The 55969-nt window shown below is 71.6% G+C and carries 42 protein-coding genes, 1 tRNA gene and 1 pseudogene; 15 read left to right on the top strand and 29 right to left on the bottom strand.

The window, feature by feature from the left end; genetic code table 11:
• Positions 1-119: 119 nt before the first annotated feature.
• Positions 120-313: pseudogene (locus ACZ6BB_RS33490) on the top strand (tyrosine-type recombinase/integrase); the annotation flags it as partial.
• A 47-nt stretch (positions 314-360) separates the two neighbouring features.
• On the opposite strand, the gene ACZ6BB_RS33485 reads toward ACZ6BB_RS33490, so the two are convergent.
• From ACZ6BB_RS33485 to bldG, 12 genes are all read right to left on the bottom strand, one after another.
• Positions 361-434 (bottom strand) — tRNA-Thr (locus ACZ6BB_RS33485).
• A gap of 121 nt (positions 435-555) precedes the next feature.
• A complete protein-coding gene (locus ACZ6BB_RS33480; RefSeq protein WP_471618877.1) occupies positions 556-2142 on the bottom strand; it encodes an alpha/beta hydrolase in 1587 nt (528 codons plus the stop codon).
• A 118-nt stretch (positions 2143-2260) separates the two neighbouring features.
• The gene (locus ACZ6BB_RS33475) at positions 2261-3466 is read right to left on the bottom strand and encodes a DNA polymerase III subunit delta' (RefSeq protein WP_471618876.1); all 1206 of its coding nucleotides are present in this window, start codon (positions 3464-3466) and stop codon (positions 2261-2263) included.
• Positions 3467-3739: 273 nt separating this feature from the next.
• Positions 3740-7114, bottom strand: a complete 3375-nt coding sequence (gene tmk, locus ACZ6BB_RS33470; RefSeq protein ID WP_471618875.1) for a dTMP kinase — start codon at positions 7112-7114, stop codon at positions 3740-3742.
• Positions 7115-7334: 220 nt separating this feature from the next.
• Complete coding sequence (gene topA, locus ACZ6BB_RS33465; protein WP_471618874.1) at positions 7335-10184, bottom strand: type I DNA topoisomerase; 2850 nt, start codon at positions 10182-10184, stop codon at positions 7335-7337.
• A 309-nt stretch (positions 10185-10493) separates the two neighbouring features.
• On the bottom strand, positions 10494-10691 hold the full coding sequence (locus tag ACZ6BB_RS33460; RefSeq protein WP_471618873.1) for a hypothetical protein: 198 nt from the start codon (positions 10689-10691) through the stop codon (positions 10494-10496).
• A 99-nt stretch (positions 10692-10790) separates the two neighbouring features.
• On the bottom strand, positions 10791-13085 hold the full coding sequence (locus tag ACZ6BB_RS33455) for a serine/threonine-protein kinase (protein ID WP_471618872.1): 2295 nt from the start codon (positions 13083-13085) through the stop codon (positions 10791-10793).
• Between the two features lie 328 nt (positions 13086-13413).
• Positions 13414-14946 (bottom strand): DUF7059 domain-containing protein, encoded by a 1533-nt coding sequence (locus ACZ6BB_RS33450; protein ID WP_471618871.1) that lies wholly within the window; start codon positions 14944-14946, stop codon positions 13414-13416.
• A gap of 247 nt (positions 14947-15193) precedes the next feature.
• Positions 15194-15787, bottom strand: coding sequence for a small secreted protein (locus tag ACZ6BB_RS33445; protein ID WP_471618870.1), 594 nt, complete (start codon positions 15785-15787; stop codon positions 15194-15196).
• A gap of 260 nt (positions 15788-16047) precedes the next feature.
• The gene (locus ACZ6BB_RS33440) at positions 16048-18453 is read right to left on the bottom strand and encodes a sodium-translocating pyrophosphatase (RefSeq protein ID WP_471618869.1); all 2406 of its coding nucleotides are present in this window, start codon (positions 18451-18453) and stop codon (positions 16048-16050) included.
• 333 nt (positions 18454-18786) lie between these two features.
• Positions 18787-19221 carry an ATP-binding protein gene (locus tag ACZ6BB_RS33435; RefSeq protein WP_471618868.1) on the bottom strand — a complete coding sequence of 145 codons (435 nt, stop codon included), beginning with the start codon at positions 19219-19221 and terminating at the stop codon, positions 18787-18789.
• A gap of 106 nt (positions 19222-19327) precedes the next feature.
• On the bottom strand, positions 19328-19669 hold the full coding sequence (bldG, locus tag ACZ6BB_RS33430) for an anti-sigma factor antagonist BldG (protein WP_005475923.1): 342 nt from the start codon (positions 19667-19669) through the stop codon (positions 19328-19330).
• 83 nt (positions 19670-19752) lie between these two features.
• On the opposite strand from bldG, the gene ACZ6BB_RS33425 reads away from it, so the two are divergent.
• Complete coding sequence (locus tag ACZ6BB_RS33425; RefSeq protein ID WP_471618867.1) at positions 19753-22227, top strand: DEAD/DEAH box helicase; 2475 nt, start codon at positions 19753-19755, stop codon at positions 22225-22227.
• A gap of 226 nt (positions 22228-22453) precedes the next feature.
• Here ACZ6BB_RS33425 and ACZ6BB_RS33420 read toward each other — a convergent pair whose 3' ends face one another.
• The 7 genes from ACZ6BB_RS33420 to ssd all read right to left on the bottom strand — a co-directional run bounded on the left by ACZ6BB_RS33420 (position 22454) and on the right by ssd (position 27986).
• Entirely contained in the window at positions 22454-22864 is a 411-nt protein-coding gene (locus ACZ6BB_RS33420; protein ID WP_471618866.1) for an Rv3654c family TadE-like protein, read from the bottom strand.
• Positions 22865-23049: 185 nt separating this feature from the next.
• Complete coding sequence (locus ACZ6BB_RS33415; RefSeq protein WP_471618865.1) at positions 23050-23481, bottom strand: TadE family type IV pilus minor pilin; 432 nt, start codon at positions 23479-23481, stop codon at positions 23050-23052.
• Complete coding sequence (locus ACZ6BB_RS33410) at positions 23468-23641, bottom strand: DUF4244 domain-containing protein (protein WP_199845522.1); 174 nt, start codon at positions 23639-23641, stop codon at positions 23468-23470. The genes ACZ6BB_RS33415 and ACZ6BB_RS33410 overlap by 14 nt, the downstream gene beginning before the upstream one ends.
• Positions 23642-23904: 263 nt before the next feature.
• The gene (locus ACZ6BB_RS33405) at positions 23905-24696 is read right to left on the bottom strand and encodes a type II secretion system F family protein (protein ID WP_471618864.1); all 792 of its coding nucleotides are present in this window, start codon (positions 24694-24696) and stop codon (positions 23905-23907) included.
• Entirely contained in the window at positions 24693-25553 is an 861-nt protein-coding gene (locus tag ACZ6BB_RS33400) for a type II secretion system F family protein (RefSeq protein WP_471618863.1), read from the bottom strand. The genes ACZ6BB_RS33405 and ACZ6BB_RS33400 overlap by 4 nt, the downstream gene beginning before the upstream one ends.
• A complete protein-coding gene (locus tag ACZ6BB_RS33395; protein WP_471618862.1) occupies positions 25547-26791 on the bottom strand; it encodes a TadA family conjugal transfer-associated ATPase in 1245 nt (414 codons plus the stop codon). The genes ACZ6BB_RS33400 and ACZ6BB_RS33395 overlap by 7 nt, the downstream gene beginning before the upstream one ends.
• Positions 26792-26891: 100 nt before the next feature.
• Positions 26892-27986 (bottom strand): septum site-determining protein Ssd, encoded by a 1095-nt coding sequence (gene ssd / locus ACZ6BB_RS33390; protein ID WP_471618861.1) that lies wholly within the window; start codon positions 27984-27986, stop codon positions 26892-26894.
• A 615-nt stretch (positions 27987-28601) separates the two neighbouring features.
• Here ssd and ACZ6BB_RS33385 point away from each other — a divergent pair.
• The gene (locus tag ACZ6BB_RS33385) at positions 28602-29438 is read left to right on the top strand and encodes an HAD family hydrolase (RefSeq protein ID WP_471618860.1); all 837 of its coding nucleotides are present in this window, start codon (positions 28602-28604) and stop codon (positions 29436-29438) included.
• Between the two features lie 393 nt (positions 29439-29831).
• Here ACZ6BB_RS33385 and ACZ6BB_RS33380 read toward each other — a convergent pair whose 3' ends face one another.
• On the bottom strand, positions 29832-30665 hold the full coding sequence (locus ACZ6BB_RS33380; protein WP_471618859.1) for a Fic family protein: 834 nt from the start codon (positions 30663-30665) through the stop codon (positions 29832-29834).
• Between the two features lie 100 nt (positions 30666-30765).
• Between ACZ6BB_RS33380 and ACZ6BB_RS33375 the strand changes: the two genes are divergently transcribed.
• Complete coding sequence (locus ACZ6BB_RS33375; protein ID WP_471618858.1) at positions 30766-31746, top strand: ATP-binding protein; 981 nt, start codon at positions 30766-30768, stop codon at positions 31744-31746.
• 121 nt (positions 31747-31867) lie between these two features.
• On the opposite strand, the gene ACZ6BB_RS33370 is transcribed toward ACZ6BB_RS33375, so the two are convergent.
• Positions 31868-33181 (bottom strand): polysaccharide deacetylase family protein, encoded by a 1314-nt coding sequence (locus tag ACZ6BB_RS33370; protein WP_471618857.1) that lies wholly within the window; start codon positions 33179-33181, stop codon positions 31868-31870.
• 264 nt (positions 33182-33445) lie between these two features.
• Between ACZ6BB_RS33370 and ACZ6BB_RS33365 the strand changes: the two genes are divergently transcribed.
• The 6 genes from ACZ6BB_RS33365 (at position 33446) to ACZ6BB_RS33340 (ending at position 41320) form a co-directional block, all read left to right on the top strand.
• Positions 33446-35839, top strand: coding sequence for a SulP family inorganic anion transporter (locus ACZ6BB_RS33365; protein WP_471618856.1), 2394 nt, complete (start codon positions 33446-33448; stop codon positions 35837-35839).
• Positions 35840-36009: 170 nt separating this feature from the next.
• On the top strand, positions 36010-37968 hold the full coding sequence (acs, locus tag ACZ6BB_RS33360) for an acetate--CoA ligase (protein WP_471618855.1): 1959 nt from the start codon (positions 36010-36012) through the stop codon (positions 37966-37968).
• A 134-nt stretch (positions 37969-38102) separates the two neighbouring features.
• Entirely contained in the window at positions 38103-39506 is a 1404-nt protein-coding gene (nhaA, locus tag ACZ6BB_RS33355) for a Na+/H+ antiporter NhaA (protein WP_471618854.1), read from the top strand.
• Between the two features lie 51 nt (positions 39507-39557).
• Positions 39558-40037 (top strand): phage holin family protein, encoded by a 480-nt coding sequence (locus ACZ6BB_RS33350; RefSeq protein WP_471618853.1) that lies wholly within the window; start codon positions 39558-39560, stop codon positions 40035-40037.
• Positions 40034-40996: an alpha/beta fold hydrolase gene (locus ACZ6BB_RS33345; RefSeq protein ID WP_471618852.1), complete on the top strand. Its 963-nt coding sequence runs from the start codon at positions 40034-40036 to the stop codon at positions 40994-40996. Before ACZ6BB_RS33350 ends, ACZ6BB_RS33345 begins: the two co-directional genes overlap by 4 nt.
• 144 nt (positions 40997-41140) lie before the next feature.
• On the top strand, positions 41141-41320 hold the full coding sequence (locus ACZ6BB_RS33340) for a hypothetical protein (RefSeq protein WP_471618851.1): 180 nt from the start codon (positions 41141-41143) through the stop codon (positions 41318-41320).
• 51 nt (positions 41321-41371) lie between these two features.
• Here the strand turns inward: ACZ6BB_RS33340 and ACZ6BB_RS33335 are convergent, their stop codons facing one another.
• From ACZ6BB_RS33335 to nth, 3 genes are all read right to left on the bottom strand, one after another.
• On the bottom strand, positions 41372-42571 hold the full coding sequence (locus ACZ6BB_RS33335; protein ID WP_471618850.1) for a MarP family serine protease: 1200 nt from the start codon (positions 42569-42571) through the stop codon (positions 41372-41374).
• A gap of 120 nt (positions 42572-42691) precedes the next feature.
• A complete protein-coding gene (locus tag ACZ6BB_RS33330; RefSeq protein WP_471618849.1) occupies positions 42692-43423 on the bottom strand; it encodes an NUDIX hydrolase in 732 nt (243 codons plus the stop codon).
• Between the two features lie 133 nt (positions 43424-43556).
• Positions 43557-44669 carry an endonuclease III gene (nth, locus tag ACZ6BB_RS33325; protein ID WP_471618848.1) on the bottom strand — a complete coding sequence of 371 codons (1113 nt, stop codon included), beginning with the start codon at positions 44667-44669 and terminating at the stop codon, positions 43557-43559.
• Between the two features lie 341 nt (positions 44670-45010).
• Between nth and ACZ6BB_RS33320 the strand changes: the two genes are divergently transcribed.
• Together ACZ6BB_RS33320 and ACZ6BB_RS33315 are read left to right on the top strand one after the other, a co-directional pair.
• Positions 45011-45685, top strand: coding sequence for a Crp/Fnr family transcriptional regulator (locus tag ACZ6BB_RS33320; protein ID WP_005476003.1), 675 nt, complete (start codon positions 45011-45013; stop codon positions 45683-45685).
• 285 nt (positions 45686-45970) lie between these two features.
• Positions 45971-46795 (top strand): nucleotidyltransferase domain-containing protein, encoded by an 825-nt coding sequence (locus ACZ6BB_RS33315; protein WP_471618847.1) that lies wholly within the window; start codon positions 45971-45973, stop codon positions 46793-46795.
• A gap of 171 nt (positions 46796-46966) precedes the next feature.
• Here ACZ6BB_RS33315 and ACZ6BB_RS33310 read toward each other — a convergent pair whose 3' ends face one another.
• From ACZ6BB_RS33310 to ACZ6BB_RS33295, 4 genes are all read right to left on the bottom strand, one after another.
• On the bottom strand, positions 46967-47797 hold the full coding sequence (locus tag ACZ6BB_RS33310) for an MBL fold metallo-hydrolase (protein ID WP_471618846.1): 831 nt from the start codon (positions 47795-47797) through the stop codon (positions 46967-46969).
• Between the two features lie 115 nt (positions 47798-47912).
• Positions 47913-48785, bottom strand: coding sequence for an NUDIX hydrolase (locus ACZ6BB_RS33305; RefSeq protein ID WP_471618845.1), 873 nt, complete (start codon positions 48783-48785; stop codon positions 47913-47915).
• Between the two features lie 61 nt (positions 48786-48846).
• Positions 48847-49314 (bottom strand): RidA family protein, encoded by a 468-nt coding sequence (locus ACZ6BB_RS33300; RefSeq protein WP_471618844.1) that lies wholly within the window; start codon positions 49312-49314, stop codon positions 48847-48849.
• Entirely contained in the window at positions 49311-49469 is a 159-nt protein-coding gene (locus tag ACZ6BB_RS33295; RefSeq protein ID WP_005476015.1) for a DUF4177 domain-containing protein, read from the bottom strand. Before ACZ6BB_RS33295 ends, ACZ6BB_RS33300 begins: the two co-directional genes overlap by 4 nt.
• Positions 49470-49696: 227 nt before the next feature.
• Here ACZ6BB_RS33295 and bagA point away from each other — a divergent pair, with 227 nt between their 5' ends.
• Both bagA and bagB read left to right on the top strand, forming a co-directional pair.
• Entirely contained in the window at positions 49697-50674 is a 978-nt protein-coding gene (bagA, locus tag ACZ6BB_RS33290; RefSeq protein WP_471618843.1) for an ATPase BagA, read from the top strand.
• Positions 50671-52086, top strand: a complete 1416-nt coding sequence (gene bagB / locus ACZ6BB_RS33285) for an ATPase BagB (RefSeq protein ID WP_471618842.1) — start codon at positions 50671-50673, stop codon at positions 52084-52086. Before bagA ends, bagB begins: the two co-directional genes overlap by 4 nt.
• A gap of 439 nt (positions 52087-52525) precedes the next feature.
• On the opposite strand, the gene wblA is transcribed toward bagB, so the two are convergent.
• A complete protein-coding gene (gene wblA, locus ACZ6BB_RS33280) occupies positions 52526-52864 on the bottom strand; it encodes a transcriptional regulator WblA (protein WP_013001830.1) in 339 nt (112 codons plus the stop codon).
• Between the two features lie 687 nt (positions 52865-53551).
• On the opposite strand from wblA, the gene ACZ6BB_RS33275 reads away from it, so the two are divergent.
• On the top strand, positions 53552-55861 hold the full coding sequence (locus ACZ6BB_RS33275; RefSeq protein ID WP_471618841.1) for a transglycosylase domain-containing protein: 2310 nt from the start codon (positions 53552-53554) through the stop codon (positions 55859-55861).
• Positions 55862-55969 lie beyond the last annotated feature (108 nt).

The raw sequence follows: 55969 nt of genomic DNA, 5'->3' as shown, positions 1-55969 counted from the left end.
GGGGGTTAATGTTTTGGGGGGGAAGAACACCCCCTTCCTTTGTCGACGGGGAAGGAAAGAACCCCGAAACAAACACAACCGCCGGGGGGGGGCCCCCCCCGGCCCCCCCCGACCGCCGCCTGGGTGTCGACAGCGTGAGCATCATGGAGACCTCCGGCGCACCCAGATCAGCCAGACCCGCCGATACCTAAAGGGCCGCTCGCATCTCTCCAAGGACGCCATGCGCCAACCCGCGTCTGAGACCACAACTGAGACCGGGGACAGCCGGGTGGCCCGCGCCCGCCGCATCCGCATCCGCATCCGCATCCGCTAAAAGCAAAAGCCCCAGGTCACGGCGAGTGAGTCCTGAGGCTTCCACAGAGCCGCCTTCGGGATTCGAACCCGAGACCTACGCATTACGAGTGCGTTGCTCTGGCCATCTGAGCTAAGGCGGCGCGCTGTCTGCACTATGGTGCGGTCAGCAACGTCGGTAAGTCTACACAGTTTCCCGAGTGCTCCGAACCAGGGATCGGAGCACCTGGGGGGCCCCGGGAGGGCCGTCTCGGTGGTCGGTGCTCAGGACGCTGAGCAGCGCATTCCGTCGGCGGGGGCGGTGCCGCGGAGCAGGTAGGCGTTGATCGCGGAGTCGATGCAGGCGCTGCCTCGGCCGTAGGCGGTGTGGCCGTCGCCGTCGTAGGTGAGGAGGCGGGCGGAGGAGAGCTGGGAGGCCAGGCCCCGGGCCCAGCGGTAGGGGGTGGCGGGGTCCCGCGTGGTGCCGACGACGACGATCGGGGCGGCGCCCTTCGCCTCGATCCGGTGCGGTCCGCCCGTCGCCCGCACCGGCCAGTACGCACAGTTCAGGGAGGACCACGCGAGCGCCCGGCCGAACACCGGGGACGCCTTCTCGAACCGGGGGAGGGCGCGTTCGACCTCCTCGGGGCTGTTGTAGGCGGCGGGAAGGTCGAGGCAGTTCACGGCCGCGTTGGCGTACATCAGGTTGGAGTAGGTACCGGCGGGGCCGCGTTCGAAGTAGCTGTCCGAGAGGGCGAGCAGACCGGCGCCGTCCCTCTTTCCGACCGCCTCGGTGAGGGCCTGGCGCAGCCGCGGCCAGGCTCCCTCGTCATACATCGCCGCGATCACGCCCGTCGTGGCCAGGGACTCGCCGAGCCGCCGGCCGTCGGCGTCACCGGTCCGCAGCGGTCGTGCGTCCAGCCGCGCGAAGAACGCGCGCAGGTTCTCGCCGACCTGCGCCGGCGTGCTCCCCAGCACACAGTCCCGCCGCCCCACGCAGTCCTTCGCGAAAGCCTGGAAGGCCGTATCGAACCCGGCCGTCTGCTCCTGGTTCAGCCGGCGGGCGGGCAGGGAGGGGTCCAGCGCGCCGTCCAGCACCAGCCGGCCGACCCGCTCGGGGAACAGCTCCGCGTACGTCGCCCCGAGGAACGTCCCGTACGAGGCGCCCACATAGGTCAGCTTCTCGTCGCCCAGCACGGCCCGCAGGATGTCCATGTCCCGGGCCGCCTCGACCGTGGAGACGTGCCGCAGCAGCCGCGGCGCCCGCTTCCCGCATCCCTCCGCGAACCGCTTGTACGCCGCGACCAGCTTGGCCGTCTCCCCCTTGCCGTCCGGGGTGAGGTCCGTCTGCGTGTACCTGTCCATCTGGCGTCCGGTGAGGCATTCCACCGGCTCGCTGCCGGCCACGCCCCGCGGATCCACCGCCACCATGTCGTAGCGCGCCCGCACCTCGGCCGGGTAGCCGATGCCCGCGTACCCCTGCACGTACCCGACCGCCGACCCGCCCGGCCCGCCGGGGTTGACCAGCAGCGAGCCGAGCCGCTCACCGGGGCCCGTCGCCTTCCGCCGCGAGACGGCCAGCCGGATGTCACCGTCGTCCGGTTTCGCGTAGTCGAGGGGCGCTTTCATCGTGGCGCACTGGAAACCGGGGATCTCGCAGTCGCGCCAGCGCAGCTTCTGCCGGTGGTACGAAGCCGGTACCGGCGGTGTCGCCCGGGGCTGCGCGCCGAGGCCCGGGCCCCCGTCCGCCACCCTGGCCGCCGTACTGGAACCGCCTGAGGAGCAGCCCGCGACGAGCAGCGCGGCGGCAGCGAGCAGCGCGCCGCCGGCCCGCAGGGACCGGTTCGGCCGGGAAGTACGCCTGGTGTGCATCTCGCGAGGGTAACCAGAACCACTCAATTGATCACGAATGGCAACGAATGCGCCTCGTACGAGTGACGCGGTCAACCGAACGCGCCGACCCGGCCCAGCCGGCCGCGCCGCCCGTCCGTCATCCGGCCCGCAGCGCCATCGTCATCGCCTCCACGGCTAGCAGCGGCGACACGTTCCTCTCCAGCGCCTCCCGGCAGGCCGCGATCGCGTCGATCCGCCGCAGGGTCGACTCCGGTGTGCCGCCCCGCGCCATCCGCTCCAGGCTGTCCCGCACCTCGACGTTGGCGAGCGCGACCCGCGCCCCCAACTGCAGGGCCAGCACGTCCCGGTAGAACCCCGTCAGCTCGGTCAGCGCGAGATCCAGGCTGTCCCGTTGGGCCCGCGTACGCCGCCGCTTCTGCTTGTCCTCCAGGTCCTTCATCACCCCGGCCGTACCGCGCGGCATACGTCCGCCCTGCACCCCGCCGAGCGCCGCCTTCAGCTCCTCGGTCTCCTTGGTGTCGACCTCTTCGGCCAGCTGCTTCGACTCCTCCGACGCGGCGTCCACCAGCTCCTGCGCGGCCCTGAGGCACCCTCCGATGTCCTCGACCCGCAACGGCAGCTTCAGCACGGCGGCCCGCCGCTCCCGAGCCCGCGGATCGGTGGCCAGCCGGCGGGCCCACTCGATGTGTCCCTGGGTGGCCCGGGCAGCCAGCGCGGCCGCCTCCGGCTCGATGCCCTCCCGCCGTACGAGCATGTCCGCCACCGCGTCCACCGACGGGGTGAGCAGCCCCACATGCCGGCAGCGCGAGCGAATGGTCGGCAGCACGTCCTCCAGCGAGGGCGCGCACAGCATCCACACCGTCCGGGGGGCGGGCTCCTCCACGGCCTTGAGCACCGCGTTCGCCGACTTCTCGTTCAACCGCTCGGCGTCCTCGACGAGGATCACCTGCCAGCGCCCGTTGGCCGGTGAGGTGTACGACTTCCGCACGGTGTCCCGCATGTCGTCGGCCAGGATCTGCGTACCCACCGCCGCCACGGTGCTGACATCGGCGTGGGTCCCCACCAGTGCCGTATGGCATCCGTCGCAGAACCCGCACCCGGGGCTCCCCCCGAGGGCCCGGTCCGGGCTCACGCACTGCAGCGCCGCCGCGAACGCCCGCGCCGCCGTCGTCCGGCCGGAGCCCGGCGGCCCGGTGAACAGCCACGCGTGCGTCATCTTCGACGCCTCCGGAGGCGTCGTGCCCGTCGTCGCCGCCGTGACGATCGCGTCGGCGTCCCGGGCGGCGGCGTCCAGCTGCGCGCTCAGGCGCTCCTGCCCCACCAGGTCGTCCCACACGGCCATGACCCACCGCCCTCCGTCTACGACACCGCTCCGCGCCCCATTGTGCGCGACCCCACCGACAACCCGACCCGGCACCGCTCACCGACGCGGCACCGCTCACCGGGGCCGGACCGCGCACGCCGGACCCCGCACGCCGGCCCGCGCACGCCGAAGCGACGCGGGAGACCCGCACGAGCGATGCCACGCCGCGCAGCGCTCCGCCCCGGCGCAGAACCCTCACGGCGAACAGGCAGTCAGTCGCCGCCTCCCGCGCCCGGGGACCGTCGGCTCAGCTCACCGCCGCCGACGCCGCCAGCCCCGCCCCTCGCCGGTGTCGTCCTCGTCGTGCGACCCGAGCAGTTCGTCGGCCAGCGTGGGCAGATCGTCCAGCGGCGTCTCCTCGGCCCAGTCCGACCGGGGGCGGCGCCGCGGCGTCCCCTCCTCGTCGACCTGCGGAAGCTCGCGCGTGCGCCCCTCAGCCCCGTCGGGCGCGGGCCGCTCGTCCCGGAAGTACCCCGGCGGCACCCGGTCGTCCCGCACCGGAGGCAGCACAGCCGTCTCGTCCGCCGCGCCCGGAGGCACCGGCGGCAGCACCGCGGTCTCGTCCTCCGCGGCCGCCCCCGACGGCGGTACCGGCGGCTTGGGCAGCTTCGCCGTCGTCTCGGAATCCGCCCCACCGGACGAACCCGCAGAGCCCGCGACGCCCGCGGCACCCGCCGCACGCGAAGACCCGGACGCCCTCGGCGAACCAGCCGCACCCGGCCCGTCCTCCCGCACCGGAGGCAGCACAGCCGTCTCGTCCACGGGCCCACCCGACGCGTTCGTCGGCGTCACGAACGGCGTGGCCACCGTGACCGCGTCATCGCTCCCGGAACCCCGGCCGGAACCACCGCCGGAGCCCCCACCGGCCGGCTCACGTCCAGCGCCCCGCTCGGCCTCCGCGGCCCGCCGGGCAGCCGCGGCCCTCTCCGCCTCGGCCCTGGCCTCCTGCTCGGCCTCGGCCGCGCGCTGCGCCTCGGCGCGCTCCGCCGCGACCCGTTCCGCCTCGGCCCGAGCCGCCCGCTCGGCCTCCGCCGCGGCGGCCACCCGTCGCGCCTCCTCGGCCCGGAGCAGCGCCTCCTCGGCCTTCCGCTGCTTCTCCATACGGAGCGCTTCCGCCTCCGCCCGCAGCCGCTGCTCCTCCGCGGCCTGCTTGCGGCGCCGTTCCTCCTCGACCCGCCGCCGTTCCTCCTCCGCGGCACGGGCCTTCTCCTCCGCGAGGAGCCGCGCCTGCTCCTCCTCGGCACGGCGACGCGCCTCCTCGGCCCGCTGCCGGGCCTCCTCCGCCTGCCGCTCCGCCTCGCGGCGCTGAGCCTCCTCCAGCTCGCGCCGCTTGCGCTCCTCCTCCTCGGCCCGCAGCCGCGCCAGCTCCTCCTGGCGCTCCCGCTCCAGGCGCTCCTCCTCGGCCTTGCGCGCGGCCTCCTCCTCGGCCTTGCGCCGCGCTTCCTCCTCGGCCTTGCGCCGGGCCTCCTCCTGCGCCCTCACCTCGGCCTCGGACAGCGGCAGCATCACGTCGAGCCGAGCCCGGACCACGGTCGTCACCGCTTCCGGGTCCTGCGCGGCGTCGACGACCAGGTACCGTCCGGCGTCCGCGGCGGCCAGCGTCAGGAAGCCCGCCCGCACCCGCTCGTGGAACTCCGCCGGCTCCGACTCCAGCCGGTCCGGCGCCTCGGTGAACCGCTCGCGCGCGGCCTCGGGCGACACGTCCAGCAGCACGGTCAGATGCGGCACGAGCCCGTCGGTCGCCCACCGCGAGATCCGGGCGATCTCGGTGGGTGAGAGGTCGCGCCCGGCCCCCTGGTACGCCACGGACGAGTCGATGTACCGGTCGGAGATGACGACGGCGCCCCGCTCCAGCGCGGGCCGCACCACCGTGTCCACGTGCTCGGCGCGGTCGGCCGCGTAGAGAAGCGCCTCGGCCCGGTGCGACAGCCCGGCGCTCGACACGTCCAGCAGGATCGACCGCAGCCGCTTGCCCACCGGGGTGGCCCCCGGCTCCCGCGTCACCACGACCTCGTGCCCCTTGGCCCGGACCCACTCGGCGAGCGCCTCGACCTGGGTGGACTTCCCGGCCCCGTCACCGCCCTCCAGGGCGATGAAGAACCCCGAGGCCGCGGGTGCCTGCACGGGATCGTCGCCCTTCAGCAACGCGTCCCGCAGATCCTGCCGCAGCGGCACCCCGGAACGGTCGTCGACCTTCGCCAGCACCAGCGCGGCCACCGGCAGCAGCAGCGCCCCCACCAGCATCAGCGTGAACGCCGCACCCCCGTGCGCGAACACGAACTTCCCGCTCTCCAGCCGGTGCGGCCCGATGGCCGCCGCGACCAGCGGCGCCACGAGCGCCGCCACCGCCACGAACACCCGTACGACGGCGTGCAGATGCTCGGTGGTCCGCGCCCGCCGGAAGTCCTCGGCCTCCTGGTCGAGCAGTGTGTGGCCGGTGTTGGCGGCGATGCCCGCGCCGACGCCGGCCAGCCCCAGGATCAGCACCACGCTGGTGACATCCGGGGTCAGGCCCGCGGCGAGCAGCGCGACACCGGTGAAGGCGATCGCGAGGGCGAGCAGCCGGCGCCGGGACAGCGAGGGCAGCACGGACGGCGCCCGCCGGATGCCGACGCCCACACCACCGGTCACCGCGGCGACGAACAGCCCGAACAGCACCGGTCCGCCGCCCAGGTCCTTGGCGTGCAGCACGGCGACGGCGACGACGGCGGCGATCGCACCGGCGACCGCACCGCACGCCGGCACCAGGAGCGGGATCGCACCCGTACGGCCCTTGTCCACACCGGTGCCGGTCCTGGGCCGGCGCAGCCCCTCCAGCGGCGACCGCGCGCGGGGGGTGCGCGTCCTGGGCAGTTCGAGGAACGTCACCAGGGACAGCGAGGCGGCGAACAGCCCGGCGGCGACATAGGAGGCGAGCGCGGCCTGGTGCTGCCCGAACCAGTCGAGCCCCGCACCCAGCAGGTTGTTGAGCAGCGACGCGACGACGAGGACGACGGCCGCGAGAGGCACGGCGACGAATGTCGTGCGCAGTGCCAGGCGCCGCAGCGCGTCCATGTGGTCCGGCAGCGGCCGTACGGTCGCGCCCTCCAGCGGCGGCGCGGGCAGCAGCGCGGGCGCCGCGCTCTCCCGGCAGACCGTCCAGAACCGCTCGGCGACACCGACCACGAACGCGGTGACCAGCAGCACGGCCGGCGCGTTGTCCGGCGTCCAGTCGATCCACAGGGGCGCGACGATCAGCAGCAGCACCCGCACCCCGTCCGCGCCGACCATGGTCCAGCGGCGGTCGAGGGGGCCCTCCTGCGCGGTCAGGGAGGTGAGCGGCCCGAGGAGTACGGCCCCGAACAGCAGGGTCGCGAGGGCGCGCGTACCGAAGACGGCGGCCACGGTGAGCGCGACGCCCCGGTATCCACCGCCGAAGGAACCCTCGGCGATCGCCGCCTGGAAGGCGAGGAGCACCAGCACGAACAGGGCGAGGACATCGCCCACCCCGCCCACGAGTTGTGCGCCCCACAACCGTTTCAGCTGCGGCCGGCGCAGCAGCGCCCGTACGGCGCGCTCCCTGGAGTCGGCTGCCAGGGCGTCATCGGGGGCCGGGTCGTGGGCCGTAGGCTGCTCGGCTCGCATCATGCTTTCAGCCTATCGGCACGCACCGACACCCAGAAGCAGCGCCCGAACGCACGCACGGCGCATGACCAAGTCACACGAAACGCACACATCCGACGAGGCGAAGGCGGCCACTTCCGGCCACCGCCGAGCACGGGCACCCCGTCAGGGGCGCGGGGAACCGCCCGACAAGCCACGAGCAGCCCACAGCCGCGAACTCATCCAGCCCCGCACCCCCGAGCTGCTAGGCGCCGTCCCCGGAAGCCGCAGCCTTCTTCGCGGCCACCTTCTTCGCCGGAGCCGCCTTCTTGGCCGCGGCCGTCTTCGAAGCCGCCGTCTTCTTCGCGGCGGCGGTCTTCTTCGCCGGCGCGGCCTTCTTCGCTGCGGTCTTGGTCGCCGTCTTCTTCGCCGGCGCCTTCTTCGCCGTCTTCTTGACGGGACCCTTCGCCCGCTTCTCCGCGAGCAGTTCGTACCCGCGCTCGGGCGTGATCGTCTCCACGCTGTCCCCGGACCGCAGCGTCGCGTTGGTCTCGCCGTCGGTGACGTACGGCCCGAAGCGGCCGTCCTTCACCACGACCGGCTTCGCGCTGACCGGGTCCTCGCCCAGCTCCTTCAGCGGCGGCTTGGCGGCGGCCCGCCCGCGCTGCTTGGGCTGGGCGTAGATCGCCAGCGCCTCTTCAAGGGTGATCGTGAAGAGCTGGTCCTCGGTCTGCAGCGAGCGCGAGTCCGTGCCCTTCTTCAAGTACGGCCCGTACCGGCCGTTCTGCGCGGTGATCTCCTGGCCCTCGGCGTCGGTGCCGACCACGCGCGGCAGCGACATCAGCTTCAGCGCGTCGGCCAGGGTCACCGTGTCCAGCGACATCGACTTGAACAGCGAGGCCGTGCGCGGCTTGACCGCGTTCTTGCCGGTCTTCGGGGTGCCCTCGGGGAGCACCTCGGTGACGTACGGGCCGTAGCGCCCGTCGCGGGCGATGATCTGGTGGCCCGTCGCGGGGTCGGCGCCCAGCTCGAAGTCGCCGCTCGGCTTGGCGAGCAGTTCCTCGGCGAGTTCGACGCTCAGCTCGTCGGGAGCCATGTCCTCGGGCACGTCGGCCCGCTGATGTCCTTCCGCGTCCTTCTCACCGCGCTCGATGTACGGGCCGTAGCGCCCGACGCGCAGCACGATGCCGTCGCCGACGGGGAACGACGACACCTCGCGGGCGTCGATCGCGCCCAGGTCGGTGACCAGTTCCTTCAGCCCGCCGAGGTGGTCCCCGTCGCCGTTGCCGGCCTCGGCCGCCGTGCCGCCGGGGGCCGTGCCCTCGCCGAAGTAGAACCGCCTCAGCCACGGCACGGCCTGGGCCTCACCGCGCGCGATGCGGTCGAGGTCGTCCTCCATCTTCGCGGTGAAGTCGTAGTCGACGAGCCGCCCGAAGTGCTTCTCCAGCAGGTTGACCACGGCGAAGCTCAGGAAGGACGGCACGAGGGCCGTGCCCTTCTTGAACACATAGCCCCGGTCGAGGATGGTGCCGATGATCGACGCGTACGTCGACGGGCGGCCGATCTCGCGCTCTTCGAGCTCCTTGACCAGCGACGCCTCGGTGTAGCGGGCCGGGGGCTTGGTGGCGTGCCCGTCGACCGTGATCTCCTCGGCGGAGAGCGCATCGCCCTCGCCGACCTGCGGCAGCCTGCGCTCGCGGTCGTCGAGTTCGGCGTTCGGGTCGTCGGCGCCCTCGACGTATGCCTTGAGGAAGCCGTGGAAGGTGATCGTCTTGCCGGAGGCGCTGAACTCGGCGTCCCGGCCGTCGGAGGCGGTGCCGCCGATCTTCACCGTGACGCTGTTGCCGACCGCGTCCTTCATCTGGGAGGCGACCGTCCGCTTCCAGATCAGTTCGTAGAGCTTGAACTGGTCGCCGGTCAGACCGGTCTCGGCGGGCGTGCGGAAACGATCGCCCGAGGGCCGGATCGCCTCGTGCGCCTCCTGCGCGTTCTTGACCTTCCCGGCGTACGTCCGCGGCTGGGCCGGCAGGTAGTCGGCGCCGTACAGCTGGGTGACCTGGGCGCGGGCGGCGGCCACGGCGGTGTCGCTGAGCGTCGTGGAGTCCGTACGCATATAGGTGATGAAGCCGTTCTCGTACAGCTTCTGCGCCACCTGCATCGTCGCCTTCGCACCGAAGCCCAGCTTGCGCGAGGCCTCCTGCTGGAGCGTCGTCGTGCGGAAGGGGGCGTACGGCGAGCGGCGGTACGGCTTGGACTCGACGGAGCGGACCGCGAACCGGGTGTTCTCCAGGGCGGCGGCCAGCGCGCGGGCGTCCGTCTCGTCCAGGTGCAGGATGTTCGCGCTCTTGAGCTGCCCGAGCGAGTCGAAGTCACGGCCCTGGGCGACCCGGCGGCCGTCCACGGACTGCAGCCGGGCGACCAGGGACGACGGGTCGGAGGCGTCGCCCGCGCGGCCGGTCGCGAAGGTGCCGGTCAGGTCCCAGTACTCGGCCGAGCGGAAGGCGATCCGCTCGCGCTCCCGCTCCACGACGAGCCGGGTCGCGACGGACTGGACGCGGCCCGCCGACAGCCGCGGCATGACCTTCTTCCACAGGACCGGCGAGACCTCGTAGCCGTAGAGACGGTCGAGGATGCGGCGGGTCTCCTGGGCGTCGACCAGCTTCTGGTTCAGCTCGCGGGGGTTGGCGACGGCAGCCTGGATCGCGGCCTTGGTGATCTCGTGGAAGACCATCCGCTTGACCGGGACCTTGGGCTTGAGGACCTCCTGGAGGTGCCAGGCGATGGCCTCGCCCTCGCGGTCCTCATCGGTGGCGAGGAAGAGTTCGTCGGACTCCTTCAGGAGATCCTTGAGCTTCCTGACCTGCGCCTTCTTGTCCGCGTTGACCACGTAGACGGGCGCGAAGTCATGCTCGACGTCCACGCCGAGGCGGCGCACCTCGCCGGTGTACTGCTCGGGCACCTCCGCGGCGCCGTTGGGAAGGTCGCGGATGTGCCCCACGCTCGCCTCGACGATGTAGCCGGGGCCGAGATAGCCCTTGATCGTCTTCGCCTTGGCAGGCGACTCGACGATGACGAGTCGGCGGCCGCCCTTCGCGGTCTCGCTGGTCGGGGACAACTTCGCTCTTCTCTCCGGTCGACGCTGGGTCTCCCCAGGCTGGCGTCCCGGGGCGGGCGCCCCCGGAGGCCGTAGCCGCGCACGGGGCTCGGCGGCCGGCCCGGGGGTCGGGTCGTGCTGACGCTGCGGAGTGTGACGGTACATCCCGCCCCCGTGTCAAACGGGAAAAGCCCGCAACGGCCACTCGAACGGTAACCCGACTACCGCCATTCCTGCCGCCCGGCGTGTGCGGCGACCCGTTCGGGGAGTATGCGGAGCGTCACATCTCGTTACCCCGCACGCTCGTCTGCCCCGGCTGCCCGGCCCCTCTCAGACTCGGGTGAGGCACCACGCGGCGAGCACGAGAGCGGTGACCGCCGTGCCGCTGGCGAGCGACGCCGACAACGCGGGGCGCACCCCTTGGGCGACCGGCTCACCCCGGCGCAGCCGCGACACGGTCCACAGCAGCAGCGCGCCCCCGAACAGGGCGAACACCACTCCCACGAAGATCGCCGGTCCGCTCTCCATGTCCCGTCCTCCCACCCCTCGACCACCCCGGGACGGGAGGCTGGCACGGACGGGCGGCGGGCGCGCGAACCCGAGGTGAACGCGAGGCGTACCGTGCCCTCAGACCGAGCCGGGCGTGCGTATCTTCCCGGTCGTTTTCGACACGTCGGCGTTGCGCACCGTGCACACCACCTTGCTGAAGCCCTTCTTCCATTCCTCCTTGTCGGACACCCATCCCGACACGATCAGGTCGGTGCCGGGCGCCCAACTCGACTCGAACCTGTTGGTGCACAGCTTTCCGCCTTCGGCGAGGGCGCCGTCGAAGGTCATGTTGGCGGGAGCCTGGACCGATCCGACGACCTGGTCGGTGTGCGCTTCGGCACAGTCGGTCAGCGGAGCGTCGTATCCCTCGTCGTCCTCCCTGGTGGTGTAGTCCCAGCAGTCGCCGACGGCCATCTGCGTGGGCCACAGGTTCATGCCCACGTCCCGGAGCCGGCCCACCTCGCCGCCGATCGGGACGTGCTTGCCGAGGACGAGGCACGCCGTACCGCCCTTGGCCGTGGTGAAGCCCTCCTCCGACGGGACGAGCGCGTAGACCCCCGCGTCGGGCAGGGCCTCGGCGATCGTGTCCGCCTGGGCGGCGCAGCGGCGCGCGCCGCCGGCCTTCGCGTCGGCGTGGTCCGACGCCCTCTCCACCGCCACGACCTGGCCGTCCGGCCAGTCCTCGGCGCAGTCGACCACTCCGAGGTCGGGCACCGAGTCGAACGCCGTGCCCGTCCAGACCGCCTTCACGCAGTCCCCCACCTCCAGCGGCTTCTTGAGGGCGGCCCGCTCGCCGTAGGGGTACTCCGAGCCCGGCTGCGGCTCGCGCTCCTTGGACGTGTCGGAGCGTTCGGTGTCCTGATCGTCCGAGAAGTTGACCGCGGCCCAGGTCCCGCCGCCCGCCACCAGCAGCACGGCGACCACGATCCCGACGATCGCCGCCGCGGGCGTCTTACGCCGGGGTCCACCGGGCGGCGGTCCCCCGGCCGTGACGGTCGGGAACCCCGCGTTGCCGGGAGGCGCGGCCGCGCCTCCCCCGTAGGGCGTGGGGCCGCCGCCCCCGTACGGGTTGTAGCCGCCGTAGGGTCCTCGCGGCTGCTGCCCCTGCTGCCACGGGTCGTACCCGGCCGGGCCGCCCGCCGGAGTGTGCGGGGTGTTCGGCGCGGCGGGTGACGCGCCGGGGGTGTGCGGGGCTCCGGGCGTCTGCGGCGCGTACGGCGTGTGGGGTGCGCCCGGTGTGTTCGGGGTGTACGGCGACTGGGGTGCGCCCGGCGTGTTCGGGGTGTACGGCGACTGGGGTGCGCCCGGCGTGTTCGGGGTGCCGCCGAGGCCGTGCTGACCGGCGGCCACGTACCCGGGCGGCGCGCTCGCCACGTACCCCGGAGGCGCACCGGCGGTTCCGTGTCCGCCGGGCGTACCCGGGGTGCCGGGCGTGGCGGGGGCCGGGCCGAAGGCGCCGGGCGCGGACGCGGGGGTGGCCCCCCAGCCCGGCGGGGCCGGTTCGCCGCCCGCTCCGGTCACCCGCTGCAGTCCGCGTGCCACCGCCTCCGGCGACAGCCGGCGCACCGGGTCCTTGATGAGCAGTCCGTGCAGGACGGGGGCGAGTTCACCGGCGCGGACGGGCGGTGTCGGTTCCTCCCCGAGCAGGGCCGTGAGCGTCGCGTACTCGCCGTGCCGGTCGAAGGGGCCGCGGCCCTCCACCGCCGCGTACAGCGTGGCGCCGAGCGAGAACAGGTCGGCGGCCGGGGTGGGCGGCTCGCCCCGCGCACGCTCCGGCGCCAGGTATCCGGGGGTGCCGAGGATGCCGGCGGTCGCGGTGAGCCGGGGCTCGTGGGACTCCGGCTGGAGGGCGATGCCGTAGTCGGTGAGCAGCACGCGGGCGTAGAGGTCGCCCGAGGCGTCGGCGGCCAGCAGGATGTTGGCCGGTTTGACATCGCGGTGCAGGATGCCGATCCGGTGGCCCGCGGTGAGGGCGTCGAGGACGGCGAGGCCGATGCGGGCGACCTGCTCGGGAGCGAGCGGCCCCCGCCGGCGTACGACCGCCTGGAGGTCGATCGCGTCCGGCACGTACTCCATGACGATCCACGGCAGGCCCTCGTGCAGCACCACGTCGTGGACCGTCGCCACATGCGGGTGTCCGCGCAGCCGCGCGGCGTGCCGGGCCTCGCTGCGGGCCCGTGCGATGCGTTGGGCGGGCTCGGTGGCGTCGAGCGGGACGTCGGGCAGGGAGATCTCCTTCATGGAGACCTCGCAGGCCAGCTCCTCGTCGTACGCGAGCCAGACCCGGCCCATGCCGCCCGCGCCCAGGGTGCGCAGCAGCCGGTACCGGTTGTTGATGATCCTGCCCTGGCCCTGCTCCGGCTCCCCAGCCATCGCGACCCCCCCGATCCCCCAGAGACAGCGCGTGCCTCCCCCGAGGACACGTCGAATCCGTCTCTTGAAAATAGCTTCGCACGCACCACTGACAGGAGCACTTTTACGGATCAATTCAGTCACAAGGAGAACATGCGCCCCAGGAATGCGTATACGCCCCACAGGTCACGGGAAAGGGCACCGCGCGAGGCACCGGTACGGTCACCGGACGGTCCGGAAATCGTCACCGGGCGCGCGAGCCCGGCGCGGCAGCGGCACGGCGAAGGCAGCAGCAGACAACAGCGGCAGCGGCAGCGGCAGCGGCAGCGGCAGCGGCAGCGGCAGCGGCTCACCGGAGCGGTTCGAGGAACCCCTGTTCGACGAGGAGCCGGATCTGGCCGGGCGTCCGGTCGCGCAGCGCCACCGCGTCTTCGCCGACGAGCTGGGCGATGGCGTCCAGAATCCGCCCCGCGCTGAGCGTGCCGTCGCACACACCCGCGAATCCCGCGCCGACCGTGTCCACCTTCGTGGCCCGGCGCATACCCCGGTTCTGACGCAGCACCACATGCTCGGGGTCCTCGGCGCCGGGCATCCCGACCTGCTCCTGGACGACCTCGGTGGTCAGCCGGAAGTGTGCGGCGAGGAGCGCCGCGTCGTCGTTCGACCGCAGGTAGTCGACGCGCGCGAAGTGCTGCCGCACGGCCTCACCGAGCGGCTGTTCGACCGGATGCGGCCACTCCTCGATGGTGATCGAGGGCGCGGCATCCGCGGCCGCCGCCTTCCGCAGCGTGATCCACCCGAACCCGACGCCCTTGACCTTCCGCGTCTCGAACTCGTCGAGCCACGCGTCGTACCGCGCCCGGTACTCGGCCACGTCACCGCGGTGGTCGCCCGCGTCCCGCAGCCACAACTCCGCGTACTGCGTGACGTCCTGGACCTCCCGCTGCACGATCCACGCGTCGCACCCGCGCGGCACCCACGACCGGAGCCGCTCCTGCCAGTCCTCCCCCTCCACGTGCTGCCAGTTGGCGAGGAACTGCGCGAACCCGCCCTCGTTCAGCCGCTCCCCCGACTGCGCGACGAGTGTGCGGCACAGATCGTCCCCGCCCATCCCTCCGTCGCGGTAGGTCAGCCGCGCACCCGGTGAGATCACGAACGGCGGGTTGGACACGATGAGGTCGTACGTCTCGTCGGCCCGGACCGGCTCGAACAGGGAGCCCTGGCGCAGATCGGCCGCCGGTGCACCGGAGAGCGCCAGCGTGAGCGCCGTGATGTGCAGCGCGCGCGGGTTGAGATCGGTGGCGGTCACGCGCGTGGCGTGCCGCGTGGCGTGCAGGGCCTGGATGCCGGAGCCGGTCCCGAGGTCGAGCGCGGAGCCGACAGCCGTCCGTACCGTGATCCCGGCCAGGGTCGTGGACGCGCCACCGACCCCCAGCACCACACCCTCGTCCCGGCTTCCGATCCCTCCGGCCCCGCCGACCGCGCACCCCAGGTCGGACACGATGAACCAGTCCTCGCCCTCGGGACCGCCGTACGGCCGTACGTCGACGGCGGCGGCGATCTCGTCGCCGTCCGCACCGGCGGGAACGAGCCAGCCGCTCTCGACGCACGCATCGAGCGGCAGCACGGCCTCCACCCGCGCGCGGGGAACCGCCTGTTGCAGCAGGAACACGCGTACGAGCGCCGCCAGCGCCGTGTCCCCGCGCGTCGCCCTGAGCGCCGGCACGACCTCACTGCGCGCCAAGGCCGCGTACGCGGAGGCGCCGAGCAGCTCGAGAAGCCCGTCGGCGGTGAATTCGGCACCGATCAGCGCCTTCCGAAGCCGCACAGCGACATCGGGCCGGTCGGCGGAGGGCAGGGAAGACAGCCTGGAGTCACTCACACCGCCCAGCGTAGTCGCGCATCGCGACGCCGCTCGGCTGCAGACGCCCGCGCCGCCGACGACCGGGCCGCGCCGACGACCGAGCCGCCGCGGGCGCGGGGACCGGCAGCCGCGTCAACGCACCGCGTCCTGCCGCCGGGCGTCCCTCCGCCGGGCGTCTTGCCTCCGGGCGTCCTGCCTCCGGGCGTCCTGCCGCACCGGGTCCGTACAGCCGCAGCCCTTCAGCCGCGGTCGGGGCGGACCCCGCTCAGCCCTGGCTCGACGTAGCCGGCGCGGACGCGGCCCCGGAGGTGGTGGCGGACTTGCAGCTCTGCTGCTCGGCCATCGCCTGGCCCACCTCGCCCTGCTCCAGCTCCTTCAGCGCGTTGCTCCCGGTCTTGCTGAGCTTCTCCAGCTCGGTGGCGACGTCTTCGAGGCCGTCCGCGAACTTCGCCTGGTCCTTGGTGTTCAGCGCGTCCGACTTCTTCTTCAGCTCGCCGTAGGCCGTGGACAGCTCGTTCAGCTCGGCGACAGCGGCCTTCTGCTTCTTCGCGCCGTCCTCGACATCGGGCGCCCCGGCCCGCTGAATGGCCGTCGCCATCGCCTTGTACGCATCGGAGATGTCCTGGAAGCCCTGCGAGTCGGCCTTCTGCACGTCCGCCGGAGCGCTGTCGTCCGACGTCTCTTTCTGGATCGAGGCGTTGGCCGCCGCGATCTTCCTGATCTGCGGCTGCACGGAGTCACAGACCTGCTTGGCCCAGGAGTTCAGCTTGTCGTTCGTCTTGTCGTCGCTGCTGCAGCCGGACAGCGCCAGTACCAGTACCGCACCGCCGGACAGTGCGGCAGCGAGCTTCTTGTTCACCGGATCGGTCCCTTCCGTGGCTCTCGGCCCCGGAACATACACGCCACATGGGTGGCACCTGTGTGCCGAGCACCCCCAGTGCACCCTTTTGTAACCATTTGCACCAAGAGAGAGAAGGCTCACGGAGAACAGGCGGCATGGACGAAAGCGGGCGGGCGACGCGTCAACACGCGTCGCCCGCCCGCCCTTTGAGCTGGGCCCTCACAGGTCCGGGCCGGTACACGGCCCGGCACTCGGTCAGGAGGCCGGTCCGAGGCCGGCTACGAAACCACCGCCGGGTCCGCCGAATTGGCCACCCGCTCGGCGTTGCCCTCATCGCCCACGGCGATCCCGCGCCGCTTGGACACGTACACCGCTCCGACGATCACGGCGATCGAGACCACCGAGATGGCGACACGCAGCCCCACGCTCTTGTTCTCGCCGTAGCTGAACTGGACGACAGCGGGCGCGATGAGCAGCGCGACGAGGTTCATCACCTTCAGCAGCGGGTTGATGGCCGGTCCCGCCGTGTCCTTGAACGGGTCGCCCACGGTGTCACCGATGACGGTCGCGGCATGCGCCTCGCTGCCCTTGCCGCCGTGATGGCCGTCCTCGACTAGCTTCTTGGCGTTGTCCCACGCACCACCGGAGTTGGCGAGGAACACCGCCATCAGCGTGCCCGTGCCGATCGCGCCCGCGAGATACGCGCCCAGCGCGCCGACCCCGAGCGTGAATCCGATCGCGATCGGAGCCATGACGGCGAGCAGACCGGGCGTGGCCAGTTCCCGCAGGGCATCCTTGGTGCAGATGTCGACGACCCGGCCGTACTGCGGCTGCTCGGTGTAGTCCATGATCCCGGGCCGTTCGCGGAACTGCCGCCGCACCTCGTAGACCACCGAACCGGCCGACCGCGCGACCGCGTTGATCGCCAGACCCGAGAAGAGGAAGACGACCGCGGCGCCCGCGACGAGCCCGACCAGGTTGTTGGGCTGCGAGATGTCCATCATCAGGTTCATGGGCGCGCCTTCGCCGGAGACCTTCTCGCCGACGTCGTTCGCGGCCGTGAGGATCGCGTCGCGGTACGAGCCGAAGAGCGCGGCGGCCGCGAGTACGGCCGTGGCGATGGCGATGCCCTTGGTGATGGCCTTGGTGGTGTTGCCGACGGCGTCCAGGTCGGTGAGCACCTGCGCGCCCGCGCCCTCGACGTCACCGGACATCTCGGCGATGCCCTGCGCGTTGTCGGAGACCGGCCCGAAGGTGTCCATGGCGACGATGACGCCGACCGTGGTCAGCAGGCCGGTGCCGGCCAGCGCCACCGCGAACAGCGCGAGCATGATCGACGTACCGCCGAGCAGGAACGCCCCGTAGACGCCGAGACCGATCAACAGCGCGGTGTAGACGGCCGATTCGAGTCCGATGGAGATACCGGCGAGGACGACGGTGGCCGCGCCGGTCAGCGAACTCTTGCCGATGTCCTGCACGGGACGCCGAGTGGTCTCGGTGAAGTAGCCGGTCAGCTGCTGGATCAGCGCTGCCAGCACGATGCCGATGGCCACCGCGAGGACCGCGAGGACCCGCGGGTCGCCGTCGTGGCCGGCGATCGCCGTGTCCGTGACGCCTTCGAGGTCGGCGTACGACGACGGCAGGTAGGCGTAGACGGCGACGGCGACGAGGACCAGCGAGATCACCGCGGAGATGAAGAAGCCGCGGTTGATGGCGGACATTCCGCTGCGGTCGCTGCGGCGGGGCGCCACCGCGAAGATGCCGACCATCGCGGTGAGCACGCCGATCGCGGGCACGATCAGCGGGAACGCGAGCCCGGCGTCGCCGAACGCGGCCTTGCCGAGGATCAGCGCGGCCACGAGCGTCACGGCGTACGACTCGAAGAGGTCGGCCGCCATGCCCGCGCAGTCGCCGACGTTGTCGCCCACGTTGTCGGCGATGGTCGCGGCATTGCGCGGGTCGTCCTCCGGAATGCCCTGCTCGACCTTGCCGACCAGGTCGGCGCCGACGTCGGCGGCCTTGGTGAAGATGCCGCCGCCGACACGCATGAACATGGCGATGAGCGCGGCTCCGAGACCGAAGCCCTCCAGCACCTTGGGCGCGTCGGCCGCGTAGACGAGGACCACGCAGGACGCGCCGAGAAGCCCGAGCCCCACCGTGAACATGCCGACGACGCCGCCGGTGCGAAATGCGATCTTCATCGCCTTGTGCGAGACGGCGGTGAGATCCTTTTCCGGCTCGCCTTCCGCCGGTGTCGCTTCCCGGGCCGCCGCGGCGACGCGCACATTGCTGCGCACGGCGAGCCACATACCGATATAGCCGGTGGCCGCCGAGAACGCCGCGCCGATCAAGAAGAAGACCGAGCGTCCGGCGCGCTGATTCCAGTCGTCCGCGGGCAGCAGCATGAGCAGGAAGAACACGACGACGGCGAATACACCGAGCGTGCGCATCTGCCGTGCCAGATAGGCGTTGGCGCCTTCCTGGATCGCCGTCGCGATCTTCTTCATGCTGTCGGTGCCCTCGCCCGCCGCGAGCACCTGGCGTACCAGGACCCCGGCGACGGCGAGCGCGGCCAGGGCGACGAAGCCGATCACCAGAACGATGATCCGGTTGTCGTCGGTCAGTACCGCGGCTGCGAAGTCCGTGGTCTGGTCAAACCTTTGAGGGGTAGAAAGCCCCGCCATTCGTCCTCCTTGACGCTTGGGCTGAGCTCAAGATGTGGACGGATTGTAGGGAGGAGATCCTGATCAAAACAGTGCACGGCAAGCGGAATTGTCCTTCACATGCCCACCAGCAAATGATCCGCGCACGACCACGCTACTCGAAAGAAGTAACGCCTCAAAGGCATTGACGCTTGATCAATTATCGCGTGAATGATCGTGAATTACTTCACGAATTCCGGTGTTCCGATGAACGGTGATCGGAATAAAAGCCGGAGAAACGCGAAGGGCCCTGCTCAGCAGGGCCCTCGGCGGTACTACTTGAAGTTGAGAAGATCGGAGCGTTCGGGGAAACGATCAGGGCAGTACGGCGACCGACGGTGTCGTCGGCCAGGTCATGCGGATCAGTCCGCCGTTCTCCCCCGCCGAGACCTCGACGTCGTCGACGAGACCGCTGATCACCGCGAGGCCCATGTCGTCCTCCTCGATGTCGGCGTCCACGTCACCACCGGCGCCCGACGACTTGTCACCGGGCACGGCGTGCGGCGCCTCGTCGCCGACCTCGATGGAGAACTGCTTCTCCTCCTCGATCAGCGACACCTGCACCGGCGCCGAGATGCCGCCGCTCTGATGCAGTCCGACGGCACGGGTGCACGCCTCGCCGACGGCCAGCCTGACCTCGTCGAGAACGGCCTCGTCCACTCCGGCCCTGCGCGCCACCGCTGCCGCCACCAGTCGGGCGGTCCGGACGTGCTCGGGCAGCGCGCTGAAGCGGAGTTCAACGGTGGCCATGCATCCCCCTCGGAACTACGGGCGTGCGGTCGGAGGGCCGGGCCCACGGGCCCGGTCCCCCTCACTTGTCTCTTGCCGTACCGGGCGCCGGGCCCGGCGGGCGCGATCAGTCGGTGGCCGCCACCGCTTCGTCGACCGAGGTGTGAATCGGGAACACCTTGGTCAGACCGGTGATGCGGAAGATCTTCAAAATCCGCTCCTGGTTGCACACCAGACGCAGCGAGCCCTCATGGGCCCGTACGCGCTTCAGGCCGCCCACCAGCACGCCGAGCCCGGTGGAGTCGAGGAAGTCGACGCCCTCCATGTCGACGACGAGGTGGAAACTCCCGTCGTTGACCAGCTCGACCAGCTGCTCACGCAGCTTGGGCGCGGTATAAACGTCGATTTCGCCACCGACCTCGACGACCGTACGATCGCCGACAGTACGGGTCGACAGGGACAGGTCCACGGATCCTCCAGCACCTTGCTATCGAGCGTTCGCCCCTCGGGACACCTCGGCTTGAAAGCCCCCGGGACGGTTCGCCAGCCGCGATGGCATTCAATCACTTACCGGCAGGCGTGCACGACGCCTTGGCTCCATTGTCCGTCACGCCGGTGACACACTCGATGCCGATGGCCAAGAATCACCGATCCGATCGATCCCCGACGGACACCGCTTCCAGCCCCTCGCCGGGCACGGTCCTGGACCGGCTCGCCTCGGGGCCGAGCCGGGCTTCGCGCATCACTCATACGGAGCATGTGCCCCCACGTGCGGGCCGCCATGCCGTCTGGCCCGACCGGATCCGGCCGGAAGTGCTCGCCGCCGTCCAGGCCGCCGGAATCGAACATCCCTGGGCCCACCAGGCACGCGTCGCCGAGCACGCGCTGGACGGCGAGTCGGTCGTCGTCGCCACCGGCACCGCCTCGGGCAAGTCGCTGGCCTACCTCGTCCCGGTCCTGTCCTGCCTCCTGGACGGCTCCGAGGCCCCCAACGGCCGCGGCGCGACGGCGCTCTACCTGGCCCCCACCAAGGCCCTAGCGGCTGATCAGCGGCGTTCTGTGAAGGAATTTTCACAACCTCTGGGAAACGCCGTCCGCCCGGCCGTGTACGACGGCGACACCCCCGTCGAGGAACGCGAATGGGTGCGCCAGTACGCCAACTACGTCCTCACCAACCCCGACATGCTCCACCGCGGCATCCTCCCGTCCCATCCCCGCTGGTCCTCCTTCCTGCGCGCCCTGAAGTACGTCGTCATCGACGAGTGCCACACCTACCGGGGCGTCTTCGGCTCCCACGTCGCCCACGTCCTGCGCCGCCTCCGCCGTCTGTGCGCCCGCTACGGCGCCGAACCCGTCTTCCTGCTGGCCTCCGCCACCGCCGCCGAGCCCTCGGTCGCCGCCCGCCGCCTCACCGGCCTCCCGGTCACCGAGGTCGCGGACGACGCCTCACCCCGCGGTGAACTGGTGTTCGCCCTCTGGGAGCCTCCGCTCACCGAACTCCACGGCGAGAAGGGCGCGCCGGTGCGGCGTACGGCGACCGCGGAGACGGCGGACCTGCTGACCGACCTGGTCGTGCAGGGCGTGCGCTCGGTCGCCTTCGTACGCTCCCGGCGCGGCGCCGAGCTGATCTCCGTGATCGCCCAGGAGCGCCTCGCGGAGGTCGACCGCTCCCTCGCCCGGCGCGTCGCCGCCTACCGCGGCGGCTACCTCCCCGAGGAACGCCGCGCCCTCGAACGCGCCCTTCACTCCGGCGAACTCCTCGGCCTCGCCGCCACCACCGCCCTCGAACTCGGCATCGACATCTCCGGCCTGGACGCCGTCCTCATCGCCGGCTATCCGGGCACCCGCGCATCCCTGTGGCAGCAGGCCGGCCGCGCCGGACGCTCCGGCCAGGGCGCCCTCGCCGTCCTCGTCGCCCGCGACGACCCACTGGACACCTTCCTGGTCCATCACCCCGAGGCCCTGTTCGACCAACCGGTGGAATCGACCGTCCTCGACCCCGACAATCCGTACGTCCTCGCCCCCCATCTCTGCGCCGCCGCCGCGGAACTGCCCCTCACGGACGAGGACCTCCCCCTGTTCGGACCGGCCTGCGAGGAACTGCTGCCGCAGCTGGAGGCCGCGAAGCTGCTCCGCCGCCGCGCCAAGACCTGGCACTGGACCCGCCGCGAGCGGGCCGCCGACCTGGCTGACATCCGGGGCCAGGGCGGACGCCCCGTCCAGGTCGTCGAGACCGGCACGGGCCGGCTCCTCGGCACGGTCGACGCGGGCGCCGCCCACACCACCGTGCACGAGGGCGCGGTCCACCTGCACCAGGGCCGTACGTACCTGGTGCGCGAACTGGACCTCGACGACTGCGTCGCCCTCGTCGAACAGGCCGACCCGCCCTATTCCACCGTCGCCCGCGACACCACCGCCATCTCCGTCCTGGAGACCGACACCGAAGTCCCCTGGGGCGCCGGCCGCTTGTGCTACGGCTCCGTCGAAGTCACCAACCAGGTCGTCTCCTTCCTCCGTCGACGCCTCATCACCGGTGAGGTGCTCGGCGAGTCCAAGCTCGACCTCCCTCCTCGTACGCTGCGCACCCGCGCGGTCTGGTGGACCGTCACCGAGGACCAGCTGGAGGCGGCCCGGGTCGGTCCCGAGATCCTCGGCGGCGCCCTCCACGCCGCCGAGCACGCCTCGATCGGCATGCTTCCCCTCTTCGCGACCTGCGACCGCTGGGACATCGGCGGCGTCTCCGTCCCGCTCCACCCGGACACCCTGCTGCCGACCGTCTTCGTCTACGACGGCCACCCGGGCGGCGCGGGCTTCGCCGAGCGCGCCTTCCACACCGCGCGCGCCTGGCTCACCGCCACCCGCCAGGCCATCGCCTCCTGCGAGTGCGACGCCGGCTGCCCGTCCTGCATCCAGTCCCCCAAGTGCGGCAACGGCAACGACCCGCTGCACAAACGGGGCGCCGTACGCCTGCTGACCGAACTGCTCCGGGCAGCCCCCGACACTCCCCCGGCGGACCGGACGCCTTGAGGCACCGGGGGACGTCGGAGTTCGGGCGGGATCAGTGAGAGGGCCCCCGGGGCGGGCTCCGAGGGCGGAGTCTCGGGGCGGACCCGGCGCCCGCCCTGGGTGTTGTGCGGCCCCTGACCGCTCGGGCCCCATGGCGGCCCGCAGGACCACCCGCCGTGTGGGTGACCCGCGGTTTCCCGGTCGCACCCTGCGGAGGGCCTGGACGGCCCTTCAGCGGCCTCCAGCCCTACCCTGAGGCTCTTGAGCCTGGTGGGGCCAGTGAGCCGGGTGCGGCCGGTGGGCCCGCCCTGGCCCTGGCCTCGGCGGTGAGGGGCCCCATGTCCGAGACCGCCGTGACGTCCGAGATCTCCCCCTCGACCTCGCAACGCACGAGTCTGCCGCCCTGCGCCCCCACCACCCGTTCCGCCGTCGCACAGGCCCCCGCGCTGCCCTTCATCCAGTGATCGGCGGCGGCGAGGGCCGCGAGGTCGGCCGCCGCGGCGGCCTGATGCCGGATCACCACGGCCTGCCCCAGCGCGAGTACGGCACCGAACACGGCACACAGGGCGGCGATCGCACCGACGGCCCAGACGGTCGCGGATCCCCTGTCCGCCCGGAGCGCCCCGACCGATCCGACCGACCGGACCGACTTGGCCAAACGGTCCGACTCGGCCAAACGGTCCGACTTGGCCGTACAGCCCGACGTGATCAACGCATACGACCGATCCGACCGATCCGGCCTATTCAACCGATCCGACTGATCCAACCGATTCGGGCGATTCAGGCGATTCGGCCGAATCGGCCGGGCGGCCCACGACCGCCCGTCGAACCACGAGGACGCGCTCACCCGGCCCCCACCCCCTCCGTACTGGCCGCCCCCACCGTCTCCTCCGCCAGCGCCACAGCCGCATGGCTCACGTCGATGCCCAGTCCGTCCGGCCCCGGCACCGGGGCCGAGACCACGACCCGGACGAGGTCGCCCTCCCGGCGTACGGTCACCTCCGCGCCGTCGGGCGCCGTGTTCCGGGCGGTCGCCACGACCGTGGCCGACGGGTCCTGCCGGGCTGCCGCCCGTGCGCCGGCCCGGGCAGCGTCCACCACCTGGATCTGCGCGCAGGCGGCGAACAGGCCCCACATCAGCGCCGTCGCGACCAGCAGCATCCCGGGCAGCACCATGGCCGCCTCGGCCGTCACGAACCCGCCGTCACCACCCAGCGCCCCGCCGTGCCGACGCGGAGCGCGCCGACGCGGAGCGCGCCGCTCAAGCCCCGCCATTGAGGGCCCGCCCGACGATCTGCTGCAGCTCCTCCTGGACCTGCCCGCTGGTCACCACCTTGTAGAGCACCGCGGCGAAGGCCACCGCCGCGATGATCCCGACCGCGTACTCGGAGGTCACCATCCCGGCGTCCCTCCGCGCCGCCCGCACCCTGCACATCACGGCACACACGAACCGAGCGCAGACCACCTCCCCCGCCGCCTTCACGGACCCCAACGTCCTCGACGACTCCGACTTCGACGACTTCGACGAACTGTTCATCCCAACCCCCGTGAGGTTTTGTTGTCTTGCTTGCCGGTGGCCACCGACGGCCACACATTTGCTGCTGATCACTGCCGACCACTACTGATCGCCGTCACCGCTGACGCGGCGGTCCGCATCGGGCACCGCCTCCTCAAGCCCGCCTCCTCAAGCCCGCCCAGTCATGGCCCACCACCTCCCAACAGCCCGTCCGCGAGCCCCATGACCACCGGCAGCACGCCCACGGTGATGAAGGCCGGCAGGAAGCACAGCCCGACCGGCGCGGTGATCATCACGGCGGCCCGGCGGGCCCGCTCCGTCGCCGAACGGCCCCGATCCGCACGGGCCTCGGCGGCGAGGCGGGCGACGGGTGACGCGGCCGGTACGCCGGACTCATCGGCGCGTTCCAGCAGCCTCGCCAGTGCCCCGGCGCCGGGCAGGGACGCCAACCCGCGCCAGGCCTCGGCCGGTTCACCCCCCAGCCGCGCCTCGGCGGCGCCCCTGGCCAGCCTCTCGCCCACCGGCCCGCCCAGGGCCTCCCCCACGGCCCGGGCAGCCACCACGGGGCTCGCCCCGGCCGTGATGCAGGCGGCCAGCAGGTCCGCGGCGAGCGGCAGTTGGCGGGAGACCACCGCCGCGTCGTACGCCTCCGCCGCATCGCCGCCCATGCGCCGCGCCCTCCGCAGCCACAGCCAGGCCCCGACTCCGGCGGCCGGGCCCGCCACCAGCCCCAGGACGCCTCCGCCGAGCACCCACCCCGCGCAGACCGCCCCGGCGACCGGCAGCCACCGCTGTACGGCATCCCGGGGAACGAGGCTCCGCCGGGGCGGCCCGGCGGCGAGGGCCAGCACCGCGGTCAGCCGAGCCCGCAGCCTCCGCTCACGCCGCGCGGTGTCGAGCGACCGGGCCAGCCACCACAGTCCCCCGACCACGCAGACAACCATCCCCAGCCTGTGGACGACCTCACCGCTCACGCCGACTCAGCTCCCCGGACGATCCGCAGCGCCCACCACAGACCCGCGCCCTCCAGCACCGCCCCGACGAACAGACAGCCCAGCCCGGCAGGGCTGTGCAGCAGCACGCGCAGGGGATCGGCGCCGAGCGCGGTACCCAGGAGAAGGCCCAGGACCGGGAGCCCGGCGAGCATCACCGCCGTCGAGCGGGCGCCGGCCAACTGGGCACGCAGGTCGGCCCGCTGGTCCCGCTCGGCGCGCAGGGCACCCTCCAGCCGGTCGAGCCCGGCGGCGAGGCCCGCACCCCGGTCGACGGCCACCTCCCAGCACGCGGCGAGCCCCAGCAGCCCCTCGGCGCCCGGCTGCCGTGCCGCGTGCGCCAGGGCACCCGGCACATCACCGCCGAACCGAGCCGCCGCCAGCACCGCGGCCCCGGCGTTCCCCAGCCCTCCGGAATCCCGCGCGGCCCGGGACAGCGCCGCACCCGGTTGCCGCCCGGCCCGCACCTCACCGGCGACCGCCGAGCACAGCGCGAGCACCGCGTCGCCACGCCGCTGCCGGGCTCTGCTCTCCTCCGCCGCCCGCCGTGCCCGCCTCAGCACCGGCACAGCCGCCGCCCCCGCGAGGACCGGCAGCACCGAGGCTCCCAGCACCGCGATCACCAGCCCGGCCACCGGCGCCCACCACTCGGCCCCCAACCGCCGTACCCGGGCGGTCACCCGGGCCCAGGGCGGCGGCGCCACCGATCCGCCGCCCGGCAGCAGCAACCGCGCCCTGCGAACCCCGGCGCCACGCGTCTCGGCCGACATCCAGCCCGCCGCCCCGGCACAGGCCACGGCCACCGCCCCGACCGGCATCTCCCCGACCCCCGTCACCACCGCCCGCTCCTTTCCAGCCCGTTCGACCTGTCCGGTCCCTCCAGCCCGTCCGGGCCCCCGCCTCCGCCGCCTCCGCCGCGCAGACCTTCCCGGATCAGCCCTCGCAGCCGCTCCCAGCCCCGCTCGTACACGAACGCCTTCTCGCCCCAGCGGAGCGCCGGCACGGTCACCACCAGTCCCGACCCGTCCCGCTCCAGCACATGCACCTCGGCGATCCGCCGCCGCCCGTCCCGGTCCCGCACGAGATGCAGGACCACCGACAGAGCGGCCGCCAACTGGCTGTGCAGCGCCGCCCGGTCGAGCCCGGCGGCCGTGCCCAGCGCCTCCAGCCGGGCCGGTACCTGGCCCGCGGCATTGGCATGGAGGGTCCCGCAGCCGCCCTCGTGGCCGGTGTTCAAGGCGGCGAGCAACGCCACGACTTCATCGCCCCGCACCTCGCCGACCACCAACCGGTCCGGCCGCATCCGCAGCGCCTGGCGCACCAGGTCCTGCAGTTCGACGAGGCCGACGCCCTCCTGGTTGGCCGGTCTGCCCTCCAGCCGCACCACATGCGGATGGTCGGGCCGCAGCTCCGCCGAGTCCTCGGCCAGCACGATCCGTTCGCCGGGGTCGACCAGGCCCAGCAACGCACTCAGAAGCGTGGTCTTCCCTGTCCCGGTCCCGCCGCTGATGACGTACGACAACCGGGAGCGGATCAGCGCCCGCAGGACGCGGTCACCGCCGGGCGGCACCGTGCCCGCCGTCACCAGTTCGGCGAGGGTGAAGGCACGGGGCCGTACGACTCTCAGGGAGAGACACGTGGACCCGACGGCCACCGGTGGGAGCACCGCGTGGAGCCGGGTGCCGTCCGGGAGCCGGGCGTCCACCCACGGCCGGGCGTCGTCCAGCCGGCGCCCGGCAACGGCTGCCAGGCGCTGCGCGAGCCGTCGTACGGCGGCCGCGTCCGGGAAGGAGATCCCGGTCAGTTCCAGGCCGCCGCCCCGGTCCACCCACACCCGGTCGGGCGCCGACACCAGTACATCGGTGACCGACGCGTCGGCGAGCAGCGGTTCCAGCGGTCCGCTCCCCACCAGCTCCGACCGCAGCCGCTCGGCCGCTCCCAGCACCTCGGCGTCCCCGAGGACCCGTCCCCGTTCCCGCAACGCCTGAGCGACCCGCGCCGGCGTCGGCTCGGCACCGCTCTCGACGAGCCACTGACGCACCCCGTCCAACAGGCCGTCGTCGGGCATCCCGCTCATACGCCCGCACCCCCGACCGGCAACCGTGGGCCCGTCGTGACCAGTGGCGCTTCTCCGCCGCGCTGCAGCAGCGTCCCCGAGGGTTCTCCGGGCATGCGTTTCACGCCGCCTCACCCCTGACCGCGACCCGCTCCCAGAAGCCCTCGCAGAAGCGCGCGAGTGGTCCGCGCGGGGCGCCGCCCGGTGGTCTGCCGCCGTCCGGCAGACCGGCCTCGGTGGGCACCTCGCCCACGAGCGGAAGCCCCAGCAGGCGGGCCACCTCGTGGTCGCCGAGGCCGGGGGCGGACGGCCCGCGGACCACGACGCGGAGATCGCGCAGGACCATGCCGAAGGCGGAGGCGACACGGGAGGCGGCGGCGACGGCGCGCAGTTCGGCGGGGACGACCAGGAGAGCGAGGTCGAGTTGGGCGAGGGCCTCGGCGACGCCCTCGTCGATGCGGCGCGGCAGGTCGACGACGACCGCCCCGCCGCGTCGCCTGCCCGCGGCGAGGACTGCCCGTACGGCCTGGGGCGGGACGGCGACGGCGTCGCCTCGGTCCCAGCTCAGCACGCGCAGGGAGTGCAGTTCCGGCAGCGACTCCTCCAGAGCGCCGCCACCGACCCGGCCGCGCGAGGCGGCGAAGGCGGGCCAGCGCAGTCCGTCGGCGCTCTCGCCGCCCAGGAGCACGTCGAGGCCGCCACCCAACGGATCGGCGTCCACGAGAAGGGTGCGTGTGCCCTGCCGCGCCGAGGTGACGGCGAGAGCGCAGGCCAGTGTGGATGCGCCGGCCCCGCCTCGGCCGCCGATCACGCCGACGGTGAGCGCGGGCCGGCCGACGCCCTCCGCCACATCGGCGATGCGGTCGACCAGCCACTGCTCGCCGTCGGGCAGCATCAGGACGTGGTCGGCGCCGATCTGCACGGCCCGCTGCCAGACACCGGAATCGTCCTGGTCCTTGCCGACGAGCACCACTCCTCGTCGGCGTGCGGCACCGCGCAGCCGCCGTGCCGCGTCGTCCCCGACGAGCACCAGCGGCGCCGCCTCCCACCGGCCCCGGCCCTCCGGCATCCCGTGGTGGACCTCCGGCCGGGCACCCGCCGCCGCGCAGAGGCGCAACAGGTCGTCCAACAGTTCCACGTCCTCGGTGACGATCAACGGCCTGCCCTGCCGCCCCTCGGCGGCGGGCGGCCGGTCGTCGGTGATGACTCCCGCCATGTTTCCCAGCCCCTTCGCTGCTTCGCCCGGGGCGCTCCGCGTGATCCATGTGATCCATGCGATCCGTGTGATCCGTGTGATCCGTGTGATCCGTATCGCGGGCGCCCTTGGTCAACTCCTGTGGGAGGACCGGTGATCGGCCGCCGTGCGGGCGGCCGGCGGATACCGGTCCCACGCATCCGGAAACGGAACCGGCCGTGAAGTGGCCGCCGTCGGGACGCGCTGGAATGACGGTGCGGCGATCTCGGAAATGATGTGGATCATGGTCTAAATCTGTGGACAACTCGATGGCTGTGAATATCGCCGTCACCCGAACAGGCGACTCCGGAACGACTTCCACAGCGCAGCCCAACGACTACGGACAGTGACGTATCCTGCGCCGAGACACAGAAAAGCCCACGAGGCACGGAGGGGCTTCGTGGGCCGGGTCAGGGAGGAAGAAACGCATGCGGACATGCGACGACCCCCACCGGGGGGGAGAGTGGGGGTCGTCTTCACGGCCGACTCGGGGGGGGAGGAGCCGGGCCGCGTTAGCACGGTCGCGAACGATCCGTGACTTCCATGGTGTACCCGAGAGGCTTCTCAGGCAAACCCACACGCCCCACACTAGCCCGAATGGCGGGCGCCTATGCTCGCCTCGTGGAAAACCACTCCTTGCCCCGCACAGCGGCCTTCTTTGACCTGGACAAGACGGTCATTGCGAAGTCGAGCACGCTCACGTTCAGCAAGTCGTTCTACCAAGGCGGCCTGATCAACCGCAGGGCCGCCCTGCGGACGGCGTACATCCAGTTCGTGTTCCTCGCGGGCGGCGCCGACCACGACCAGATGGAGCGGATGCGGAAGTACCTGTCCGCACTCTGCCGGGGCTGGAACGTGCAGCAGGTGAAGGACATCGTCGCCGAGACCCTGCACGACCTGATCGACCCGATCATCTACGACGAGGCCGCCTCCCTCATCGAGGAGCACCACACCGCCGGGCGCGACGTCGTCATCGTCTCCACCTCCGGCGCCGAGGTGGTCGAGCCGATCGGCGAGCTCCTCGGCGCGGACCGGGTGGTGGCGACGCGGATGGTCGTCGGCGACGACGGCTGCTTCACCGGCGAGGTGGAGTACTACGCCTACGGTCCGACCAAGGCCCAGGCGATCCGGGACCTGGCCGAGTCCGAGGAGTACGACCTCGCGCACTGCTACGCGTACAGCGACTCGGCGACCGACCTGCCGATGCTGGAGGCCGTGGGACACCCCCACGCGGTGAACCCGGACCGGACTCTGCGCAGGGAGGCCCTCGCCCGCGGATGGCCCATTCTCGACTTCCACCGTCCGGTGCGCCTCAAGCAGCGTCTGGCCGTGCCACCGCGCCCCGCCCTGCTCGCGGCCGCCGCCATAGGCGCCGCGGCGGCCACCGCGGGGCTCGTCTGGTACGCGAGCCGACGCCGGGTGGCGACCGCCTGATCCGCGGCCCTCGCCGCTACGGCCGATTAGCGCTGTTTGAACCTAAAAGTAAAGAAGCACATCGAGGGGTTCCGCTTGTCCCGATCCTGGAGTAGAAAGGATTCAAGGCCCGCGAGACCAAAGGACATCCGAGAGGATCACCTTTAAAAACTCATTTTGGCCCCACGGACCTAGCATGAACACCAGGCACCCACGCGACGTCGACCCGTCGATTACGGGCCAGCCGCACCAGGTCACGGGCCATAGATCCCGGCCTGATGGGCATATATCGAGGACGCTTGGTAACCAGGTGAACATGCCAGCGGCGGTACGAATTCTCGTACCGCCGCAACCCTTTTCCGGGGCTTCTCCGCCAGGTTCTCCAGCAGTCGAGTCCCCCCGCCTCCACCGCGCCTACGCGGCTCCGCGCTGCAGCGCCTCGCACACCGCCGTCGACTCGCGCGCTCCCAGTTCGACGGCTCTGCCACAGTGGGCGATCCAGGCGGCCATGCCCTCCGGGGTACCGGAGACATAGCCGTCGAGGGCGGCCACATAGGCGGCGCGGCCGAGTTCAGCGTGGCCGACCTCCGCCGGGCACACCGACTTGGGGTCCAGCCCGCTGCCGATCAGGACGATGCGCTGGGCCGCGCGCGCGACGAGACCGTTGTGGCTGCCGAAGGGCCGCAGGGCGAGCAGTTCGCCATGGACGACGGCGGCGGTCACCAGGGCAGGGGCCGAACCGCCCTGGACGATCAGCCCGGAGAGGCCGTCGAGACGTCCGGCGACCTCGGCGGCACCCGGCAGAGCGAGCTCGATCAGGGGTTCGTCGACCTGCTCCCCGTCCTGTCGGGGCCGTCCCACGCGCGCGTCGTCATGGCCGGCCGCCACCAGGTGCAGCCGCGCCAGCACCCGCAGGGGTGACTGCCGCCAGATCGACAGCAGTTGGCCCGCCTCGGCGGTCAGCCGCAGCGCGGCACCCATGGCACGGGCCTCGTCGTCCCCGTCCTGGCCGCTGAAGTCCGTGCGGCGCCGCACCTCTTCGAGGGCCCAGTCGGCGCCGGACAGTGCCGCCGAGCCGCGCGCACCGCGCAGGGCCGCCTCGGAGGTGACCGCGTTGCTCCGGCGCCGCATGACGCGGTGGCCGTAGACACGGTCGACGGCCTTGCGCACGGACTCCACGGACTCGGCCACGCCGGGAAGCTCTGCCAGGGCCGCGAGCGGATCGGCGGCCGCACCAGTCGTACTCATGAGTACGACAGTACGCGCCCAAGGCACCGACCCCTCGAAGGAGTGGTCTTCCGACGCCGCACGGACACCCCTGGCACCCACCCCACTACCGTTAGTGAACATGAAAATTGCTTTCGTCGGGAAGGGCGGGAGTGGCAAGACCACGCTCTCCTCCCTGTTCATCCGCCACCTCGCCGTCTCCGGAGCCCCGGTCGTCGCCGTCGATGCCGACATCAACCAGCACCTGGGCGCGGCCCTCGGTCTCGACGAGTCGGAGGCCGCCGAACTGCCCGCGATGGGCGACCGGCTGGCACTGATCAAGAACCACCTGCGCGGTTCCAACCCCCGGATCGCCTCCGCCGAGACGATGATCAAGACCAGCCCGCCCGGCGACGGCTCGCGCCTGGTGCGGATCTGCGAGCCCAACGCCATCTACGACGCCTGCGCCCGTCCGGTGGAGCTCGACGGCGGGGCCGTCCGCCTGATGGTCACCGGCCCCTTCACCGACGCCGACCTGGGGGTCGCCTGCTACCACTCCAAGACGGGTGCGGTGGAGCTGTTCCTGAACCACCTGGTGGACGGCCGCGACGAGTACGTGGTGGTCGACATGACGGCCGGTTCGGACTCCTTCGCGTCCGGCATGTTCACGCGCTTCGACATGACGTTCCTCGTCGCCGAGCCGACCCGGAGGGGCGTCTCCGTCTACCGCCAGTACAAGGAGTACGCCAGTGACTACGGCGTCGCCCTGAAGGTCGTCGGCAACAAGGTGCGGGGCGACGACGACCTCGACTTCCTCCGCGCCGAGGTCGGCGACGACCTGCTGGTGGCCTTCGGGCACTCGGACTGGGTGCGCGCCCTGGAGAAGGGGCGCCCGCCCCGCTTCGAGCGCCTGGAGGCGCCCAACCGGGAGTCACTGCGCACGCTGCACGAAGCCGCCGACGCCACGTACGAGCTGCGCGACTGGGAGCGCTACACCCAGCAGATGGCGCACTTCCACCTGAAGAACGCGACCAGCTGGGGCAACGAGCGGACCGGGTCCGATCTGGCCGCGCAGATCGACCCCGAGTTCGTGCTCACCGAGGAAGTCGCGGCCAGGGTCTGAGCCCCGAGCGCCTGTTCAGCCCAGGGCCCAGCCCCTGCCCCTGCCCTGGCCGCGGCTCCGGCTCCGGCTCCGGCTCCGGCTCCGGCTCCGGCTCAAGCCTTGGCCCGACCCCCGGCGCCGCTCACCCCTTCGGCTTGGCCGCCGGAGCGCCCGGAACCCCCTTCGGGGCCGGTGCCGGTCCGGCGGAGAGGAAGCTCTGCCAGCCCCTCTTCGGCGCCTGGCCGACCCCCAGGGTGCTCAGCCTGTCCAGGACCTCCGGGTCCTGGGCGTCGAGCCAGTCGGCCAGCTGCCGGAAGGAGACACAGCGCACGTCGGCCTTGCCGCAGACCGCCTCGATCGTCTCCTCGACGGCACGCATGTACACGCCGCCGTTCCAGGACTCGAAGTGGTTGCCGATGATCAGGGGCGCACGGTTGCCCTCGTAGGCGCGCTCGAAGCCCGCGAGCAGACCGTCGCGGAACTGATCACCCCAGTGCTCCCGCCGGCCCGCCGCCCCGGCCCGGGCCCCGGACTGGTTGACGTAGAAGTTGTAGTCCATGGTCAGCGTCTCGAAGTCGCGGCCCGGGACGGGGACGAGCTGCATCGACAGGTCCCACAGCCCGTCCTTCTTCTCGGGCCAGACCTGGTCCTTGACACCGCTGGTGTCGTAGCGGAAGCCGAGTTCGCGGGCCGCGCGCATGAAGTTCGTCCGGCCTTCCAGACAGGGCGTGCGGGCGCCGATCAGCTCCTTGTCGTAGTCGAAGGGCAGCGGCTCGGCCTCTTCCGTGCCGGTGTTGGTCTTCCACGCCTTCACGAACGCCTTGGCCTGGGCGATCTCGCTCTTCCACTCCTCGGCCGACCACTCGCCGACCCCGCCGCCGGCCCCGCAGAAGTGGCCGTTGAAGTGCGTGCCGATCTCGTTGCCCTCCAGCCACGCGCCACGCAGCTGGTCCACGGTGTCCTTGATTCCGCGGACGTCGTTGAAGCCGATGTCCGAGCGGCCCGGAGAGTGCTGGGGCGGGCGGTACAGATCCCGCTTCTCCTCCGGCAGCATGTACACGCCGCTGAGGAAGTACGTCATGGTCGCGTTGTTGGCGCGCGCCACCTTGCGGAAGTGGGAGAAGAGCCGCTGGCTGTCCTCCCCCGCGCCGTCCCAGGAGAACACCACGAACTGCGGAGGCTTCTGACCAGGCCTGAGCCGTGCGGGCGTCGGGAGATGGGGCTGCACACCGGTGTACGCGGTGGAGCCGTCGCCGATCAGACGGACCGCCGCCTTCGGCGGTGCCGGGACACCCTCCTTCGTGGCGGACATACCCTGCCGGTCCTCCTTCCCCGTTCTTCCGGTGCCGGGTGAGCCGGTGGTGCCCGCCGGCTCACCGATTCCGCATCCGGCGAGCGCCGCGGCGCAGGTCGCGGCGAGCGTGACACCGGCGGCGATCCTCTGGGTGACGGCCATGTTCCGCCCACCTTCTTCCTTCGCTCGGGAGCAGAGCGGCCAAGGTCACACAGAGTTCTGATCATGATTAATACGACAAGCCGATGAAATGCTTCATTCATCCTCACGGGTGATCTAATGACCCATTTGCGGCTAATGTTCTTGCACATCCTTTACTCTGCATTACGATTCGTTTACTGAGCGTTGAGAATTCCCGCCACTGAAACGCCGTGCCCCACGGTCGCGACCCACGCGACCGCGCAGCCCCGGAGGAGACGGGAGACCATGTCCGCCTGCGTCCCCACCCACGCCACCGACCCGGACCCGAACCGGACGGAGCGTGATCACCAACCGCACAGCCCCCCGCAGGGACCGCGTCGCCGGTTCCGTGTCCCGGCCGCCGATCTGTCGGCCTCCATCGCGGTCTTCCTGATCGCACTCCCCCTGTCCCTGGGCATCGCCCTGGCCACCGACGCCCCGCTCCAGGCCGGCCTGGTCGCCGCCGCCGTCGGCGGTCTCGTCGCCGGGCGCCTGGGTGGCTCCCCTCTGCAGGTCAGCGGCCCGGCGGCGGGCCTCACCGTCGTCACCGCCGACCTGATCCACCAGTACGGCTGGCGCACCACCTGCGCCATCACCGTCCTCGCCGGCATCGCCCAACTGGGCCTGGCCCAGATGCGCGTGGCCCGCTCGGCGCTCGCCGTCAGCCCCGCGATCGTGCACGGCATGCTCGCCGGCATCGGCGTCACCATCGCCGTCGCACAGCTCCACATCGTGCTCGGCGGCACCCCGCAGAGCTCGGTCAGCGCCAACATCGGCGCTCTGCCCGCCCAGTTGGCGCATCTGCACCCGGCCGCGGTCTCCGTGAGCGTCCTCACCCTCGTCCTGCTGCTGGCCTGGCCCCACCTGCCCGGCCGCGTCGGACGGCGGCTGCGGATCGTCCCGGCCGCCCTCGTGGCCGTCGCGGGCGCCACGGTCACGGCCTCGCTCGCCGCCCTGAGTCTGCCCAAGGTCGACCTTCCGTCGTGGCGGAGCCACGCCCTGGCGGGCGTGCCCGACGGGCCGGTGCTCGGCCTCCTCGCCGCCGTCCTCACCACCACCCTGGTGTGCAGCGTGCAGTCGCTCCTCGGTGCCGTCGCCATGGACAAGCTGGCGGCGGGACGGACCGACGTGGGGCGCTCCGACCTCGACCGCGAACTGCGCGGCCAGGGCGCGGCCAATGTCGTCTCCGGCATCCTCGGCGGCCTGCCCATCGCCGGCGTCGCCGTCCGCAGCACCGCCAACGTCCGCGCCGGCGCCACCAGCCGGCACTCCACGATGCTGCACGGCGTCTGGGTGGTGGCGGCCGCACTGTTCCTGGTGCCCTGCCTCGAGCTGATCCCCCTCGCCTCGCTCGCCGCCCTCGTGATGGCCGTCGGGGTCCAGATGGTCTCCCTGCACCACATCCGCACGGTCACCCGTCACCGCGAGGTGCTGGTCTACTCCGTCACCACCTTCGGTGTCATCGCCCTCGGTGTCCTGGAGGGGGTCGTGCTCGGCATCGCCGTGGCCGTCGGCGTCGCCCTGCACCGCCTCACCCGTACGCGCATCACGCGCGAGGAGAGGGACGGGGTCCATCACGTCCATGTGCGCGGCCAGTTGACATTCCTCGCCGTGCCGCGCCTCAGCCGTGCCCTGCACCAGGTCCCGCGGTCGGCGCCCGCCGTCGTGGAGCTGGACGGATCGTTCATGGACCACGCGGCGTACGAGTCGCTGCAGGACTGGCAGCACGCGCACCAGGCGCACGGGGGCTCCGTCGAGATCACCGGACGCGCCGGCACCCGTATCGCCGAACCCGCCGGCACCTCGGCGGCCGGCTGCCGCTGCCGGCCCTGGACACCGTGGCGCAACCACCAGTGCGAGGCCCCGTCGACCCCGGCCGCGGGCACACCCCAGGAGGAGGCGGCCGAAGGGCCGCGCGGTCATCAGCTGGCGCGTGGCATCAGCGCGTTCCAGCGGAACACCGCTCCCCTCGTCCGGGGTGAGCTGGCCCGGCTGGCGCGCGAGGGGCAGCAACCCTCGCAGCTGTTCCTGACCTGCGCCGACTCCCGGCTCGTCACGTCGATGATCACCTCCAGCGGTCCCGGCGACCTCTTCGTCGTACGCAACGTCGGCAACCTCGTGCCGCTGCCCGGCGAGGAGAGCGGCGACGACTCGGTGGCGGCGGCGATCGAGTACGCGGTGGACGTGCTGCACGTCCGGTCGATCACGGTCTGCGGGCACTCCGGCTGCGGCGCGATGCAGGCCCTGCTCAAGACCGACCCGCACGGCGCGCAGTCCCCCCTCAAGCGCTGGCTGCGGCACGGCAGGCCCAGCCTGGACCGCGCGACCGACAAGAACCGGTCCTGGGCCCGCCTGGCCGGCCGCGAACCGGCCGACGCCGTCGAACAACTGTGCCTGACCAACGTCATCCAGCAACTGGAACACCTGAGAGCCCACGACTCCGTGGCCCGTGCCCTGCGCGAGGGCGCGCTCGAACTGCACGGGATGTACTTCCACGTGGGCGAGGCACAGGCGTATCTGCTCACCGAGGAGGCTCCGGACGGCGGAGTCTTCGACCGGGTCGCCGCGACGGCCGGGACGGCCGACCCGGCCGGACCGCCCGACGCGACCAGAACGGCCCTGTACGACACGCGCGCGTGAACCGATCTCCGTCCGGGTCCGTGGGAACGGGTGGCGTCCTGGCCGCGGAGCCACCCGCCCACAGGTCTAAACCAATCAGCGGAAGGCCCTTGTCATCGGGGGTCCGGGTCTGATGAGCTGTGGCCTGGGACACAACGGTCGCCCCGGCAAAGCACCGTAAGGGAGATGTCGTGAGCAACGAAAGCCTGGCCAACCTCTTGAAGGAGGAGCGCCGCTTCTCGCCGCCTGCCGACCTGGCCGAGAACGCCAACGTCACGGCTGAGGCGTACGAGCAGGCCAGGGCGGACAGGCTCGGCTTCTGGGCGGCGCAGGCCCGCCGGCTGACCTGGGCCAAGGAACCGACCGAGACGCTGAACTGGTCGAATCCGCCGTTCGCCAAGTGGTTCGAGGACGGCGAACTCAACGTCGCGTACAACTGCGTCGACCGGCATGTCGAGGCCGGGAACGGCGACCGGGTCGCCATCCACTTCGAGGGCGAGCCCGGGGACAGCCGGGCCCTCACCTACGCCCAGCTGAAGGACGAGGTCAGCAAGGCGGCGAACGCCCTGCTGGAGCTGGGTGTCCGGGCAGGCGACCGGGTCGCGGTGTACATGCCGATGATCCCGGAGGCGGCCGTGGCGATGCTCGCGTGCGCCCGGATCGGCGCCGCGCACTCCGTCGTGTTCGGCGGCTTCTCCGCCGACGCGCTCGCGACCCGTATCCAGGACGCGGACGCGCGCGTGGTCATCACCTCCGACGGCGGCTACCGGCGCGGCAAGCCGTCCGCGCTCAAGCCCGCCGTCGACGACGCGGCCGACCGCGCCGGCAATGTCGAGCACGTCCTCGTCGTCCGCCGCACCGGACAGGACGTCGCCTGGAACGACACGCGTGACGTGTGGTGGCACGAGATCGTCGACCGGCAGAGCAGCGAGCACACCCCGCAGGCGTTCGGGGCCGAGCACCCCCTGTTCATCCTGTACACGTCCGGCACGACGGGTAAGCCCAAGGGCATCCTGCACACCTCCGGCGGCTACCTCACCCAGACGTCGTACACCCACCACGCCGTCTTCGACCTCAAGCCGGAGACGGACGTGTACTGGTGCACGGCCGACGTCGGCTGGGTCACCGGCCACTCGTACATCGTCTACGGGCCGCTGGCCAACGGCGCGACGCAGGTCATGTACGAAGGCACGCCGGACACCCCGCACCAGGGCCGGTTCTGGGAGATCGTGCAGAAGTACGGGGTGACGATCCTCTACACGGCACCCACGGCCATCCGCACGTTCATGAAGTGGGGCGACGACATCCCCGCGAAGTTCGACCTCAGCAGCCTGCGGGTGCTGGGCTCGGTCGGTGAGCCCATCAACCCCGAGGCGTGGATCTGGTACCGCAAGCACATCGGCGCCGACACGACGCCGATCGTGGACACCTGGTGGCAGACCGAGACCGGCGCGATGATGATCTCCCCGCTGCCGGGCGTGACGGCGACCAAGCCGGGCTCGGCGCAGACGCCGCTGCCGGGCATCTCCGCCACGGTGGTGGACGACGAGGCCCGGGAGGTCCCGGACGGCGGTGGCGGTTACCTGGTCCTGACCGAGCCGTGGCCGTCGATGCTGCGCACCATCTGGGGTGACGACCAGCGGTTCCTCGACACGTACTGGTCCCGGTTCGAGGGCAAGTACTTCGCCGGTGACGGGGCGAAGAAGGACGACGACGGGGACATCTGGCTCCTCGGGCGCGTCGACGACGTGATGCTCGTGTCGGGTCACAACATCTCGACGACCGAGGTGGAGTCCGCGCTCGTGTCGCACCCGTCCGTGGCCGAGGCGGCCGTGGTCGGGGCGGCCGACGAAACCACCGGTCAGGCGATCGTGGCGTTCGTGATCCTGCGCGGCACGGCGAACGCCGAGGACGAGGGCCTCGTCGCCGACCTGCGCAACCACGTCGGCGCCACCCTCGGACCGATCGCCAAGCCCAAGCGCATCCTGCCGGTGCAGGAGCTGCCGAAGACCCGCTCCGGGAAGATCATGCGACGTCTGCTGCGTGACGTGGCGGAGAACAGGCAGCTCGGCGATGTCACCACGCTGACCGACTCCACGGTGATGGACCTGATCCAGGCCAAGCTGCCGGCGGCGCCGAGCGAGGACTGACCCACTCCGTACGACCCCTGAAGGGCACCCCGCGACGAGCGCGCGGGGTGCCCTTTAGCTAAGCTAAAGACAGGTGTGCCGGGAAGTCTGGTCGGCGAGTGATTCCGTGCTGTCCCCGACCGGAGGTCCCTGCCGTGGCCGCGTCCCGCACCACCCCCACCCGTAAGGTTCTCGGCCGGCTCTCCCTGCCCGAGCGGACCTTCGTGGCGGACGCGCTGCGCACCGAGACCGTCGGCGGCTGTCTGCTGCTCCTGGCCGCGGTGACCGCGCTGGTCTGGGTCAACGTGCCCGCGCTGCACGACAGCTACGCGAGCGTCAGCGACTTCCACTTCGGTCCCGCGGCGCTCGGTCTCGACCTGTCCGTGGCGCACTGGGCGGCCGACGGCCTGCTCGCGGTCTTCTTCTTCGTCGCCGGCATCGAACTCAAGCGCGAACTGGTCGCCGGTGACCTCAAGGACCCGAGGACGGCCGCGCTGCCCGTGGTCGCCGCGCTGTGCGGCATGGCCGTGCCCGCGCTCGTCTACACGCTCACCAGCCTCGCCGGCGGCGGTTCACTGTCCGGGTGGGCGGTGCCCACGGCGACCGACATCGCCTTCGCGCTGGCCGTGCTCGCCGTCATCGGCACCTCCCTGCCGAACGCGCTGCGGGCCTTCCTGCTCACCCTCGCCGTCGTGGACGACCTGTGCGCGATCCTGATCATCGCGGTGTTCTTCACCGACGGCCTCGACTTCGCCGCCCTCGGCGGCGCGTTCGCCGGCCTCGCCGTCTTCTGGCTGCTGCTCAGGAAGGGCGTGCGCGGCTGGTACATCTATGTGCCGCTCGCGCTCGTCATCTGGGCGCTGATGTACAACAGCGGCGTGCACGCCACCATCGCCGGGGTCGCGATGGGGCTGATGCTGCGATGCACCCGGCGCGAGGACGAGGAGCGCTCCCCCGGCGAACACATCGAGCACCTCGTGCGCCCCCTGTCCGCCGGTGTGGCGGTGCCGCTGTTCGCCCTGTTCAGCGCCGGGGTCGCGGTCTCCGGCGATGCGCTGGGGAAGGTCTTCACCCAGCCGGAGACGCTCGGGGTGGTGCTCGGGCTGGTCGTCGGCAAGGCGGTCGGGATCTTCGGCGGGACCTGGCTGGCCGCCCGGTTCACCCGGGCCTCCCTCTCCGACGACCTGGTCTGGCCGGACGTCTTCGCGGTCGCCTCCCTCGCCGGGATCGGCTTCACCGTGTCGCTGCTCATCGGCGAACTGGCCTTCGAGGGCGACCGGGTGCTCACCGACGGCGTCAAGGCGGCCGTCCTCATCGGCTCGCTCGTCGCGGCGGTCCTGGCGACCGTGCTGCTGAAGATGAGGAACGCGAAGTACCAGGCACTGTGGGCCGCGGAGGAGCGCGACGACGACCAGGACGGCATCCCGGACGTCTACGAGCAGGACGACCCGGAGTACCACCTGCGCATGGCAGCGATCTACGAACGCAAGGCCGCCGAGCACCGCAGGCTTGCCGAAGTGGCGGGCGGGGCAGGCGACGGCGACGACGGTCCGGCATGATCTGACAGGACCGCAGACAGGACCGTACAAACGCATATGAGGGAGACCCCGATGAGCGCACCCGACGGCAGCCCGGTCGGAGCCGAACGCAGTGTCGGCCAGCTGTTCGCCTCGGCGACGGCCGAGATGTCCGCGCTGGTGCACGACGAGATCGCGCTGGCCAAGGCCCAGCTCAGGCAGGACGTCAAGCGCGGAGTGATCGGCGGCGGGGCGTTCACCGCGGCCGGCGCGGTACTGCTCTTCTCCCTGCCGATGCTGAGCTTCGCCCTGGCGTACGGCATCCGCACCTGGAGCGAGTGGAACCTGGCGATCTGCTTCCTGCTGTCGTTCGCGGCGAACGTCGTGATCGCCGTCGTCCTGACGCTCATCGGCGTGGTCTTCTCGAAGAAGGCCAAGAAGGGCCAGGGCCCGCAGAAGGTCGCCGCGTCCATGAAGGAGACGGCGGGCGTGCTGCAGAACGCCAAGCCCCACCCCCGTCGGCCCGCCCCGGCCGACGACGCCGTCGAGGCTGTGGCACGCTCGACGTCATGACCGACCCCGCGACCGCCCCGGCCGCCCCCTCGAATCAGCCCGCGTCCCCCGTACGGCTCGACGTGCCCGGCGCCAAGGAGCTGATCCACCGGGACGTGGCCGCCAACGGCGCGCGTTTCCACATCGCGGAGGTGGGCGACGGGCCGCTGGTGCTGCTGCTGCACGGCTTCCCGCAGTTCTGGTGGACCTGGCGGCACCAGCTGGTCGCTCTCGCCGACGCGGGCTTCCGGGCCGTGGCGATGGACCTGCGCGGGGTCGGCGGCAGCGACCGCACGCCGCGGGGCTACGACCCCGCGAACCTCGCCCTGGACATCACCGGGGTCATCCGGTCCCTCGGCGAGCCCGATGCCGCGCTGGTCGGCCACGACCTGGGCGGTTATCTGGCGTGGACGGCGGCCGTGATGCGTCCCAAGCTCGTCCGGCGGCTCGCGGTCTCCTCGATGCCGCACCCGCGGCGGTGGCGCTCGGCGATGCTCTCGGACGTGAAGCAGACGTCCGCGGGTTCCTACATCTGGGGGTTCCAGCGGCCCTGGATTCCCGAGCGCCGGCTCACCGCAGACGACGGCGCCCTGGTCGGCCGGCTGATCCGGGACTGGTCGGGGCCGCGCCTGCCCGACGACGAGGCGGTGGAGACGTATCAGCGGGCCATGTGCATCCCGTCGACGGCACACTGCTCGATCGAGCCCTACCGGTGGATGGTGCGGTCCCTGGCCCGCCCGGACGGCATCCAGTTCAACCGCCGGATGAAGCGCCCGGTCCGGGTGCCCACGCTCCATCTGCACGGTTCCCTCGATCCGGTGATGCGTACGCGCAGTGCGGCCGGGTCCGGGGAGTACGTCGAAGCGCCGTACCGCTGGCGGCTGTTCGACGGTCTGGGGCACTTCCCGCACGAGGAGGACCCGGTGGCGTTCTCTGCCGAGCTGATCAACTGGCTGAAGGACCCCGAGCCCGACCGGTGAGCCGTGCCCCGTGTCCCCCGCCCGGGGCCTCTCGCCACCCCGATGTGAACGGCTGTTCTACGAACAGTTACATGCCCGGCGCATAGGCCAATTGGGGGGCGTGGGGGCGGTTATGGACCTTGGGGCGGGGGCACACGTCGGGGTATGGGCTGGACGCACGACTACAGTGACGCAGCACGCAACCGCCGCTCGGCCACGAGCCTGAGCTCCCACCAGAGGGGCGCCCCGCAGTTGCAGGGCACGGATCCCCGGCTGGGAATTCCGCGCATCCTGCGTCGCAGGGCCCGCTGGGTCTCGGCCCGGCTGCGCCATTCCCGTCCCTGACCCACACGGGGCGACCCGCTCAGCACCTCACCGCACAGGCCCCGCCCGGCCTCAGAGGGCACAGCTGTCGCTGTCCACCTGCTGGTTGGCCGTACGGCCCTCGGCGATGTCCTCCTGGACCTCGTCCGCGGTGAGGGCGTAGCCGGTGTCCGGGTCGTCGAGGGACTTCGCGAAGACGACGCCGTAGACCTTGCCCTCGGGCGTGAGCAGCGGGCCGCCCGAGTTGCCCTGACGGACGGTCGCGTAAAGCGAGTAGACGTCACGGTGGACGGTGCCGCGCTTGTAGATGTCGGCGCCGTTGGCCGTGATGCGACCACGCACGCGCGCGGGGCGGATGTCGTACGCGCCGTTCTCCGGGAAGCCCGCGACGATCGCGTCGTCACTGCCGACGGCGTCCTTGGTGGTGAACTGCAGCACGGGCGCCTTCAGACCCGGCACGTCCAGTACGGCGATGTCGCGCTCCCAGTCGTACAGGACGACCTTGGCGTCGTACTTGCGGCCCTCGCCGCCGATCTGGACCGTGGGTTCGTCCACTCCGCCGACCACGTGCGCGTTGGTCATCACCCGGCGTTCGTCGAAGACGAAGCCGGTGCCTTCGAGGACCTTGCCGCAACTCTGGGCGGTACCCATGACCTTGACGATGGATCGCTTGGCGCGCTGGGCGACCGGGCTGCTCGCGAGCGCCGGGTCGGGGGGCTGGACCTCGGTGATCGGCTCGTTGGAGAACGGGCTGAAGACCTGCGGGAAGCCGTTCTGCGTGAGGACCGAGGAGAAGTCCGCGAACCAGGTGTCCGCCTGGTTGGGCAGGGCCCCCGCCACGCCCTGCAGCACCTTGGAGTTGCGGACCTCCTTGCCGAGCGTCGGCAGCGTCGTCCCCGCGAGTGCGGAACCGATCAGCCAGGCGACCAGGAGCATGGCCACCACGTTGACGAGGGCGCCGCCGGTGGCGTCCAGAGCGCGGGCCGGGGACCAGGTGATGTAGCGGCGGAGTTTGTTGCCGAGGTGGGTGGTCAGGGCCTGGCCCACCGAGGCGCAGACGATCACGATGACCACCGCGACCACGGCGGCGGCCGTGCTGACCTCGGAGTTGTCGGTCATCCAGTCCCAGATGACGGGCATGGCGTAGACCGCGACGAGGCCGCCGCCCAGAAAGCCGATCACCGAGAGGATGCCGACGACGAAGCCCTGTCGATAGCCCACGATCGCGAACCAGACCGCGGCGACCAGCAACAGGATGTCCAGCACGTTCACCGCTTCAAGCCTCGCCTCGTCACTTCGCCAGCACTACAGGCCGACCGGGGGGACCGGTCCGCCGCGCGGCGACAGGGAGGCGCAACGGGCCCCGGAAGACGCAGCACGGCAGCCACCCTGTCATGAGCGCCAGTCGAGCGGGACCTGCTTCTCACGGTCCCAGGGGCGCTCCCAGCCCGCGTAGTGCAACAGACGGTCGATCACTCCGGCCGTGAACCCCCACACGAGGGCCGATTCGACCAGAAATGCCGGGCCTGCGTAGCCCCGGGGGTGAACGGCGGTGGCTCTGTTGGCCGGATCCGTGAGATCCGCCACGGGGACGGTGAAGACGCGGGCCGTCTCGTTCGGATCGACGACCCGGACCGGGGTCGGCTCTCGCCACCAGCCGAGGACGGGCGACACGACGAAGCCGCTGACCGGGATGTACAGCTTGGGCAGCACGCCGAAGAGCTGGACTCCCGCGGGGTCGAGGCCGGTCTCCTCCTCCGCCTCGCGCAGGGCGGCCCGCAGCGGGCCGTCGGTCCGCGGGTCGCCGTCCTCGGGGTCGAGGGCGCCACCCGGGAACGACGGCTGACCGGCGTGCGATCTGAGCGAGCCGGCGCGCTCCATGAGCAGCAGCTCGGGGCCGCCCGGCCCCTCGCCGAACAGGATCAGGACCGCCGACTGCCGGCCCGAGCCGTTCTCCGGCGGCAGGAAGCGGCTCAGCTGCAGGGGCTCGACCGTGTCGACGGCGTGCACGACCGGGTCCAGCCACGCGGGCAGGCCCGCCCGGTCCAGGCCCACGTGTCCGCCCTGTGTGCGGTGCCCGCTGTCGGTGTCCGTGCCGCCGTCCGTCCGGCTCGCGCGTGTCATAGCCACCCCCGTCGTTCTTCCGATCCCAACGCCCGGGAGACCGCTGATCGTTCCACTCGTGCCTCATGTCCCTCGTGTGGGTGGCGGGTACCTGGACGGGGAGGGGGCGTGCCGTGCCGTTTCGTGGCGCTCGTCATCCGGCGGCTCCGAGGGGCGGGGCCGGGATGCCGCCCGCGTCGAGGTAGGACTGCGGGGGCTTGAGGCGCTGGCCGGGGAAGCCGCCCTTCTCGTACTTGAGCAGCTTCCTGGCCTTCTCCGGGTCGGTCTCGCCCTCGCCGAACGCCGGGCAGAGCGGCGCGATGGGGCAGGCGCCGCAGGCCGGTTTGCGGGCGTGGCAGATACGGCGCCCGTGGAAGATCACATGGTGCGACAGCATCGTCCACTCGCTCTTCGGGAAAAGCCCGCCGATGGCCGCCTCGATCTTGTCCGGGTCGGTCGCCTCGGTCCAGCGCCAGCGCCGTACGAGCCGCTGGAAGTGGGTGTCCACGGTGATGCCGGGCCGGCCGAAGGCGTTGCCCAGCACGACGAAGGCGGTCTTGCGGCCGACGCCGGGCAGCTTGACCAGGTCTTCGAGACGGCCGGGGACCTCGCCGCCGTGGTTCTCCACCAATGCCTTCGACAGGCCCATGACCGACCTCGTCTTGGCCCGGAAGAAACCGCAGGGCCGCAGGATCTCCTCGACCTCCTCCGGGTCGGCCGCGGCCAGGTCCTCTGGGGTGGGGTACTTGGCGAAGAGCGCCGGTGTCGTCTGGTTGACCCGCAGGTCGGTCGTCTGCGCGGACAGGACCGTCGCCACGATCAGCTGGAAGGAGTTCTCGAAGTCCAGCTCGGGGTGCGCGTACGGGTACACCTCGGCGAGTTCGCGGTTGATACGGCGGGCACGGCGGACGAGGGCGGTCCGCGACTCGTTCTCGGGGGGTACGGGTGGCTTGGCGGAGGTCTTGGCCGGGGCGGGAGAAACGGCGGGGGCTGGTGCGGCGGCGGTGGCGGCGCGGGTGGCGGTCGCTTTCGCCGGGGCCGCCTTTCGCGGGGAGACCGACTTTCGTGCCGAGACCCCACTTTGCGTGACGGCCGTCTTCTTCGCTGCGGCGTTCTTCACGCCAGTCTTCTTCGCTGCCGTCTTCTTCGCTGCGACCTTCTTCACGGCCGCCTTCTTCGTATCCGTCTGCTTTTGAGCGGTGGCCCTTTTCTCCGGGGTGGCCTTTTTCGCCGGGGCCGTGGTCTTCTGGGCGGAGTTCTCCACCATTGATGGATCGGACACCTTCGTCGCCTTTGCCGTTTTGTTCGCTCCCGTGGAGCCCTGTTCGCCCACAGCGGAATCGCGACGTACAACCACCCGCCCAGCCCCCTTGGCCTGTGCTCTCACCGGCGTTTTGGACACCCGGCCAGCCTAAAGCCCGGCACCGACATCCGCCCCGGGCCCAGAAGATCGGCCCCCAATTGGACCCCTGACGCTTACCCCGGGACATGTGTGCGGCATCCTTGTGACAGATCACACTGTTTGGTCCGTCCGGCAAGATGGGGAACACGGTCCCCTGGTAGTACGGGGAGCAAGATCCCCTGAGCAGGTCGACAAGGAGAGAACTCGTGGACGACGTTCTGCGGCGCGCCCCGCTCTTCGCGGCGCTCGATGACGAGCAGGCCGCGGAGCTCCGCGCCTCCATGAGTGAGGTGACCCTCGCGCGCGGTGACGCTCTCTTCCACGAGGGCGACCCCGGTGACCGCCTTTATGTGGTCACCGAAGGCAAGGTCAAGCTGCACCGCGCGTCGCCCGACGGCCGCGAGAACATGCTGGCCGTGCTCGGCCCCGGTGAGCTGATCGGCGAACTGTCGCTGTTCGACCCCGGTCCGCGCACGGCGACCGCCACGGCACTGACCGAGGTCAAGCTGCTCGGCCTCGGCCACGGCGACCTCCAGCCCTGGCTGAACGCCCGGCCCGAGGTGGCCGCGGCGCTGCTGCGGGCGGTCGCACGCCGACTGCGCAAGACCAACGACCAGATGTCCGACCTCGTGTTCTCGGACGTTCCCGGGCGGGTCGCTCGCGCGCTGCTGGACCTCTCCCGGCGGTTCGGTGTGCAGTCGGAGGAGGGCATCCACGTGGTGCACGACCTCACGCAGGAGGAGCTGGCGCAGCTCGTGGGCGCGTCCCGGGAGACCGTGAACAAGGCTCTGGCGGACTTCGCGCAGCGTGGGTGGCTGCGGCTGGAGGCTCGTGCGGTGATCCTGCTGGACGTGGAGCGACTGGCCAAGCGGTCACGCTGACGCGGGCCGTGTCGTCGGCAGGCGCGATGCGCCGGCCGATGCGGGCCTTTTGACCGGCCGGAGCTGCTGGGGCATCGGTCAGGTCGCACGGCCGTTCGCACGCCATGAGCACGGCCGTCGGAACGTCGATGGGGCTCGTCTCGTGCGCGAGGCGGGCCCTTCTCGTTATCGCCCTCACCACGCGCGCCGCCTCCACCGCCTCCACCGGTTCCGGTCGCCAGGAACCGCAGCCCCCACCCGGAAAACGACCTGCACCCCGGCCCCTTCCGGCCGCACAGTGGCCGTATGGCCGGAACGGGGCGTGCGAGAGGGCTGGACAGCCACGGGTACATCGAGCGGGAGGGGGCCCTGGGGCGGGTCGGTGAGATCTTCGGGCCGGTGGTCACGGCGGCCCGGGAGCGGATCGCGCAGACGTTCGAGGGGCGGCTGCACGGTGCGTACCTCTACGGGTCGATTCCCCGGGGCACGGCTCGTCCGGGGCGCAGTGACCTCGATCTGTTGCTGGTGTTGCTCGGGGAGCCCACGGAGACCGACCGGACGGCGGCTCGGTCGCTGGACGAGGCGCTGGACGCGTGGTTTCCGCAGATCGACGGAGCGGGGACCCTGCTCGTCAGCCGGGCGCGGGTGCTGAGCGACCTGGAGAGGTACGACCTGGGCTGGTTCCTGGCCTGTCTGTGCACGCCCCTCCTGGGTGAGGACCTCGCGGAGGACCTGCCCCGCTACCGGCCGGACTCCCTCCTCGCCCGCGAGACGAACGGCGACCTGGCGCTGCTCCTGCCGCGCTGGCGTAGGCGGGTCGCGGAAGCCGACGGCGACGACGCCCGGCGGGCGCTCGTCCGTGGCTGCTCCCGACGGCTCGTCCGTACCGGTTTCACTCTCGTCATGCCCCGCTGGAACGGCTGGACCAGCGATCTGCACGAGATGGCCCGGGCGTTCGGCGCGTACTACCCCGGGCGCGCCGCCCAGATGCGCGCGGCGGCGTCGGCCGGATACGAGCCGGGTACCGACGCCGGCGTGCTACGGGCGTATCTGGACGACCTCGGGCCCTGGCTGGCCGAGGAGTACGCGCGCGTGCACGGCCTCAAGGCGCCGCGGCCCGGGAACCCGTGACGACGCGGACGGGGTCTCCTGGTGCGGCAGACCTGGGCAGGCCGGCGGGAAGGCCGCTGGACGGCCCTGAGAGGGGCCCCTGGGGCCTTGGACGCCTCAGGAGGCCCCAGGGCCCCGAGAGGCGCTGTTCGTCGGGTGTGGGGCCGGAGAGGGCGCTCAGGCGTACGGCGGTCAGATCAGGCCGTGCTCGGTCAGGTACTCCAGTTGCGCCCGGACCGAGAGTTCCGCCGCCGGCCACAGGGAGGGGTCGACGTCCGCGTAGACATGGGTGACGACCTCGTCGGGGGTGCGGTGTCCGTTCTCGACGGCCGTCTCGACCTGGGCGAGCCGGTGGGCGCGGTGGGCGAGGTAGAACTCGACGGCACCCTGGGCGTCTTCCAGGACGGGGCCGTGGCCGGGCAGGACGGTGTGGACGCCGTCGTCGACCGTGAGGGACCTGAGGCGGCGCAGGGAGTCGAGATAGTCGCCGAGGCGGCCGTCGGGGTGGGCCACGACCGTCGTACCGCGTCCCAGGACCGTGTCGCCCGTCAGCACGGCACGGTCGGCCGGGAGGTGGAAGCAGAGCGAGTCGGCGGTGTGCCCGGGGGTGGGGACGACTCGCAGCTCCAGGCCGCCGACCGAGACGACGTCACCCGCGCCCAGCCCCTCGTCGCCGAGCCGCAGCGCGGGGTCGAGGGCCTGGACGTTCGTCCCGGTCAGCTCGGCGAAGCGGCCGGCGCCCTCCGCGTGATCCGGGTGGCCGTGCGTGAGCAGGGTCAGGGCGACCCGTTTGCCGGCCTTCTCCGCCGTGTCGACGACCCTGCGCAGGTGGACGTCGTCCAGCGGGCCCGGGTCGATCACGACCGCCAGGTCGGAGTCCGGCTCGGAGACGATCCAGGTGTTGGTCCCGTCCAGCGTCATCGGGGACGCGTTCGGCGCGAGCACGTTCACCGCGCGCGCGGTGGCGGGCCCGGACAGGACGCCGCCCCTGGGCCGGCCGGGGAGAGCAGCTGCGTCGGTCATACGGGAGCGCCTTCCAGCGGAACGGACCAGATGCGGGGCGTGCACGGCAGAGGGCGGGGCGCGCGCGGGGGCGGGGCCTCGCCGTCCGGTCGGCCCGGGAGGGTGGTCGCGTCCGTCATGCGGTGTCCCCGGTGCCCGGTACACGCTTGGTGAACTCGGCGTGGCCGGGCCAGGACAGGACCACGTCGTCGTTGTCCGCGAGGCGGGCCTCGGCGAGGACGGGAGTCAGGTCGCAGGCGGGCGCGGCGGCGAGCGCGGCGGCGGCCGTGTCGTACTCCGCGAGCCGGCGCAGGGTCGCGATGGTGGGCGGCATCATCAGCAGTTCGCCCTTGTCGTAGCCGTCCGCCGCGTCCCTGGGCCGGATCCACACCGTGCGGTCGGCCTCCGTGGAGGCGTTGCGGGTGCGCTGACCCTGCGGGAGCGCGGCCACGAAGAACCAGGTGTCGTAGCGGCGGGACTCGAACTCGGGGGTGATCCAGCGGGCCCAGGCGCCCAGCAGGTCGGACCGCAGGACCAGCCCCCTGCGCTCCAGGAACTCCGCGAAGGACAGCTCCCGTGCGGCCACCGCCGCGCGGTCCGCCTCCCAGTCGTCGCCCGTGGTGTCCCCGACGACGGTCTCGGGACCGGGCCCGGCGAGCAGCACGCCCGCCTCCTCGTACGTCTCCCGCACGGCCGCGCAGACGATCGCCTGAGCCTCGTTCTCGCCGACCCCGAGTCTGGCCGCCCACCACGCGCGCGTGGGGCCCGCCCAGCTGATCTGGTGGTCGTCGTCGCGGGGGTCCACGCCGCCGCCGGGATAGGCGTACGCGCCCCCGGCGAAGGCCATGGAGGCGCGTCTGCGCAGCATGTGCACGACCGGCGTGTCGGCCGTGTCCTTGAGCAGCATGACGGTGGCGGCCCGCCTGGGGGTCACCGGTGTCAGCGTGCCGGCCGCGAGCGCGCGGATGCGGTCCGGCCACTCGGGTGGGTACCACTGCCCGTTTGCCATGGGCGGAGGCTAACTCGTCACGGGCGGATGTTCGAGTGAGCCTCCGCGGTCCCGGCGGTCGCTACGCGACGGTGAGCTCCACCTGGAGTTCCACCTCGACCGGCGCGTCCAGCGGGAGGACGGCCACACCGACCGCGCTGCGCGCGTGGACACCCTTGTCGCCGAAGACGGCGCCCAGGAGTTCGCTCGCGCCGTTGATCACGGCGGGCTGACCCGTGAAGTCGGAGGCCGACGCCACGAAGCCGACGACCTTCACCACGCGCGCGACACGGTCCAGGTCGCCCGCCACGGACTTCACGGCGGCGAGGGCGTTCAGCGCGCAGGTACGCGCGAGTTCCTTGGCCTCCTCGGGGGTGACCTCGGCGCCGACCTTTCCGGTGACGGGCAGCTTGCCGTCCACCATGGGGAGCTGCCCGGCGGTGTACACGTACACACCGGACCGGACCGCCGGCTGGTACGCGGCGAGCGGCGGGACGACCTCGGGCAGCCGAAGCCCCAGCTCCGCGAGCCTGGCCTCGACGGCGCTCACGGCTTGGGCCGCTTCAGGTAGGCCACCAGCTGCTCGGGGTTGTTCGGCCCGGGCACGACCTGGACGAGCTCCCAGCCGTCCTCGCCCCAGGTGTCCAGAATCTGCTTCGTGGCGTGGACGAGCAGCGGCACGGTTGAGTATTCCCACTTGGTCATGCGGCCGACCTTATCCGCTGCCCGGCCGCCGCCCGGCACGGGTTCCGCCTCGGTTCGTGGTGGGCCGTCCCGGCCAGGCGGGGGGACACACCCCGGACCGCGTGGGGTTCCCCACCCTCCGCGAGGGGCATGACGGCATGGGCGGGCCGGGCTCGGCAGCCGGGCGGAACACAAGTTGTCCACAGCCTCCCGCGTATGCCGCGCGCCGACTGGTTAGGCTCGAATACGTGAGCAGGCTCCAGGTCGTCAGCGGCAAGGGCGGGACCGGAAAGACCACGGTCGCCGCCGCACTCGCGCTCGCCCTCGCGACCGAGGGGAAACGCACCCTCCTGGTCGAGGTCGAGGGCAGACAGGGCATCGCACAGCTCTTCGAGACGGAGGCACTGCCGTACGAAGAGCGGAAGATCGCGGTGGCACCCGGGGGCGGGGAGGTGTACGCGCTGGCCATCGACCCCGAACTGGCCCTGCTGGACTACCTCCAGATGTTCTACAAGCTCGGCGGGGCGGGCCGGGCCCTGAAGAAGCTCGGCGCCATCGACTTCGCCACCACCATCGCGCCCGGCCTCCGGGACGTGCTGCTGACCGGCAAGGCCTGCGAGGCCGTGCGCCGCAAGGAGAAGAGCGGGCGGTTCACGTACGACCACGTGGTGATGGACGCGCCGCCCACCGGTCGCATCACCCGCTTCCTGAACGTCAACGACGAGGTGGCGGGCCTGGCCAAGATCGGCCCGATACACAATCAGGCCCAGGCCGTCATGAGGGTCCTGAAATCGCCCGGAACGGCCGTGCATCTGGTGACGCTGCTGGAGGAGATGCCCGTCCAGGAGACGGCCGACGGCATCGCCGAGCTGCGGGCCGCGCAGCTGCCGGTGGGACGGGTCATCGTCAACATGGTGCGGCCGGAGCTGCTGGACGCCGACGAGCTGGAGTTCGCGCGCACGGTGCCGCGTACCGCCGTCGCCAAGTCCCTGTCCACGGCGGGGCTGGGAGGCGCGCGGCGCGGCGGAAACGCCGAGCGTCTGGTGGAGCCACTGCTCGCGCAGGCCGAGGAGTACGCCGAGCGGTACGCGCTGGAGCACGAACAGCGGGGCGTCCTGGGTGAGCTGGGCCTGCCGCTGCACGAACTGCCGTTGCTCGCCGAGGGAATGGACCTGGCGGGCCTGTACGAACTGGCCACGGAACTGCGTCAGCAAGGAATCTCATGACTCCGGACCCTGCCAACGCGCACGCGGCCACCGCGCACGACGCGTCTCACTCCCACGACGGACACCGCGTGATCGGCGCGACCCGCCCCCTCGCGGTCGACCCCCTGCTGGACGACCCGCGGACCCGCATCATGGTGTGCTGCGGCGCCGGCGGGGTGGGCAAGACGACCACGGCGGCGGCTCTGGGGGTGCGGGCCGCCGAGCGAGGCCGCAAGGTGGTCGTGCTCACCATCGATCCGGCCCGGCGGCTCGCCCAGTCCATGGGCATCGACTCGTTGGACAACACCCCGCGGCGGGTGAAGGGCATCGAGGGGGACGGCGAGCTGCACGCCATGATGCTCGACATGAAGCGCACCTTCGACGAGATCGTCGAGGCGCACGCGGACCCGGACCGGGCCTCCGCCATCCTGAGCAACCCCTTCTACCAGTCGCTCTCGGCGGGCTTCGCGGGCACGCAGGAGTACATGGCGATGGAGAAGCTGGGCCAGTTGCGGGCCCGGGACGAGTGGGACCTGATCGTCGTCGACACGCCGCCGTCCCGCTCGGCGCTCGATTTCCTGGACGCCCCCAAGCGGCTCGGCTCGTTCCTCGACGGCAAGCTGATCCGTGTCCTGCTGGCACCGGCGAAGGTCGGCGGGCGGGCCGGGATGAAGTTCCTGAACGTCGGCATGTCGATGATGACGGGCGCCCTGGGCAAGCTGCTGGGTGGTCAGCTGCTCAAGGACGTACAGACGTTCGTGGCCGCCATGGACTCCATGTTCGGCGGCTTCCGTACGCGTGCGGACGCCACGTACAAGCTGCTCCAGGCGCCCGGCACGGCCTTCCTCGTGGTGGCCGCGCCGGAGCGGGACGCGCTGCGCGAGGCGGCGTACTTCGTGGAGCGGCTGGCGGCCGAGGACATGCCGTTGGCCGGGCTGGTGCTCAATCGGGTGCACGGCAGCGGCGCCGCCCAGCTGTCCGCGGAGCGTGCGCTCGCCGCCGCGGAAAATCTTGAAGAGCCCGGCATTGTGGATCAGATGGACGGGAAAGCAGTTCGTAACTCTACCGAAACGCAAGGCAGTTCAGACAGTTCAGACCGTTCCGGCAGTTCAGACCGTTCCGGCAGTTCAGACCGTGCAGGCAGTCCAGCCAGTTCCGACTCTCCCGCCACGACCGGCACCGAGGACGGCTCCCCCGCCCCGGACCTGACCGTGGAACAGCTCACGTCGGGCCTGCTCAGGTTGCACGCCGAGCGGATGCGGATGCTCTCGCGCGAGCAGCGCACCCGTGATCGCTTCACCGCGCTGCATCCCGAGGTGGCCGTGGCCGAAGTGGCCGCTCTGCCCGGCGACGTCCACGACCTGGCGGGTCTGCGCGACATCGGGAACCGGCTCGCGGCCATAAGGCCGGAGCTGCCCACCTCCGACGACTGACCGAACCCCTGCCGGCCGACCGGGGCCCTTCAGCCGAGTCGGGCGACTGACCGTCCGACGCCTGCCGGAAACCCGCACCGCCCTCAGTCCCGCACGACGGCAGGACCGTACGGCCACAGACCGACGACCACAGGACAACAGGGCCGCACGCACGACGACGACCCGCATGACACGAGCACGAGGTGCACGAGGCGCACACGACCGACGACACCTGCCGCGGGCCCGCATGCCCCGCCGAGGCCGCACCACGGCCTTACGCGACCAGCCAGGACGCCCTGTGGTCCGTCTGGCGGTCCGTAAGACCACCAAGACCGCACCACGGCCCGTCCGTTGATCCACGCCTCGGGGCACCCGAGAGCCGGCACACCTGCCCGACGCGCCGACACCTCAAGGGCGCCCTCGACCGACGTGGCCCGGAGGGGCCGTCGCCGTCAGCTCTCTAGCTCACTGCCGCGTAGTTCTCGTAGATCTCGTCATCGTCGAGCGGCAGAATGCCCGCGCCACGCTCGTACTCCGTGCGCGCGGTCTCCAGCAGCCTGCGCCAAGACGTGACGGTCGGACGCCTGCGCAGCAGTGCGCGACGCTCACGCTCCGTCATTCCTCCCCACACGCCGAACTCGACGCGGTTGTCCAACGCGTCCGCCAGGCACTCCGTCCGCACCGGACATCCGGTGCACACCGCCTTGGCCCTGTTCTGCGCTGCTCCTTGAACGAACAGTTCATCCGGATCGGTAGTGCGGCAGGCAGCCTGCGCACTCCAGTCGGTTACCCAGCCCATACCGGCGCCGTCCTCTCCCGAATCGAGGCTCCCCCACGGCGGCAGCGGCATATTCACCGCCGCCAGTTGAGGACGTTACGGAAGGTGGGCACAGCGCAACACCCCCTTCGGGCCCAATCTTGAATGGCCCGAACGGACTATGCGTAAGCGGCAGATCACCCGCGGGAGTGACCTGAGGACATACGTGACTTTCCCGGCAGAACGGGATGGTTGACATGCGTCACAACGGACACCGAATGACACACGAGGCGCATTCGGACACGGCACCCGAAAAAAATCGGAAGAACGTCAGAACGATTCGGGCTCGCTGGACGTACTTGATACAAGGGCCTATGGCTGTGACAGTTGAGAGCAGCTTAGGCCAACGCCTGCGCGCGTGTCCGGCGAATGGGAACGTAGACAACCGTTCATGTTCTCTTCGCCTCAGCGCCGTGACATCCGTGCCACACCTCCGCGCGTCGTTCCCGGCCGCGCCTCCGCGACACCTTCCCGCCGCACCTCCCCGCCGGCGCCTCCGCGGCACCGCGGCACCGCACCGCGCCGCGCCCTGCCGCGCCCGGTTTCGGCGGCCGCCCCACGCACACACCACCCCCGTGGCGGACACCGGATGTCACGATCCGGCACCCGTACCCCTCTGGACCCACCTGCTCCTTCGGAACGGTCGTCGCTACGGATTAGGCTGCCCTCATGCCAAACAAGCGCTCGGGTGGTGGTCTGTCCCCCACACAGCAGGCCGCCAAGTTCCTAGGTGTCAGCGTGCTCGCCGGTGCCGTCATGGCGGGCATCGCGCTGCCCGCGGTCGGCGCCCTGGGGCTGGCGGCCAAGGGTTCGGTCGAGGGGTTCGACGAGCTCCCCGCCAACCTCAAGCAGCCGCCGCTGAGCCAGCGCACCACGATCCTCGACAGCAAGGGCGACTCGATCGCCACGGTGTACAGCCGCGACCGTACGGTGGTCGATCTCAAGGAGATCTCGCCGTACATGCAGCAGGCGATCATCGCGATCGAGGACGCCCGCTTCTACCAGCACGGCGCGGTCGACCTGAAGGGCGTGCTGCGCGCGGTCAACCGGAACGCGCAGGAGGGCGGGGTCGCCCAGGGCGCGTCCACCCTGACGCAGCAGCTCGTGAAGAACGTGGCGGTGGAGGAGGCCGGTGACGACCCGACGCTGGTCGCCCAGGCCACCCAGCAGACCCTGGGCCGGAAGATCCGCGAGCTGAAGTACGCGATCCAGCTCGAAGAGGAACTCGGCAAGAAGAAGATCCTCGAGAACTACCTGAACATCACGTTCTTCGGCCAGCAGGCCTACGGCGTCGAGGCCGCGTCCCAGCGCTACTTCTCCAAGTCCGCCAAGGACCTGGACGTGGAGGAGGCCGCGCTCCTCGCCGGAATCGTGCAGTCGCCCAGCCGGTACGACCCGTTGAACGACCCGCAGGAAGCCACCAAGCGGCGCAACACCGTGCTGCAGCGCATGGCAGACCTCGGTGACGTCTCCCAGGCGGAGGCCGACAAGGCCAAGGAGAAGCCGCTCGGCCTGGACATCAGAAAGCCGAAGAACGGCTGCATCACGGCCGTCAAGGGTGCGGGCTTCTTCTGCGACTACGTGCGCGAGGTGTTCCTGACCAACCCGATCTTCGGCAAGTCCAAGGAGGCCCGCGCCAAGATCTGGAACCAGGGCGGTCTGACGATCCGGACGACGATGGACCCGAAGGCCCAGAAGTCGGTCCAGACCTCCGTCAAGAGGCACGTCTACCAGAAGGACGAGGTCGCCACCGCCGCCACCATCGTGGAGCCCGGCACCGGCAAGATCCTCGCCATGGGGCAGTCGAGGCCGTACGGACTCGACACCAAGAAGAACGAGACGTCGATAAACCTCTCGGTGGACGAGTCGATGGGCGGCGGAGCGGGCTACCAGCCCGGTTCGACGTTCAAGCCGATCGTCGCCGCGGCGGCCCTGGAGGACGGCATGTCCCCGGGGAAGGTCTACCCCTCCCCGTACAAGATGGCCTACCCGAGCCCGATCTCCACCTGTGGCGGCGGCAGCTGGCGCAACGGAACCGGCAGTGCTGCCGCGGAACTCGAGAACGAGAGCGCGAGCGAGGTCGGCCCGTACTCCCTGCGGAAGGCGACCGCGCTGTCGGTCAACACCTACTTCGTGCAGATGATCGCGGATATCGGCATCTGCCCGGTGACGAAGATGGCCAAGAGCATGGGCGTCAAGCGGGCCGACGGCCGCAAGATCGACCAGGCGCCGTCGATAGCTCTCGGCACGCAGGAGATGTCCCCGCTGACCATGGCGAACGCGTACGCGACGTTCGCCGCGCGCGGTATGTACTGCACGCCGGTCGCCATCGAGTCCATCACCCAGCGGGTCGGCGAGAAGTCGAAGTCGCTGAAGGTCCCGAAGTCGACGTGCTCGCGGGCCATGTCCGAGAACACCGCCGACACCGTCAGCGCCCTGCTCAAGGGCGTGGTCGAGGACGGTACGGGTACGGAGGCAGGCCTCGGCCCCAGCCGTCCCAGCGCAGGTAAGACCGGTACGACGGACGGCCGTTACGCGGCCTGGTTCGTGGGCTACACCCCGAACATGGCCGGCGCCGTCTGGGTGGGCGACCCCGCGCACGAGCGCCAGATGGTGAACATCACCATCGGCGGCGTGGGGTACGGAAAGGTCTTCGGTGGAAAGGTCCCCGGCCCGATCTGGCGCGACATGATGACCGGCGCGCTGGAGGGCAAGCCCCGCCCCGACTTCAACAAGGTCTACCTTCCCGAGGACCGGCCGGAGCGCGACCCCGGGGACGACAACGACAACGACGGCAATGGGAACGGGAACAACGACGACAACGGCAATGGGGACGACGGCAACAACGGCGGCGGCTTCATCGGCGGCATCGACGGCGGCACCTTCCCGACCCCGGAGTTCAGCATCCCGGAGGACTGGATCCAGGGGCAGACGAACGGCGGGAACAACGGGAACGGCAACGGGGGCCGCTTCGGCTGACGGCCACCGTCACCGGCCTGGTGAATGAGTACGGCGGTGGGGGGGGGGGGTGGTAGGGGGCGGAGCGGGAAGCAGGGGCGGTCCGGGGCTCCCTTGGCAAAAGCGTGG

Source organism: Streptomyces sp. NPDC041108 (assembly GCF_055592645.1).
The sequence above is the reverse complement of the archived record's forward strand: the minus strand, read 5'-3'. Positions and strand labels throughout refer to the sequence as shown.

Excerpts from the sequence above, each read along its gene's own strand:
- ACZ6BB_RS33425 (WP_471618867.1), top strand. The coding sequence starts at position 19,753 with ATGGCATTCAATCACTTACCGGCAGGCGTGCACGACGCCTTGGCTCCA.
- ssd (WP_471618861.1), bottom strand. The coding sequence starts at position 27,986 with ATGGCGGGAGTCATCACCGACGACCGGCCGCCCGCCGCCGAGGGGCGG.
- ACZ6BB_RS33340 (WP_471618851.1), top strand. The coding sequence starts at position 41,141 with ATGGGCTGGACGCACGACTACAGTGACGCAGCACGCAACCGCCGCTCG.
- ACZ6BB_RS33315 (WP_471618847.1), top strand. The coding sequence starts at position 45,971 with ATGGCCGGAACGGGGCGTGCGAGAGGGCTGGACAGCCACGGGTACATC.
- ACZ6BB_RS33395 (WP_471618862.1), bottom strand. The coding sequence starts at position 26,791 with ATGAGCGGGATGCCCGACGACGGCCTGTTGGACGGGGTGCGTCAGTGG.
- ACZ6BB_RS33460 (WP_471618873.1), bottom strand. The coding sequence starts at position 10,691 with ATGGAGAGCGGACCGGCGATCTTCGTGGGAGTGGTGTTCGCCCTGTTC.
- wblA (WP_013001830.1), bottom strand. The coding sequence starts at position 52,864 with ATGGGCTGGGTAACCGACTGGAGTGCGCAGGCTGCCTGCCGCACTACC.
- ACZ6BB_RS33480 (WP_471618877.1), bottom strand. The coding sequence starts at position 2,142 with ATGCACACCAGGCGTACTTCCCGGCCGAACCGGTCCCTGCGGGCCGGC.
- ACZ6BB_RS33365 (WP_471618856.1), top strand. The coding sequence starts at position 33,446 with ATGTCCGCCTGCGTCCCCACCCACGCCACCGACCCGGACCCGAACCGG.
- ACZ6BB_RS33380 (WP_471618859.1), bottom strand. The coding sequence starts at position 30,665 with ATGAGTACGACTGGTGCGGCCGCCGATCCGCTCGCGGCCCTGGCAGAG.
- ACZ6BB_RS33310 (WP_471618846.1), bottom strand. The coding sequence starts at position 47,797 with ATGACCGACGCAGCTGCTCTCCCCGGCCGGCCCAGGGGCGGCGTCCTG.
- ACZ6BB_RS33350 (WP_471618853.1), top strand. The coding sequence starts at position 39,558 with ATGAGCGCACCCGACGGCAGCCCGGTCGGAGCCGAACGCAGTGTCGGC.
- ACZ6BB_RS33415 (WP_471618865.1), bottom strand. The coding sequence starts at position 23,481 with ATGGCGGGGCTTGAGCGGCGCGCTCCGCGTCGGCGCGCTCCGCGTCGG.
- ACZ6BB_RS33410 (WP_199845522.1), bottom strand. The coding sequence starts at position 23,641 with ATGTGCAGGGTGCGGGCGGCGCGGAGGGACGCCGGGATGGTGACCTCC.
- ACZ6BB_RS33305 (WP_471618845.1), bottom strand. The coding sequence starts at position 48,785 with ATGGCAAACGGGCAGTGGTACCCACCCGAGTGGCCGGACCGCATCCGC.
- ACZ6BB_RS33275 (WP_471618841.1), top strand. The coding sequence starts at position 53,552 with ATGCCAAACAAGCGCTCGGGTGGTGGTCTGTCCCCCACACAGCAGGCC.
- bagB (WP_471618842.1), top strand. The coding sequence starts at position 50,671 with ATGACTCCGGACCCTGCCAACGCGCACGCGGCCACCGCGCACGACGCG.
- ACZ6BB_RS33375 (WP_471618858.1), top strand. The coding sequence starts at position 30,766 with ATGAAAATTGCTTTCGTCGGGAAGGGCGGGAGTGGCAAGACCACGCTC.
- ACZ6BB_RS33295 (WP_005476015.1), bottom strand. The coding sequence starts at position 49,469 with ATGACCAAGTGGGAATACTCAACCGTGCCGCTGCTCGTCCACGCCACG.
- ACZ6BB_RS33330 (WP_471618849.1), bottom strand. The coding sequence starts at position 43,423 with ATGACACGCGCGAGCCGGACGGACGGCGGCACGGACACCGACAGCGGG.
- ACZ6BB_RS33345 (WP_471618852.1), top strand. The coding sequence starts at position 40,034 with ATGACCGACCCCGCGACCGCCCCGGCCGCCCCCTCGAATCAGCCCGCG.
- ACZ6BB_RS33370 (WP_471618857.1), bottom strand. The coding sequence starts at position 33,181 with ATGGCCGTCACCCAGAGGATCGCCGCCGGTGTCACGCTCGCCGCGACC.
- ACZ6BB_RS33385 (WP_471618860.1), top strand. The coding sequence starts at position 28,602 with ATGGCGGGCGCCTATGCTCGCCTCGTGGAAAACCACTCCTTGCCCCGC.
- ACZ6BB_RS33475 (WP_471618876.1), bottom strand. The coding sequence starts at position 3,466 with ATGGCCGTGTGGGACGACCTGGTGGGGCAGGAGCGCCTGAGCGCGCAG.
- ACZ6BB_RS33455 (WP_471618872.1), bottom strand. The coding sequence starts at position 13,085 with ATGGCTGGGGAGCCGGAGCAGGGCCAGGGCAGGATCATCAACAACCGG.
- nth (WP_471618848.1), bottom strand. The coding sequence starts at position 44,669 with ATGGTGGAGAACTCCGCCCAGAAGACCACGGCCCCGGCGAAAAAGGCC.
- tmk (WP_471618875.1), bottom strand. The coding sequence starts at position 7,114 with ATGATGCGAGCCGAGCAGCCTACGGCCCACGACCCGGCCCCCGATGAC.
- ACZ6BB_RS33440 (WP_471618869.1), bottom strand. The coding sequence starts at position 18,453 with ATGGCGGGGCTTTCTACCCCTCAAAGGTTTGACCAGACCACGGACTTC.
- ACZ6BB_RS33435 (WP_471618868.1), bottom strand. The coding sequence starts at position 19,221 with ATGGCCACCGTTGAACTCCGCTTCAGCGCGCTGCCCGAGCACGTCCGG.